The organism is Corynebacterium lubricantis DSM 45231, assembly GCF_000379425.1.
Classification (GTDB): domain Bacteria; phylum Actinomycetota; class Actinomycetes; order Mycobacteriales; family Mycobacteriaceae; genus Corynebacterium; species Corynebacterium lubricantis.
Window position 1 is genome coordinate 1 of the sequence record NZ_KB902185.1, and the last position, 57170, is coordinate 57170.

General features: G+C 59.8%; 53 protein-coding genes and 1 pseudogene (1 of these 54 running past the window's edge). 33 read left to right on the forward strand and 21 right to left on the reverse strand.

Annotation, left to right across the window (positions count from 1 at the left end; all coding sequences use genetic code 11):
• Both A37O_RS16040 and A37O_RS0103430 read left to right on the forward strand, forming a co-directional pair.
• A pseudogene (locus A37O_RS16040) lies at positions 1-189 on the forward strand (IS256 family transposase); the annotation flags it as partial.
• A gap of 83 nt (positions 190-272) precedes the next feature.
• A complete protein-coding gene (locus A37O_RS0103430) occupies positions 273-974 on the forward strand; it encodes an Abi family protein (RefSeq protein ID WP_281167710.1) in 702 nt (233 codons plus the stop codon).
• On the opposite strand, the gene A37O_RS0103435 is transcribed toward A37O_RS0103430, so the two are convergent.
• From A37O_RS0103435 to A37O_RS0103450, 4 genes are read right to left on the reverse strand one after another with little or no spacing between them, the layout of a single operon-like run.
• A complete protein-coding gene (locus A37O_RS0103435) occupies positions 971-2086 on the reverse strand; it encodes a cysteine desulfurase family protein (protein WP_018296098.1) in 1116 nt (371 codons plus the stop codon). The two genes, A37O_RS0103430 and A37O_RS0103435, sit on opposite strands and share 4 nt — an antisense overlap.
• Complete coding sequence (gene nadC, locus A37O_RS0103440; protein ID WP_018296099.1) at positions 2087-2917, reverse strand: carboxylating nicotinate-nucleotide diphosphorylase; 831 nt, start codon at positions 2915-2917, stop codon at positions 2087-2089. It lies immediately after the preceding gene.
• Positions 2918-2926: 9 nt separating this feature from the next.
• Positions 2927-4216, reverse strand: a complete 1290-nt coding sequence (nadA, locus tag A37O_RS0103445) for a quinolinate synthase NadA (protein ID WP_018296100.1) — start codon at positions 4214-4216, stop codon at positions 2927-2929.
• A gap of 3 nt (positions 4217-4219) precedes the next feature.
• On the reverse strand, positions 4220-4810 hold the full coding sequence (locus A37O_RS0103450) for an NrtR DNA-binding winged helix domain-containing protein (protein ID WP_083912578.1): 591 nt from the start codon (positions 4808-4810) through the stop codon (positions 4220-4222).
• A gap of 272 nt (positions 4811-5082) precedes the next feature.
• Between A37O_RS0103450 and A37O_RS0103455 the strand changes: the two genes are divergently transcribed.
• Both A37O_RS0103455 and A37O_RS0103460 read left to right on the forward strand, forming a co-directional pair.
• Positions 5083-5976 carry a hypothetical protein gene (locus A37O_RS0103455; RefSeq protein WP_018296102.1) on the forward strand — a complete coding sequence of 298 codons (894 nt, stop codon included), beginning with the start codon at positions 5083-5085 and terminating at the stop codon, positions 5974-5976.
• 89 nt (positions 5977-6065) lie between these two features.
• Positions 6066-6992 carry a DMT family transporter gene (locus A37O_RS0103460; protein ID WP_018296103.1) on the forward strand — a complete coding sequence of 309 codons (927 nt, stop codon included), beginning with the start codon at positions 6066-6068 and terminating at the stop codon, positions 6990-6992.
• Between the two features lie 31 nt (positions 6993-7023).
• Here the strand turns inward: A37O_RS0103460 and A37O_RS0103465 are convergent, their stop codons facing one another.
• Together A37O_RS0103465 and A37O_RS0103470 are read right to left on the reverse strand one after the other, a co-directional pair.
• Complete coding sequence (locus A37O_RS0103465) at positions 7024-8589, reverse strand: alkaline phosphatase D family protein (RefSeq protein ID WP_018296104.1); 1566 nt, start codon at positions 8587-8589, stop codon at positions 7024-7026.
• Positions 8590-8690: 101 nt separating this feature from the next.
• On the reverse strand, positions 8691-9125 hold the full coding sequence (locus A37O_RS0103470) for a MarR family winged helix-turn-helix transcriptional regulator (RefSeq protein WP_018296106.1): 435 nt from the start codon (positions 9123-9125) through the stop codon (positions 8691-8693).
• Positions 9126-9294: 169 nt separating this feature from the next.
• Between A37O_RS0103470 and A37O_RS14560 the strand changes: the two genes are divergently transcribed.
• Entirely contained in the window at positions 9295-9774 is a 480-nt protein-coding gene (locus A37O_RS14560) for a hypothetical protein (RefSeq protein WP_018296107.1), read from the forward strand.
• A 1-nt stretch (position 9775) separates the two neighbouring features.
• On the forward strand, positions 9776-11212 hold the full coding sequence (locus A37O_RS0103480) for a multicopper oxidase family protein (RefSeq protein WP_018296108.1): 1437 nt from the start codon (positions 9776-9778) through the stop codon (positions 11210-11212).
• A 1-nt stretch (position 11213) separates the two neighbouring features.
• On the opposite strand, the gene A37O_RS0103485 is transcribed toward A37O_RS0103480, so the two are convergent.
• From A37O_RS0103485 to A37O_RS0103500, 4 genes are all read right to left on the reverse strand, one after another.
• A complete protein-coding gene (locus A37O_RS0103485; protein ID WP_018296109.1) occupies positions 11214-12278 on the reverse strand; it encodes a thermonuclease family protein in 1065 nt (354 codons plus the stop codon).
• Between the two features lie 106 nt (positions 12279-12384).
• Positions 12385-13461: an HNH endonuclease signature motif containing protein gene (locus A37O_RS15785; RefSeq protein WP_018296110.1), complete on the reverse strand. Its 1077-nt coding sequence runs from the start codon at positions 13459-13461 to the stop codon at positions 12385-12387.
• Positions 13462-13599: 138 nt separating this feature from the next.
• Positions 13600-18798, reverse strand: a complete 5199-nt coding sequence (locus A37O_RS0103495) for an AAA domain-containing protein (RefSeq protein WP_018296111.1) — start codon at positions 18796-18798, stop codon at positions 13600-13602.
• Between the two features lie 209 nt (positions 18799-19007).
• Positions 19008-20639: an acyl-CoA carboxylase subunit beta gene (locus A37O_RS0103500; protein WP_018296112.1), complete on the reverse strand. Its 1632-nt coding sequence runs from the start codon at positions 20637-20639 to the stop codon at positions 19008-19010.
• A gap of 159 nt (positions 20640-20798) precedes the next feature.
• Here A37O_RS0103500 and A37O_RS0103505 point away from each other — a divergent pair, with 159 nt between their 5' ends.
• Positions 20799-21527, forward strand: a complete 729-nt coding sequence (locus A37O_RS0103505) for a biotin--[acetyl-CoA-carboxylase] ligase (RefSeq protein WP_018296113.1) — start codon at positions 20799-20801, stop codon at positions 21525-21527.
• A gap of 11 nt (positions 21528-21538) precedes the next feature.
• Positions 21539-22000: a YdbT family protein gene (locus tag A37O_RS0103510; protein ID WP_026196098.1), complete on the forward strand. Its 462-nt coding sequence runs from the start codon at positions 21539-21541 to the stop codon at positions 21998-22000.
• On the opposite strand, the gene budA is transcribed toward A37O_RS0103510, so the two are convergent.
• Entirely contained in the window at positions 21997-22722 is a 726-nt protein-coding gene (gene budA / locus A37O_RS0103515) for an acetolactate decarboxylase (protein WP_018296115.1), read from the reverse strand. The genes A37O_RS0103510 and budA overlap by 4 nt on opposite strands.
• 33 nt (positions 22723-22755) lie before the next feature.
• On the opposite strand from budA, the gene A37O_RS0103520 reads away from it, so the two are divergent.
• From A37O_RS0103520 to A37O_RS0103530, 3 genes are read left to right on the forward strand one after another with little or no spacing between them, the layout of a single operon-like run.
• Complete coding sequence (locus A37O_RS0103520; protein WP_018296116.1) at positions 22756-23940, forward strand: 5-(carboxyamino)imidazole ribonucleotide synthase; 1185 nt, start codon at positions 22756-22758, stop codon at positions 23938-23940.
• A gap of 37 nt (positions 23941-23977) precedes the next feature.
• Positions 23978-24478, forward strand: coding sequence for a 5-(carboxyamino)imidazole ribonucleotide mutase (gene purE / locus A37O_RS0103525; RefSeq protein WP_026196099.1), 501 nt, complete (start codon positions 23978-23980; stop codon positions 24476-24478).
• A 3-nt stretch (positions 24479-24481) separates the two neighbouring features.
• A complete protein-coding gene (locus A37O_RS0103530) occupies positions 24482-24955 on the forward strand; it encodes a YdcF family protein (RefSeq protein WP_018296118.1) in 474 nt (157 codons plus the stop codon).
• On the opposite strand, the gene A37O_RS0103535 is transcribed toward A37O_RS0103530, so the two are convergent.
• Positions 24952-25749, reverse strand: coding sequence for a glucose 1-dehydrogenase (locus A37O_RS0103535; RefSeq protein ID WP_018296119.1), 798 nt, complete (start codon positions 25747-25749; stop codon positions 24952-24954). The genes A37O_RS0103530 and A37O_RS0103535 overlap by 4 nt on opposite strands.
• 152 nt (positions 25750-25901) lie before the next feature.
• On the opposite strand from A37O_RS0103535, the gene A37O_RS0103540 reads away from it, so the two are divergent.
• On the forward strand, positions 25902-26783 hold the full coding sequence (locus tag A37O_RS0103540; RefSeq protein ID WP_018296120.1) for a hypothetical protein: 882 nt from the start codon (positions 25902-25904) through the stop codon (positions 26781-26783).
• A gap of 6 nt (positions 26784-26789) precedes the next feature.
• On the opposite strand, the gene A37O_RS0103545 is transcribed toward A37O_RS0103540, so the two are convergent.
• Both A37O_RS0103545 and A37O_RS0103550 read right to left on the reverse strand, forming a co-directional pair.
• A complete protein-coding gene (locus tag A37O_RS0103545) occupies positions 26790-27101 on the reverse strand; it encodes a hypothetical protein (RefSeq protein WP_018296121.1) in 312 nt (103 codons plus the stop codon).
• Positions 27102-27179: 78 nt separating this feature from the next.
• Complete coding sequence (locus tag A37O_RS0103550; protein ID WP_018296122.1) at positions 27180-27836, reverse strand: TIGR03089 family protein; 657 nt, start codon at positions 27834-27836, stop codon at positions 27180-27182.
• Positions 27837-27997: 161 nt separating this feature from the next.
• Here A37O_RS0103550 and A37O_RS0103555 point away from each other — a divergent pair, with 161 nt between their 5' ends.
• Together A37O_RS0103555 and A37O_RS0103560 are read left to right on the forward strand one after the other, a co-directional pair.
• Complete coding sequence (locus tag A37O_RS0103555; protein WP_018296123.1) at positions 27998-29581, forward strand: AbgT family transporter; 1584 nt, start codon at positions 27998-28000, stop codon at positions 29579-29581.
• A 23-nt stretch (positions 29582-29604) separates the two neighbouring features.
• Positions 29605-30921 (forward strand): M20 family metallopeptidase, encoded by a 1317-nt coding sequence (locus tag A37O_RS0103560; protein WP_018296124.1) that lies wholly within the window; start codon positions 29605-29607, stop codon positions 30919-30921.
• Here the strand turns inward: A37O_RS0103560 and A37O_RS0103565 are convergent.
• Positions 30914-32269 (reverse strand): GntP family permease, encoded by a 1356-nt coding sequence (locus A37O_RS0103565; protein WP_018296125.1) that lies wholly within the window; start codon positions 32267-32269, stop codon positions 30914-30916. The two genes, A37O_RS0103560 and A37O_RS0103565, sit on opposite strands and share 8 nt — an antisense overlap.
• A gap of 231 nt (positions 32270-32500) precedes the next feature.
• Here A37O_RS0103565 and A37O_RS0103570 point away from each other — a divergent pair, with 231 nt between their 5' ends.
• Positions 32501-33091, forward strand: a complete 591-nt coding sequence (locus tag A37O_RS0103570) for a hypothetical protein (RefSeq protein ID WP_026196102.1) — start codon at positions 32501-32503, stop codon at positions 33089-33091.
• Positions 33092-33101: 10 nt separating this feature from the next.
• Here the strand turns inward: A37O_RS0103570 and A37O_RS0103575 are convergent, their stop codons facing one another.
• Positions 33102-34673: an LCP family protein gene (locus A37O_RS0103575; protein WP_026196103.1), complete on the reverse strand. Its 1572-nt coding sequence runs from the start codon at positions 34671-34673 to the stop codon at positions 33102-33104.
• Between the two features lie 164 nt (positions 34674-34837).
• Here A37O_RS0103575 and A37O_RS0103580 point away from each other — a divergent pair, with 164 nt between their 5' ends.
• The 3 genes from A37O_RS0103580 (at position 34838) to A37O_RS0103590 (ending at position 37496) form a co-directional block, all read left to right on the forward strand.
• A complete protein-coding gene (locus A37O_RS0103580; protein ID WP_018296128.1) occupies positions 34838-35743 on the forward strand; it encodes a glycosyltransferase in 906 nt (301 codons plus the stop codon).
• 48 nt (positions 35744-35791) lie between these two features.
• Positions 35792-36871, forward strand: a complete 1080-nt coding sequence (gene manB, locus A37O_RS0103585) for a mannose-1-phosphate guanylyltransferase (RefSeq protein ID WP_018296129.1) — start codon at positions 35792-35794, stop codon at positions 36869-36871.
• A 334-nt stretch (positions 36872-37205) separates the two neighbouring features.
• On the forward strand, positions 37206-37496 hold the full coding sequence (locus A37O_RS0103590; RefSeq protein ID WP_425386893.1) for a WhiB family transcriptional regulator: 291 nt from the start codon (positions 37206-37208) through the stop codon (positions 37494-37496).
• Positions 37497-37508: 12 nt separating this feature from the next.
• Here A37O_RS0103590 and A37O_RS0103595 read toward each other — a convergent pair whose 3' ends face one another.
• Entirely contained in the window at positions 37509-37979 is a 471-nt protein-coding gene (locus A37O_RS0103595; RefSeq protein WP_018296131.1) for a metallopeptidase family protein, read from the reverse strand.
• Between the two features lie 94 nt (positions 37980-38073).
• On the opposite strand from A37O_RS0103595, the gene A37O_RS0103600 reads away from it, so the two are divergent.
• The 4 genes from A37O_RS0103600 to manA all read left to right on the forward strand — a co-directional run bounded on the left by A37O_RS0103600 (position 38074) and on the right by manA (position 42237).
• Complete coding sequence (locus A37O_RS0103600) at positions 38074-38544, forward strand: DUF3499 domain-containing protein (RefSeq protein WP_083912579.1); 471 nt, start codon at positions 38074-38076, stop codon at positions 38542-38544.
• A 113-nt stretch (positions 38545-38657) separates the two neighbouring features.
• Positions 38658-40028, forward strand: coding sequence for a phosphomannomutase/phosphoglucomutase (locus A37O_RS0103605; protein ID WP_018296133.1), 1371 nt, complete (start codon positions 38658-38660; stop codon positions 40026-40028).
• A 10-nt stretch (positions 40029-40038) separates the two neighbouring features.
• The gene (locus A37O_RS0103610; RefSeq protein WP_018296134.1) at positions 40039-41022 is read left to right on the forward strand and encodes a hypothetical protein; all 984 of its coding nucleotides are present in this window, start codon (positions 40039-40041) and stop codon (positions 41020-41022) included.
• Between the two features lie 45 nt (positions 41023-41067).
• The gene (gene manA / locus A37O_RS0103615) at positions 41068-42237 is read left to right on the forward strand and encodes a mannose-6-phosphate isomerase, class I (RefSeq protein WP_018296135.1); all 1170 of its coding nucleotides are present in this window, start codon (positions 41068-41070) and stop codon (positions 42235-42237) included.
• A 69-nt stretch (positions 42238-42306) separates the two neighbouring features.
• On the opposite strand, the gene A37O_RS0103620 is transcribed toward manA, so the two are convergent.
• On the reverse strand, positions 42307-43188 hold the full coding sequence (locus A37O_RS0103620) for a hypothetical protein (RefSeq protein WP_156802489.1): 882 nt from the start codon (positions 43186-43188) through the stop codon (positions 42307-42309).
• Positions 43189-43625: 437 nt separating this feature from the next.
• Between A37O_RS0103620 and A37O_RS0103625 the strand changes: the two genes are divergently transcribed.
• The 9 genes from A37O_RS0103625 to secA all read left to right on the forward strand — a co-directional run bounded on the left by A37O_RS0103625 (position 43626) and on the right by secA (position 54273).
• Entirely contained in the window at positions 43626-43979 is a 354-nt protein-coding gene (locus A37O_RS0103625) for a DUF4259 domain-containing protein (RefSeq protein WP_018296137.1), read from the forward strand.
• 114 nt (positions 43980-44093) lie between these two features.
• Positions 44094-45551 carry an adenosylhomocysteinase gene (ahcY, locus tag A37O_RS0103630; RefSeq protein ID WP_018296138.1) on the forward strand — a complete coding sequence of 486 codons (1458 nt, stop codon included), beginning with the start codon at positions 44094-44096 and terminating at the stop codon, positions 45549-45551.
• 2 nt (positions 45552-45553) lie between these two features.
• Positions 45554-46156 (forward strand): dTMP kinase, encoded by a 603-nt coding sequence (locus A37O_RS0103635; RefSeq protein WP_018296139.1) that lies wholly within the window; start codon positions 45554-45556, stop codon positions 46154-46156.
• A 12-nt stretch (positions 46157-46168) separates the two neighbouring features.
• Entirely contained in the window at positions 46169-46852 is a 684-nt protein-coding gene (mtrA, locus tag A37O_RS0103640) for an MtrAB system response regulator MtrA (protein WP_018296140.1), read from the forward strand.
• Between the two features lie 63 nt (positions 46853-46915).
• Positions 46916-48433 carry an MtrAB system histidine kinase MtrB gene (mtrB, locus tag A37O_RS14570; protein WP_033377740.1) on the forward strand — a complete coding sequence of 506 codons (1518 nt, stop codon included), beginning with the start codon at positions 46916-46918 and terminating at the stop codon, positions 48431-48433.
• 2 nt (positions 48434-48435) lie between these two features.
• The gene (gene lpqB, locus A37O_RS0103650) at positions 48436-50172 is read left to right on the forward strand and encodes an MtrAB system accessory lipoprotein LpqB (RefSeq protein WP_018296142.1); all 1737 of its coding nucleotides are present in this window, start codon (positions 48436-48438) and stop codon (positions 50170-50172) included.
• A complete protein-coding gene (locus tag A37O_RS0103655) occupies positions 50169-50774 on the forward strand; it encodes a ComF family protein (RefSeq protein ID WP_026196105.1) in 606 nt (201 codons plus the stop codon). Before lpqB ends, A37O_RS0103655 begins: the two co-directional genes overlap by 4 nt.
• A gap of 101 nt (positions 50775-50875) precedes the next feature.
• On the forward strand, positions 50876-51550 hold the full coding sequence (hpf, locus tag A37O_RS0103660) for a ribosome hibernation-promoting factor, HPF/YfiA family (RefSeq protein ID WP_018296144.1): 675 nt from the start codon (positions 50876-50878) through the stop codon (positions 51548-51550).
• 179 nt (positions 51551-51729) lie between these two features.
• The gene (gene secA, locus A37O_RS0103665; RefSeq protein ID WP_018296145.1) at positions 51730-54273 is read left to right on the forward strand and encodes a preprotein translocase subunit SecA; all 2544 of its coding nucleotides are present in this window, start codon (positions 51730-51732) and stop codon (positions 54271-54273) included.
• A 6-nt stretch (positions 54274-54279) separates the two neighbouring features.
• Here the strand turns inward: secA and A37O_RS0103670 are convergent, their stop codons facing one another.
• Complete coding sequence (locus A37O_RS0103670; protein ID WP_026196106.1) at positions 54280-54663, reverse strand: hypothetical protein; 384 nt, start codon at positions 54661-54663, stop codon at positions 54280-54282.
• Between the two features lie 141 nt (positions 54664-54804).
• Between A37O_RS0103670 and A37O_RS0103675 the strand changes: the two genes are divergently transcribed.
• Both A37O_RS0103675 and A37O_RS0103680 read left to right on the forward strand, forming a co-directional pair.
• Positions 54805-55215: an HAD family hydrolase gene (locus tag A37O_RS0103675; protein ID WP_018296148.1), complete on the forward strand. Its 411-nt coding sequence runs from the start codon at positions 54805-54807 to the stop codon at positions 55213-55215.
• Positions 55216-55217: 2 nt separating this feature from the next.
• Positions 55218-55712: a DUF6912 family protein gene (locus A37O_RS0103680; protein ID WP_026196107.1), complete on the forward strand. Its 495-nt coding sequence runs from the start codon at positions 55218-55220 to the stop codon at positions 55710-55712.
• Here A37O_RS0103680 and rsgA read toward each other — a convergent pair.
• Both rsgA and aroA read right to left on the reverse strand, forming a co-directional pair.
• Complete coding sequence (gene rsgA / locus A37O_RS0103685) at positions 55686-56708, reverse strand: ribosome small subunit-dependent GTPase A (RefSeq protein ID WP_026196108.1); 1023 nt, start codon at positions 56706-56708, stop codon at positions 55686-55688. The two genes, A37O_RS0103680 and rsgA, sit on opposite strands and share 27 nt — an antisense overlap.
• Positions 56701-57170, reverse strand: the end of a protein-coding gene (gene aroA, locus A37O_RS0103690; protein ID WP_018296151.1) for a 3-phosphoshikimate 1-carboxyvinyltransferase. The gene runs 823 nt beyond the window's last position; the window shows 470 of its 1293 coding nt (coding positions 824-1293); its start codon lies beyond the right edge, outside the window; it ends in the stop codon at positions 56701-56703. The genes rsgA and aroA overlap by 8 nt, the downstream gene beginning before the upstream one ends.

A 57170-nucleotide genomic window follows, 5' to 3' on the forward strand; every position in this document is an offset into this window, starting at 1 on the left:
CCTGACCGTGATTCGGTGGTCCGGTTGGTCGGGGCAGTGCTGGCTGAGCAGCATGAGGACTGGATGCAGCAGCGTCGGTACATGCCTCTGGCGATGCTGTCCTCGACGGCGGAGATGCTGGCGAAGGCCCGGGCAGCTGACGGCGTCGGCGTCGTTGTCGGTGACGGTCAGGAGGCTCTGGTGGCGTAAGGAATCCTGTTCCGTCAGCGGTCAGTTCATCGCTGAGTCAACCGCTGGCGGATACACCACTCAAAAGGACTTGACCACTTGAGCTGTACGCATTTGATGCCAAACTGCGTACGCACGTCATGAGATTTGCTCACTCAATTGAAGTTTGGTTGCGAGCTGCGCTCGCAAATACCATCGCCGAAGAACATGGGCCGATGGGGTACTTGGATAAGCGTATCTACGTAAGTGAGATAGGGTTCTACAAAGATCGTGACAAGTTGGACGAAATGCTGGGGCCGAGCTCGCCCGAGCAATTTGTTCAAGCATTCAGAGAAAAATACGAAGACAAGAGACCACCGATTTGGATGGCCACCGAGCTGATGAGCCTCGGACTTCTGTCAAAGTGGTACGAAAACCTCAAAGAGGATCGCCTCCGTAAAGCGATTTCGATGCAAGCTGGGCTACAGCCACCAGTATTGACCAGTTTTCTCAGGCTTTTCTCGGTGCTCCGAAATGGCGCAGCACACCATTCACGTATCTGGAATCGTCATACGTCTCTTCGAGTTGTGGAAGTTCGTAGCCCGCCAGAGCTGCTTAGAAACTCTTTAGACCAAGCGAACCCAGCCAAGATCCAATATGTACTTGCTATCGCCGCCTTCATCGTGCAAAAAGTAGACCCGACATCGGATAGCGTCACCAGTCTTCGAGATCATCTGCTTACGGCAAAAGACGAATGGTTGGCCGAGATGGATTTCCCAAAGGATTTCGAGCTCGATCCCCTTTGGAACCCAAAAGCCAGACCCTAACCTAACCCGCGCACCGCTGCCACCGTATCGACAACCGCACGCGCCGCCGCCGAAGCTTCCTCCTCGGTCGTCGACGGCGAAAACGTGAACCGCACCGCCGTGCGCGCCAGATCCTCCGGGATACCGATGGCCAGCAAGACAGGGGAGGCGTCCTCGGAATCCGCGTCGCAGGCAGAGCCCGACGAGCACATGATCCCGCGTTCCTCCAGCTCGAGCAGCACGGCCTCGCCGCCCACACCCTCGAACACGAAGGAGGCCGAACCGGGCACGCGCTCGGTCGGATGCCCCGTCAGCCGCGCGCCGGGAACACTATTTAATACAGTGTGTACAAATTTGTCGCGAAGCTGGGTTGTGCGCAGGTGATCGTCGTGAAGCGAAAGACGCAGCGCCGTGGCGAGCGCGACGGCACCTGCGACATTTTCGGTGCCGCTGCGCGCGCCGCGTTCCTGGCCGCCGCCGTGCAGGACTGGCTCGAGCGCGACGGGGCCGCGGACCCAGAGCACGCCGATGCCCTTCGGCGCGCCGAGCTTGTGGCCGGAGAGGCTGAGCGCGTCGATGCCGAGCTCGCGGACGTTGATATCCACCCAGCCGGCGGCCTGGACGGCGTCGGTGTGAAAGGGCACGTCGGAGGCGAGCTCGCGGATCGGCTGGATCGTGCCGATCTCGTTGTTCGCGAAATGGATGCTGACCAGCGTCGTATCCGGGCGCAGCACCGCCTCAAGCGCGGCTGGCGTGATGCGGCCGAACTCGTCGGGCTCGGCGAATGAGACCTCGAAGTCGTGGAATCGCACGAGGTAATCCACCGATTCCAGCACGGCGGCGTGCTCGAGGCGCGTGGTCACGATGTGTTTGCCGCGCGGATTCGCCAGCGCCATGCCCTTGATGGCGAGGTTGTCAGCCTCGGTGCCGCCGGAGGTAAAGATGATCTCCGACGCGCGCGCCCCCAGCGACTCCGCGACCGACTTCCGCGCCGCCTTGAGCCCCGCGGCGGCCTCCGCGCCGACCCGGTGGCGCGACGACGGGTTGCCGAATCCGCTGGTCAGGTACGGCCACATCGCCTCAATCGCTTCACGACGAGGCGCCGTCGTCGCCGCATTATCCAGGTAAATCATCTAGTGGAAATCCAGGCCCAGGTCGAGCGCGCGGACCGAGTGGGTGAGAGCGCCGACCGAAATTAGGTCCACACCCGTTGCCGCGACCTCGGGGATGGTTTCGAGGGTGATGCCGCCGCTGGCGTCAACGAGTGCACGGCCGTTGACGAGCGCGACACCTTCGCGCAGTTCTTCGATGCTGAAATTATCCAGCATGATGGTGTCCACACCCGCGGCGAGCACGGGTTCGATCTGGTCCATCCGGTCGACCTCGACCTCGATGTGGGTGGTGTGCGGGACGCGCTCGCGCATCGCTCTCAGCGCCGTGGTGATGTCGGCGCCCACGGCCGCGAGGTGGTTGTCCTTGACCAGGATGGCGTCGGAAAGTGAGGAGCGGTGGTTGTGTCCGCCGCCGTCGCGTACCGCCTGGCGCTCGAGTAAGCGCAGGCCGGGGGTGGTTTTGCGGGTATCGGCGATGCGGGTGCCGTTAGCCGCCGCGACGTAGCGCGCGGTCTGGGTGGCGATGCCGGACATGCGCTGCACGAAATTCAGCGCGATGCGCTCGGCGCGCAGGATGGAGCGCGCGGAACCCTCGATGGTGGCCAGGGACTGGCCCTTGTCGAAGGCCTCGCCGTCTGCGATGTGCAGCTCGACGGTGACGGTCGGGTCCACGAGCGCGAAGGTGGTGGTCAGCAGCTGTACGCCACTAAACGTGCCGAGTTCGCGGGCAGAGAGTTCTGCGCGCGCCTGGGCGTCGGCGGGTACGAGGGCTTCGGTGGTGATGTCTCCCCAGGGCGCGTCCTCGCTAAGAGCCGAGCCGACGAGGCGCTCGATGGTGCGGTGATCGATCATGTTCTTTCCTTACTTCTGAGCCTGCGAACTCGGCGCGACGGACAACATCCGCTCGAGGGCGACGGTGGCGGGTGCGGCGACGGAATCGTCGACAGTAATCTGGTTGATCACGCGGCCCTCAACCAGTTCCTCGAGCACCCACGCGAGGTAGCCGGGGTGAATACGATACATCGTCGAGCAGGGGCAAATCACCGGGTCGAGGCAGAAAATGGTGTGCTCCGGGTACTGCGCGGCGAGGCGCTGCACCAGGTTAATTTCGGTGCCGATAGCAAAGGTCGAGCCCGCGGGCGCGGCCTGGATCGCCTTGACAATGAAGTCGGTCGAACCGGCGGAATCTGCGGCGTCGACGACCTGCATCGGGCACTCGGGGTGCACAATCACGTGCACATCGGGGTGCTCGGCGCGCGCCTTCTCAATCTGCTCGACGGTAAAACGCTTGTGCACGGAGCAAAAACCGTGCCACAGCAGCACCTTGCCATTTTGCAGCTCAGCCTCGGTGTTGCCGCCGAGCGGTTTGCGAGGATTCCACATCGGCATCTGGTCCAGCGAAATGCCCATCGCCTTCGCCGTGTTGCGCCCCAGGTGCTGATCCGGGAAAAACAGCACCCGCTGCCCGCGCTCAAAAGCCCACTCAAGCACGGCAGATGCGTTCGACGAAGTGCAAACAATACCGCCATGCTTGCCGACGAAGCCCTTCAACGCAGCAGACGAATTCATGTAGGTTACCGGAATCACCGGCACGCGGCCCTGCTCGTCAGCCTCGGTGCCGTAGATCTCCTCGAGTTGCTCCCAGCATTCCTCGACGGATTCGAGATCCGCCATATCCGCCATGGAACAGCCAGCGGCCAGGTTTGGCAGGATCACGGACTGCTCGTCGGTGGAGAGGAGATCAGCGGTTTCGGCCATGAAGTGCACACCGCAGAACACGATGGCTTCGGCCTCGGGCTTCGACTTTGCGGCGCGTGCGAGCTGGAAGGAATCGCCGACGAAATCGGCGTGCTGGATTACCTCGTCGCGCTGGTAAAAGTGGCCCAGGATGACCACTTTGTCGCCGAGGGTTTCTTTTGCAGCCCGAATTCGTTCGTGGAGTTCCTCCTCGGATGCGTCTTGGTACTGCTTCGGTAGCACCTGTTGGCGCGGTGTGCTCAGTGGCAACGGATCCGAGAGAGACGCACCTGGGCCGTAGCTTTGTGGGGCGCTCGGGTCGTCGAGAAGCCAAGGCCCGTCCTTGAGCTCTGGGGAGCAGGAGGCAGCATCTTGCTGGAGCAGGTGGTCGACGGAAGCATCGGTGATGGTCATTTTCTAATCTTTCGTTTGTGGGTGCGTGGCGAAGCGATACAGCTTGGGTGGTCTGTGCGGGGTGCCGCTGACGACTTCGCCGGTGTCGATGAGATCCGGAGAGGTGGCCACGGATCTTCGGAAGTTGGCGGCATCGAGCTTGTGACCTAGCACCGCTTCGTGGACGCCGCGCAGCTGCGCGATGGTGAAGGTGTCGCCGAGGAAGCGGTGCGCGATATCGGCGTAGCCCATCTTCGTGCGCAGCCGCTCGAGCGCGTAGTCGACGATCTGGTTGTGGTCGAAGGCGAGTCCGGGCAGGTGGTCAGCGGGGAACCACTGGACGTTTTCTTCCGGCTCGGCGCGCTCAACCTCGCTGGCGCGCACGAGCGCCCAATAGACCACCGAGACGACGCGGCCGGTGGGCGAGCGGTCGACGCCGCCGAAAGTGTAGAGCTGCTCGAGGTAACTGGGGCGCAGACCGGTGGTCTCGCCGAGTGTGCGGGCTGCGGCGGCCTCGAGCTCCTCGTTTGCGGGGAGCCAGCCGCCGGGCAGTGCCCACTGACCCAGCTGCGGCTCGCGGGTGCGCAGGACAAAAGGAGTCCAGAGCGATGGCATCCCGGCATCATCCTGGCGCAGCGAAAAGATCACCGTAGATACAGCCACTTTCACGTCCGCCCCCTTAAGGTCAGTTCGACTTTATGTTGTGGGTCACCTTACAGTCATGATGACTCAAAGGAAAGGGGCGGGGGTAAAGCGCCTGACTTGGAGGGTCAAAATTGGGCGAGCAATTTTCGAAGATTGTTCGAAAGGATGAGGGCCGGTGTCGCGCACAGAAATTATCGTGCAGCTAAACACAGCAAGTTTGTGAGTCGAGAAAGGCTTAAGAAGTGAATAAGAAGTTGGCCGGGTTAGTGGGTGCTTTCGCTTTGGCGATGGGGTTGAGTGCATGTGGAGCAAATGAAGAGACTGGACAGCAGGTCGCGGCCCCGTCCACGACAGCTACTTCACCGCAGGCGCCGGAAAAGATCTATAGCGTTGGCGACAAAATTCCGATTACATGCTTTTCACATCTTCCGTGCGATGGGGACCTCAAGATCACATCGATGGTGATGAGCGACGAGTGTAAGCAAGGATATGACGATTATGGCTTTGGTGTACCAGAGCTGGAAGAAGGCCAAACCTATCTTCAGATTGAGGGAGAATTTGAGTTAAGGACCGGTGAGAACGGGTGGACGATGTTAGAGGATCCCAGCATCATTGACGGAGAGGGGTTCACTCAACTTCCTAGTTCCGCTGTTTATTGCCGTGAAGAGGCTGACTATGAAATGTGGAGCACGACCCTCGATGTTGGACAAAAGTCAAGGAACTACGGTGCTTGGATCGTGCCAGAAGACGCAACCCACATGCTCATCCATGATGTGAAGATTGAGCTTCCGGAAAATGACGAAGCAACTGAGCTGGCGGTTGAAAATGTGACGTCGAGCACCTTCGTTGAGGAGGCTTTAGAGGAAGCGACTTTTCCAAGCCCGGCATCCGAAACTGCAACGGAAGTAAAAACAACTTTTGAGGCTTGTTGGGAGCTGGAAGCGGCGCTGATGTCTGATGGTTCGATTATTTACGATCCGGTGAATTGCAGTTCTGAAAAGCTAGCAGAGCTTTATGGGGGCGCAACGACTACAGAGGTGCGCGAGCCGTCCCCCTGGGTGCAGGGACAGATTGACTGGACGGAATGCCTCGAGCAAGGCAATAGCGAAGATCAGTGCAGAGAAATCCTGAACTAGAAAACGCGGCCGAGATTCCTTACTTGAGGAACTCAAGCGAATCTAAGGGCGGCCTCTGTCTGCTTGCAATGTAAGACTACTATGGCGCCATGCTTGCGATGCTTATGGGAGTGGGAATCGGTGCCTTGATGCCGATTCAGACCTCGGTGAACAATCGACTGCGGATGTCGGTTGGTGCGCCGCTGATGGCGTCGTTTATTTCGTTTTTGGTGGGCACGATCGCACTGGTCGCCGCGTCCTGGGTGACCACCGGCCGACCTGTGCCGGACTTTTCGCTGACGGCCGGCGAGCCCTGGTGGATTTTCACCGGTGGCGCGCTCGGCGTGGTGGTGCTGACCGGCAATATCCTGCTGTTTCCTCGGGTCGGCAGCGTGCAGACGGTGATTTTGCCGCTCAGTGGCCAGATCTTTATGGGCCTAGCGATCGACTCGTTCGGACTTTTCGGGGCGCCTCATATTCCGCTGACGTGGGTGCGATTCTTCGGTGCCGTGGCGGTGCTGCTCGGTGCGTTTGCGGCGGTGGGGGTGTTCGGTCGTCGTGAAGCTGCGGGTGGTGGCGAACGGGGGGCTTCGGTGTGGCTGTGGCGCGCGTTCGGCCTGGTCATGGGCGCGTGCGCGGCGACGCAGGTCTCGGTCAACGGACGGCTGGGCACCGTGCTGGGATCGCCGGTGCAGGCGGCCTTGGTTTCGTTCGCGGTGGGTACGTCGGTGCTGTTTCTGCTGCTTCTGCTCACACGCACCCCGTGGCGCGGCCTAGGCGGCGCGGGTGAGAAAAACCCCTGGTGGATGTGGATGGGTGGCGTGCTCGGGGCGACCGTTATCTTTGGCACGGCGTTTTTGGGGCCAATCGTCGGCACGGGCATGACTGTGGTGCTGATGCTGTTGGGCATGATGGTCTCGAGCCTGCTCATTGACCAGTTGGGGCTGTTCGGCGGTGCCAAGCGCAGGGTTACACCAATCCAGATCATCGGCATCCTGGTCATTGTTGCGGGCGTGGCGATGATCCGGCTGGTGTAGGCGCTGGAAACGAAGTTTTACCCTGGCAGCTTTACGCAGCTGGCAGGGTCTTGGTGTACAGGATGTTTCCCAGCGTGGTGATGATGCGGACGGTGAATTCCTTAGTTTCGGCGTTAATGTCCACCTCGCCGAAATGCTGAATCTCGGAGAGCGGGGATTCGCTGACGTAGCTCGGGCCGTGGACGAAATCTACGCGTGGGCCAAAGGTGGGATCCATCTCGTTCGGGCCAAAGCCGCCTGCGTTGAGTGGGCCTGCGACGAACTCCCAAAACGGCGAGAAGTCCTGGAACGCTGCGCGGTCAGGGTGGTATTCGTGTGCGGCGGCGTAGTGCACGTCGCCGGTGAGCCACACAATATTGTCCACGTTCTTGATCGCAGAGAGCACCGCAGCGAGTTCGACCTCGCGGCCGACAGGTGCGCCCGGAGTGCCGGAGGAGACACCTTCCTGGAAATCACCGTCGGGAATGATGATGCCCAGTGGCAGGTCGTTGGCGATGACCTTCCACACGGCGGTCGAATTTTTCACTCCATTGATTAACCACTCGCGCTGCTGATCTCCGAGGATCCAGCCGCCCTCGGTGGTGCCAGCGTGGTGCTTGTCGTTGGCGTCCTTATAGGTACGCATGTCCAGGACGAAAACATCGAGCAATGGGCCGTAGGAAATCTTGCGGTAGATGCGGCCATCCACGGCGAGATCGTTGTCGATTGGCTGCCACTCCTGAAATGCCTGGTGGGACCGAGCGGAGAGTACGTTGACATCGCGTTCGGTGTAGCGCTCGTCGTCTAGTATTTCTCCTGGATACCAGTTATTCGTTGTTTCGTGGTCGTCCCACTGCACGATCTGCGGGACCTGCGCGTTGAAAGCGCGATAGTTATCGTCGAGCAGGTTATAGGCGTACTGCCCGCGGAATTCGTCGAGAGTTTCTGCGACCTTGGATTTCGCTTCGCTAGTGATGTTGTGCCAGATCTGTCCGTCGGGAAGCGTGACTGATTTCTCGATGGGGTTGTCGGCGTAGACCACGTCGCCAGAGTGGAGGAAGAAGTGCGGATGGCGGGCAGCCATGGCGGAGAAGCCGATCATGCCGCCGATCTCTGGGTTGATGCCAAAGCCCTGTCCCGCTACGTCGGCCGACCAGTGGAAGCGAATGTCCTGCGCCTGAGTCGGAGCGGTGCGGAAGACACCAACAATTGATTCCGATGTCCGGCCCGTTGCCGCGTCCTCGAGGTGCACGCGGTAGTGCACGTCCTGACCTGGTTCCAGACCGGTGAGGCGGACGGAGCCAGTTCCGTCGGTCTCAGGGGTAAGGAGTTGATGCGAGCGGAATTCTCGCGCGTTACGGAAATTGTCGGTCGCGGACGTTGTCACGACCATGCGCGACGGCCGGTCGCCGCGGGTCCAAATGAGGCCGCCGTCGGTGCGCATATCGCCGGAAGCGATACCGTGGGTGATTTTCGGACGATCGGGGAGAAGTCCGCCGAAACTCGATCCGGAGGAAGAACTAGAAGAAGAGGAAAGCGCGTTGGCGGAGGAAGGGATCGCGAGGCCAGCTACGGTGAGGCCAGCTGCGGTGATGAAGGAACGACGGGACAATGCCATGAAAGTTCTCCTACGTGGAATCGGGTTGGCTGCGCAAAACGGCAGTCATTACCGGACCGTAGGTGATATGAATGGCAATCAGTTGAATATGGTGTGAATTTTTAACCCGGGAAGCTCGGATCTGTAATTTTCCGCAAGTCTTCTAACGTGGCACGCAGCTGGTCCATCCGCTTTTTGCCAAGATGTGCGACCCACTCCTGCTCAATCACGCGCTCTTTTTCCCGCGCCAGTGGCAAGATTTTCTCGCGCGTGTACTCGCTCAGTATCACCAGCCGACTTCGACCGTCTGCAGGATCGGGGGCGCGATGCACGAAGCCTGACTTTTCTAGCCTATCGACGAGTGCCGTCGCCGTTTGCCGCGTGATCTGGGCGTAGTCGGCGAGGTCTCCGATGCGGGTGCCGTGCTCGTCGATACGCGCGAGGAGTCTGCCCTGCGCCGGTGAGATGTCGTGGCCGGCTTCCATTACAACGTCCATGATGCGCGCTTCGGCGCTGCGATGGGAGATGAACATGAGTAGCGCGGTGGAAATTGTCATGCGTTCTCCTCAGGTTGCGGCCATTGTTTTAGTTCGATATTCGAAGTAATATAGTTCGTATATCGAAATATTTTACCAGGTTTCTCCCTGAATTGATTAGAGCAGGATTAGTTCCTCAACGTTCTTCAATCACCAGCGCAGGCGCGCTGTATTAATTCAAGGAGTCATCATGAAAACAACCTACCAAGTTCTGGCCTATCTCATTAGCGCCCTCGTTATGGTGCAGGCAGGCTCCCACGCATGGTCCTCCGCCGGAGCCGTGAAATTCATCCAAGAAGGCGGAACTCTCGATATGACCGGCGCTAGTGGCATCCAATTCCCCGAGATTTATGGCATTGTGATTCACAGTATGAACGGCATGTACGTCATCCCCGTGGTTGCACTGGTCTTCCTTATTGTTGGCTTTTACACCCAGACCAAATACGGGCTCGTATTGGCAATCGCAACGGCCGTCCTCGTGGGTATCCAGGTGACGCTGGGCATCACTGCCGCAGGTCTCCCGTTCCTCGCGCTGCTTCACGGGATGAACGCTCTCCTGATCTTCGCGGTTGCTCTCGTCGCCGCGATCTACATGCGGAGAGTGGGACGAAAGACCGACCTTTACCAGCACCCTGAGAATGTCGATCGGCAGCCAGCTGCGATGACCTGACATGAACACCACCCCAGCTCGCGGCCCTAAGATCGTCCGGCGGATCGTCGTTACGGTGCTGATCTTGGGGCTCGCCGGTCTCGGCCTCTACTGGTTCCTCAGTCTCGCGCCGGGTGCCTATTCGCTCGCGCCGAGTGGCGGATACGGACATGGGCACGGCAGTGTGGCCAGTCCGTCGACAGACATCGCATCGCTTATCGACGACCCCGCCCGCCCCGCCGATGTTCAGCTGCGCATCGAGGCGCAGCTCAATCCCTCGGGTGGCTTCATGCTCAACGGCGCGTCGCCTGGTCCGGAGATTCGGGCAGTGAAGGGTGACATGGTTGAAGTAGATTTTCACAACGTGGATATCGCCGAGGGCACCACGCTGCACTGGCATGGGATTGATGTGCCGGCGGCGATGGATGGAGTCGCTGGGGTGACTCAGGACGCGGTGAAACCGGGGGAGTCGTTTACTTACCGGTTCATCGTGGATGATCCGGGAACCTACTGGTATCACTCCCACCAAGTCTCGCACCGGCAGGTGATTGGTGGCCTGTTCGGCGTGATCATCGTTGACCCTGAGGGCGGCCTAGCTGAGCAGGAGGTCACTTTGCCGCTGCATACCTACCCCGGTGAATCCCGCACTATCGCCGGGTGGGGCACCGGGAGGGGTGCTGAGCAGCGAGTTCAAGCCGAGCCCGGGAGTGTGTGGCGGGTAAGGGTGATCAACACCGACAATCCATCCGCATTCGTGTGGACGGAATCAGCGAGGCTTGTGGCCATTGACGGCCATGATCTCAACGAGCCTGCTTTGTTTCGCGACAAGAAGATTCGGCTAGGTGCGGGCGCGCGGGCAGATTTGGAAGTTACCGTCCCCGAGTCAGGCGCTGCTCGAGTTCAGGCGCCGGGAGTCTCTTTGATCCTCGGCGATGGCGATCCCGCGATGCTTCCCGCACCTGCGCAGGAACTCGACCTCTTGAGCTACGGCGCCCCAGCCGACGTGGGTTTCGATGTGAGCCAGGCCGATCAACACTTCAACTACGTGATCAATCGCCGCCCGGGATTCCTCAATGGCAAGCCTGGGTACTGGTGGACCGTTAACGGCCGCATCGGTCACGCCGTTCCACCATTTATGGTAAAAGAAGGCGAGCTCATCGCGATGGAGATTCGGAACAAGTCCGCCGACGTACATCCGATGCATCTGCATGGGCACCACTTCCTCGTGGTTTCCCGCGACGGGGTGCGGTCGACCGGTACGCCCTGGTGGACGGACTCACTTGATATCTTGTCAGGGGAGACCTACGAGGTCGTGTTTCCCGCCGACAATCCCGGCATTTGGATGAACCATTGCCACAACCTGCCGCACGCCGTCGACGGGCTGATGACGCACCTTTCCTACGAGGGCATCACCACCGACTTCATGCTTGGCCGAAAATCCGGCAACGAACCGGAGTGATTTAACCGATCTGAGCTTTGGTGGTGCAATCGATTTTTGCGTACGGTCGGCCCTGATCATCGACGGAGTTCATCGCATAGTTGCCACCGTATGCTCGGCAGCCGGTGTATTTATCCGCAGCAGGCGCGGCGGGAGCTGGGTCTGGAGCTAGCGCAGGTGCTGGCACCGGCTGTTTTAATGCTTCGAGGGAGGGTTCTTCCTCTAGGATATTGGGCTCCAATTCTGCAACTGCTCGTCGTAAAGCTTCTTCTTCGCGCTCTGCCTCAACTTCGGCCCTGCGATCGTCCTCGTTTTCGATCGCGCGCGTGAGACGGTTGGCCTCGCGCTCGGCGCGGGTCTCCTCGTCATCGATGAGCTCCTTGAACCGAGTGCCGTATGCCTCTGTTTGGAACTCGGACTGGCTAATCTGCGTTGCTTTCAGCGTGGCCAAGGCAAGCACGGCCTCGTCGACAGCACTGGAATGCTCCCGGGCACGGGTGTAGTCGGCGGCGACAGCGAGGTTGGAGGCCTGGAAATCCTCGGCAGCATTGATCGCCGCCTGAGCCTGTTCGAAGCTGTCCGTGAATTCAGAATCATCGACCATGCACTCCGGCCCGAGCGCGAAAATACCGGCGGTACGCGCCTCGGCCTCTGCCTCTGCAGCGGAAACCTTTGGATAAAACTTGTGATTCGGTGCGATATCTACGGCAACGCCTAGTCCCTCGCGCGCGACCTCCGCGTTCACTAAGGAATCTTCCTTATACACGCCAGCGAGAGTGCGTCCGTACTTATCCGTGCGTTCGACGTCGTACTCAAGAGTTACCTCAGTGCCCACCCCGAGCAGATCCGCGAGATAGTCGCGCGCCTCTTGCGCTAGACACTCAGACGGCTTGCCGTCGCGGCCAATTTCCGGCGTATCCACATTCAACAGTCGGATGCGAGTTGTCTCACCGTTCTGTCGGACATCGATGGTGTCGCCATCGATGATCTTCTCGACGACGATCGGATCGTCCGACACCGCGTTAACAAGTGCGCCGCCGCCGACAACAACGGCAGCACCAATGGCGAGAGTGCGCCAAATACCCATGTGAAGTTCTCCCAAAAAACATGCCGGGCAGTCGGCGCGGCAGCTGACAAGACCCTGTCAGTTTAGTGTGAGCTCCAGCGGGTTAGTTGATGGGGTGATCAGTCGGCTACGCCACCCGCATCGCCCCACCCTGGGCGACCGGGTTGTCGTTGAGCAGTGGCTCCCCGCCGAACGCCGGTACGTGGTAGATCTGGCCATCAATCCGGTCGAGGTGGCCGTACATTGGCTTGTCGCGGTCGTCGTCGTTGCGCCCGTTATGGAAACTGCAACACGTGGCTAAATTCTCAATGTTCGTAGTCCCGCCGTTCTTCCACGCTACATTATGGTTGACCTGGCAGTACTCTGCGCCGACCCCGCAGCCGTACGCGGCACACACCGGATTCTCCAGTTTGCACATCGTGCGCTGCTTCGGGCTGGGGAAGCGGCTCGTGCCATACAAGTTGACGGGGCCGGCGACCGGATCGACCAGCATGACTAGGCCGTTCTCGGCGAGTTTCGCCTTAACGAAGTCTTTGCCCGTCATCCGTGTGCCGTTGGTCAGCGACAGGACCACGTCGTCGCCGTCTCCTTCGATGATCTTTGTGGCGTCGCCAAGCGAGATAATCACCGCTGGGGTAATCGCCGACTCGCCGCCAGCGACCCCGCCATTCAGTAGATTCAGCGCCACGAGCGCCGGATGCTCGTCCCCGGAATTGGCATTGAGCGCATCCAACGTCGCCTGAATCTGGTGGCTCGGACCCACGATGGTCAACCGGGAATAGGTTGATCCGGAGATCGCGGTCGCACCTAGCGAGGGCTTGTTCACCGGCTTCTCTTTGCCGTTGTACTTGCGTAACAGCCCCCTGCCGAGGGCCTGCAACGTGCGGATATTAGCGATCTCCGCGCACATTTCTGCCCGGAACTTCCACACCAACTTGGCGCGCTTGATCTTCTTGGCAAGCTTCTCGATCACCGCCAGCGTGTGCATCGTGTGTTGGTTCTTGCGAGCTGCTTCGACGCATTCCGCTTGACGACGAGTTGCCTGAGTCGGCCCAAAGTACACCAGTGACAGATCGTGGATCTGTTTAGCCATCTGCGTATCCATGCCAACTTGGCACAGATCGATAGTTTTCATCCCTACGGCGTCGGCCAGGATCGCCATGGCATCTTGCCACGCGTTGGCGAATTTCTTGAGTGCTGTCATGGCACTGACACTAGGGCCGAAAAGAATAAGCGCAGAACATGGCGTTTTCGCCTGTGGATAACCTACCTCATGGGTACCGGTTTTCCACAGAAAACGGGCACAACGTGGTCGTCGTGAAGCGAAAAAGTCTGTGGGGGATTAGTTTGAAGTCTCAGCCATGATCCAGTCGTAATGAATTCGGAGGATTTGTTCCGTGTTTTTAGTCAACTTCTTAAAGCCGAGTTCCGCGAGAGTCAGGCGCATCAACTCTTCTTGGTCGCGGGCGCCAGATCCGTGAAAGACTTCCCGCATGAGCTCCCGCAGTTCCTCGTGTGGAATTTCGGAGATGCTCCGTGGGCCCTTATCCCGCAAGACTACGGAGGGTTCTCCCGGCAGATAAAACGTGCGGTCCTTGTAACCCAGTCGCTTTCCATCGTTGAGTTCGTGGATGGACTTATCGTTGATAAGTCGGCTGAGCGCTTGGTTCAATGGGGACGAGACAGATTTTGTGACCCGCACGAACCCGGAAGCCCGAACATATCGGGTGTGTATGAGCTCGCCGATCATGGGGCCCTCTACCTGTAAAATTTGTAGAATTCCCTGCTCGATTTGGAAGGGTGAAGCTTCCGCGACCGGAACCGTCGTTCCTGAAAACTCCACATATTCAGACACAATCGATGCACTCTTCGTCGAAGACAAGTTGGCCAGAGACAATGTGGAGTCGCTGAAATCCCGCTGGTTGGTGATTAACGGCTTCGGAGGAGGCGTTGGCGCTGGTGCGAATACTGGAGCTACTTCGACCGGTGGGGGAGAAAGTTCAGCTGCATCTTCAGGCTCGATGTCGTTCTCGTGGAAGGCGATCGTCGGGGAATCCGCGTAGAATTCCTCAATGACCTCGATGTTTTGGGTTTCAGACGCGTTAGTCGAACTCGTGCTGAAGGGCTGGATACCCAACGAATCTAGAGCTGTGAACACACGATTAATTTCAAAGTCCTGGTTTAAGTAGAAATCAGACTCAAAAATCCTGACAAAATTCCACCCCAGACGTTCCAAGTCCCGCTGTCGAGCTTGGTCGCTTCGAGCGTTTTGATCGCCGTGCCAGTGGTCACCGTCGCATTCGACTGCGAGTCGACCTTCCGTGCCTTGTACGACGAGATCAATCTTGTATCCAAACGCATCGAACTGCGGAATGACTTGATAGCCACGGGTGACAATCATGTTGTACACGCGTTGCTCAAAGAGAGAATCGAAGGGTTCGACGGGCTCATCGTTTGAGACGAGGTTTGACGACGAAGCCTCCGGAGCGCTTTCCGCGACACTATATGCGTATTGCAACAGGTTAGCTCGAAGGTCCAACTCAGAATTGAGATCTTCGAGCCCGGCCGAATGAAAAAGCCACACTTGATCCTTGGCGCGGCTGACTGCAACATTGAGCAACTGCTCATGGCGCGCCGTGCTCTGGGGATGAATCCTTTCACCTGGAGTGCTTGGCTGGACCATCGACAGGAAAATAACATCTCGTTCAGCACCCTGGAAATCCTCGGCGCCGCCGACTTTCAGATCGCGGTCTTCCCAAATCGCTGGTTCTAGCTCATTAAGCAAACGCGCCTGGATGTATTTGGCTTGGCCGGAAGTATTGAGAAGTGAGATCACTCCCAGAGTTTTGCCATCGTATGCAGGATCTTGGAAAACTTTAGCGATACGTTCCACCAAAGCCTGAGCTTCAACCTCATTGACTCGCTTGGTCTTCGTCCCCGAGTAGAAAGCGTTGGGAGTTCGGGTGATCTTGAATGGCGCCAATCTGCCAGGTTTGATTTCTCGGACTGGCCGAAGTTCGATATTTTCTGGGCGGTAGACCAGTTGGTTGGAGAACTCGATGATTTCGGGCACCGATCGTCGGTGCTCATCGAGGACGATCCGGCCGCCGTACCACATGTTGGCAGCATCGAAGAGGGACAACTTAGGGTCGGTCCACGAGTCGATCTTGTCAAAGTCGCTGAGGAACTGACTTGCCAGGCTATTGAGCGCCTCGAGATCAGTACCAACGGCGGCAGGGGAGACCTGTTTATCGTCGCCAATCACGACGATGCGTGGAGCAAGGTACTGGAGGAACACGGAGTCGACGCCTGCCTGCGAAGCTTCGTCGACAATGACAACGTCAAACATGTTTTCTTCCAACTGGAACTGTTCAACCACTTTATAGATCGGCATGATCCACACCGGAACAGCGCTGCGCGAACTTTCCAAGTGCTTTCGAATATCCCGGCGTCGTCGCTCGGCATACTTGCCCGTACCCTTGCCCAAGCGTTTGACGGCTTGAGAGTAGGCCACCAGGTTAGAGCTCATCGCACGATCGATACGAGAAGGGTCGACAGCCTTCGACCAGGCGCGATGGGAAGCGAGAGTGGAAAGCCCCCGACTGATTTTCTGATCAATCGCAGCGATCTGATTGTGGAGGCTAGCTACGTCGTCCGAATTGCGGCTTTCTAGCTCAGTAGACAGTAGCGCCCATTGCCGTGCCGCTTCAAGGTTACGGAGTTGATGGCGTTGCTCGTTATTCAACGGGGCAGAAAACGCCCGACTGCTCAGATCCTTCGACCAGCCAGCAACACGCTGGCCCAAAGTAATTCGATGGCGAGCCCGAGGTGCAACACCGGATTGGTCCTGTCCTTGAGAGTAGGCAGTCTCGTACATCTCTGGGTCCAGTGAAGATACGGCCTCTACCAGTTCAAATACCCAAGGAAGCTGGCGGTATTCTTCTTTGAATACGTCGGCAGAGTCCAAACTTGCGTGAAGTTTATTGGTCAGAGTGGTTGCTTTGTCTAACGCCGTTGAAGCCGCCTCCAATTGTTGAGGTTGGCTGATCACTTCGTCGAGACGCTCAAGGTCAACCTTGATGCCGACTGATCTGAGCTGTTCAGTATCGGATGAGATGCGCTCGTAGAGCTCGATGGTCTCGCGAAGGGAGTTCACTGATCCCTGGAAAATTTCGAACTGCGACATCGGCGAGGAGATGTCGGCTGCGGATGCATGCGTCCATTCCCTCTGAAACCTCTCGGCCGACCACACGAAGTTGACGTAGCCAAGGTAGCCAGCGATCTGCTCGGCTGTGGTGGGAGGCATTCCGTCCACGCGAACTTTTTCAAGGAAATCCTGTGATTCCTTCACCACTCGGGGAGTAAACAGCCCAATCTTCGTCGTGCCATCGCTCTTCGTTTTGATCTCGCCGCCAGACTGAACATGCTCCAGCAACGCCTGCGCGCTCGGGACGAAGGAATCCACGGCACCATCGACCGAAATCTTTCTCAGTCCCGCCAGACCCTGCACGATAGAACCAAGTTCGGCCAACTGGTTTTCCAGTGCAGTCAGCGTGCGCCGCCACGGTGAAAGCTGGTGCTGTGATGCGTCCGCGCGCAGTTCGCTCATCCACGGATCAGTCCTGTTCGAAGCAGTGTGATTCACACTCACAAGCTCGCGGGCGGTTTCTTGCACAGCCGCCTTCTTTTCGTCCCCAAGCATTCTCCATTTGTCGAGAGTGGCCTCGTCGACAAGTGAAGCGTGCTCTTCGTACTTTTTCCGCGCAGAAGCGAGCAGCTCGGTCTGCGCGCGGAATTCCGTGGGGGTGGGAACGAGCGAAAGATCAAACTGGTCGGAAAACTGCAGTTCGGGCGCGGTGCGGAGTTGGTCGTCGTCGAGAAGTTCGATCCATTCTTCGATTTCGTCCTGGGTCAGCGGGAAAGGCTGCTGCAAGTCCGCGATAGTGAGGTCCTTGATCCAACGGTGCGTCGATTCGCCCTTTTGCCAGGCTTCGACGGCCTGCGCCATCGTCAGTGACTGCCCGCCATACTCAAAATGCTGGTGCTCCGAATCCATTCGATCCGTCCACCGACGCATGAGATCTGTCCGCTGTTCTTGTAAACGTTTTAGCGCAAGCTCGTTGTTGCGAATCTCTTTTTGCGCCTGATCAGGGTTAAAGTTTTGGGAGCGGCGGTTAATGGTCTCAACGGCAACCTTGAGGTCAGCAAGGTCGTCTTGGTTGGAACTAATCATCGAAACGGCCAGCTCACGGATATCTTCGGGCAGTTTGCCACGCAGCTCGTACAAGGCACGGTCGGCTTCCGCGGTAACAAGCACGCGCATTCCTTGCGCGAGTAAGTGCGATACGAGCGCCGCCGCCATGTGGGTCTTGCCAGTTCCAGGGGGTCCTTGCACGATCGTTTGCGCATGCGAATCCACGCGCTGCAGCACGTCCCGTTGCTTTCTATTCAGCGGGAGAGGAGTGAAAATTTCCCCGTCGACATCAAGCACCGCACCCGGCTCGGAGCTTGGCGGAACCGGATTCTCAGCATTGGGGTCCAAGAGTGTGACTAGTCCTGGCGGGACATGTCCGGATTCCAGAATGTCGTCCGCGATTTTCGCAAACGCAGTTGATAGCCCAGCGCGCTGGCGAGGGCGCATCACAATCGTCGGCTCCCAAGACAGGGTTGGCGTGGTCGTCGGATGCGTATGTTGCCAGCGCGGGTCATAGACGGCGTTGGTGCTGAGTCCATTGACCGTAATACTGCCGAGCTCAGAAAACGACTCTTCGGATAGGAGCGCTCCGTCGAAATCCTCAAGGGCACGTTCTACATCGTTGAGAAAACTAGCGTCGGCTAGCTTCTGTGACAAAACTGCATCAAATTCTGGATGGAGGCTTCCGTCGCCGATCCGGAAATAAATGTTGCCCGATTGCTTCTCAAGTTCGCTTTCAATGACGATGCTGAAAACATGCTTGTCGATCGTGTCTGAATTGGGAATCTGCCAGCCGAGATTGCCAAGCCCTAGAACAAGCTCAAACTCGTCGTTCTTTTGGGAAGCGCTCATGTGGATATCAAAGGCCTTCTGATAAAGCTCCTGATATTTCGCTGACAGAGCCCACAGGTCCCACTGCTCGAGCCACCGGTTGAGACGGTCCAGTTCAGCCACGGACAGGTCTTCCTTGTTTTCCCGTGATTGCAGAACAACGGGCCGCTTGTGCGGATTGTCTTGCGCACCCGAAAGCCACTCGGCTAGCTGGGCATCAAGCTCGGGGAAATCGATCTGGTCTGGACGCTCGAAGGAAGCAATGAGGTCGGCATCGGAGCCATTGCTTTGCGACGATTCCAGCTCTTCGTGCTCGGGATACAGCGCTAGGCGCAGGTCACTGCCAAACCTCACGCCACCAAGTTGGGCGGCCTCGGAGGTGAGATCTTCGAGGCGGAGAACTGCACCGCCGTTCTTGGCGTACTCCCCGGTGGAAAAGTAAGTCTTCTCTTTCGAGCGTTGCCGCTCGGAGAGGTACTTGAATAGCCGAGAGGCTTTGTCAGAAATGGAAGCCATAGGGACAATCTCCGTGGAATCAACCGGGTGCACTGGGAAGACGCGTATGAAAGCGTCTCAATGAGTGTAATGCTTGATCCAAAAACCAATGAGTTTAGGTAGCATTACAAAACTGGCGCGAGGCCTTAAATTCACGCGTTCGTCGTAAAGCGGGTCGTTTTAAAGCACAAAAATGCCCCCGCGTGGAAGCGGGGGCAAAACTGCAATCTTTAGAGCGGGATGTTGCCGTGCTTGCGCGCCGGGCGCGTCACGTTCTTGTCCTTGTACAGGCGCAGGTTGCGGGCGATGACGCCGCGGGTCTCGGAAGGCAGGATGACCGAGTCGATCAGGCCACGCTCAGCCGCGAGGTATGGGTTGAGCATGAAGTCCTCGTACTCGCGCTCGAAGCTCTTCGCCAGTTCGTCGACGTCGAGGTCCTTCTCGCGTGCCTCTGCGAGCTCCTTGCGGTAGATGAAGCCGACGGCTCCGGCAGCGCCCATCACGGCGATCTGCGCGGTTGGCCACGCGAGGTTCACGTCGGCACCGAGGCCCTTGGAACCCATCACGCAGTATGCGCCGCCGTAAGCCTTGCGCATGGTGACGGTGATCTTCGGAACGGTTGCCTCACCGTAGGCGTAGAGCAGCTTCGCGCCGCGGCGCAGGATGCCGCCGTACTCCTGGCCAGCGCCAGGCAGGAAGCCCGGGACGTCGACGAGCATGACGATCGGCACGTTGAACGCGTCGCAGGTGCGGATGAAGCGCGCGGCCTTCTCGGAAGCGTCGATGTCCAGGCAGCCAGCGTAGACGTTGGGCTGGTTGGCCACGAAGCCGACGGACTGGCCTTCGATGCGTCCAAAAGCGATAACAACGTTCTCGGCGCGCTGCTCCATGATCTCGAGGTACTCGCCGTCGTCGGTAAGCTTCTCAATCACTTCGCGCACGTCGTATGGCTGGGTTGGGGAGTCCGGGATGATGCCGTCGAGCGCGAGGTCGTCGGCGGTCATGTTTTCCTCAACGCTGCCCTCGTCCTTGGAGTGCTCCTCGGTTGGCGCGAAGGTGCGGTTGTTGGAAGGTAGGAAGGAGACTAGGTCGGAGACGTAGTCGAGCGCGTCTTCGTCGTTCTTTGCCACGTAGTGGCAGTTGCCGGCGGTGGTCATGTGCGTCATTGCGCCGCCGAGCTCTTCCTGGGTGATTTCCTCGCCGGTGACGGTCTTGATCACGTCTGGGCCGGTGACGAACATCTTGGAGGTCTTGTCCACCATGATGACGAAGTCGGTCAGCGCAGGGGAGTACGCGTTGCCGCCAGCGGAAGCACCCATGATTACGGAGATCTGCGGGACAACACCGGAGGCGTTGATGTTCTGGTAGAAGGTCTGCGCGATCAGGTCCAGCGACACAGCGCCGTCCTGGATACGTGCGCCGGCACCTTCGTAAAGGCCGATCAGGGGGCGGCCAGTGGTCACGGCGAGCTCCATGATCTTGATCATCTTTTCGCCGTACACCTCGCCGAGTGCGCCGCCGAAGACGGTGCCGTCCTGGGAGAAGATGCAGACTTCGCGGCCGTCGATGGTGCCCCAGCCGGTGACGATGCCGTCGGTGACAGGACGCTTCGCCTGCATGCCGAAGTCGTGGGTGCGGTGGCGCGCGAGCTGGTCGGTTTCCACGAAGGAGCCTTCGTCGAGCAGGTAGTCGAGGCGTTCGCGGGCGGTGAGCTTGCCCTTCTCGTGTACCTTTTCGATCGCCTTCTCGCCCATCGGCTGGGCAGCCTCGGCGCGGCGCTTCTTCAGGTCAGCGATTTTACCGGCAGTGGTCTGGTTGTCGGCGATGTTCTCGAGATCCGTGAAACTTGAGGAAACTGTCATGTTTTGGAAGTGTAGACAACCAAACTGCGATAATCCACCATTGAATCGCCGTGACGTATATCACTCTTAGTATTGTTGCAGGTCAAAAATAGTTTCTAGTTACGAATTAATTCGACACGCGTGACACACGTTACGTTTTGGAAGCGGTAACCTGGCTAAATGACCTTAATTGATATCGACGCAGTCCGCGCCCGCGTTACCGAATGGTGGCCCACCGTCACCTACATCGACTCCGTCGGCTCCACCAACACCGCGCAACTCTCGAGCGGCACGCCGGGCAGCGCGCTCATCGCCGGCGAGCAGACCGCGGGCAAGGGCCGCCTGGGTCGCGCATGGCAGTCACCGAAAGGCACACAGTTATCACTGTCAGTGCTTATCGACGACCCCCTGGCCGCCGACATCGGTCTCATCCCGCTGACGGTCGGTGTCGCGGTCACCGACGTGATCCCGGAAGCCCGCCTGAAGTGGCCCAATGACGTGCTCTTAAACGGCAAGAAGCTCGCCGGGATCCTGTCCGAGGCAGACTTTTCGGGCGACGCACCGCGCGTGGTGGTCGGCATTGGCCTCAACGTGGCCCTTACGGCAGAGCAGCTTCCCGTCGAGCACGCCACGTCGCTCAAGCTAGCCGGCATTGACTTCGACTGGACGGATCTCGCCGCTGACCTGTTGGCGGCGATGGGCAGACGCCTAGCGCAGTGGCGCGCCGGCGACCCCGCGCTGCTTAAGGACTACCGCGCAGTCTGTTCGAGCATCGGCCAAGAAGTGAAGCTGATGACTCCGGCGGGCGACATCTTCGGCACTGTCGACGGTGTCAACGACCACGGTGAAATCGTCGTTAATAGCGTGGCGTATTCGGCCGGGGACGTAACCCACTTGCGCCCGCGGTAGACTTCATTCCTATGGCACGGTTTAAATTGGGCAGGGGAGAGTACGTGCGCGCCGACATGTGCGCGCCGCTGAGCTCCATGACCTTTCCGTTCCTTGAATTGGTCCTGATCACGGGCATTTGCTGGATCGTCATCGGATTCATGGACCAGCCCGGATCCGTGATCGACGTGCAGATCCGCAACCTCGTCGTCGCATTATGGGCCCTGCTCGCCGCGTGGCGGTTTGTCCTACCGCTGCTGAAATCCCGCAAGCAGCGCTTCGTGGTGACGAACAAGCGGGTGCTCGCGCGCTCTGGGGAGCTGCGCAACCGCGTGGATTCGATTCCGCTGAGCCAGATTCACTCCGCGCGCCGTTACAAGGGCGGCATCTCGCTGGCGGTCTACGGATTTGACCGGCCGATTTACTTCGCTAACGTGGGCAAATCGAAAAAGGTCGAGCAGATTCTGCGCACCCGCCCGCGCGAAATTTACTAGCTCTTCACCTCGGTCGAGTGGATCTGTGAATCCAGATCCTCCGGCGCCAGATTGCCGCGCGCGAATTCCTTCGACAGCGGCAACCGCAGGTCCAGATTCGTGCCCGGACAGAGCTCGATCGTGGCCTCGCGCACGGTGTAATCCAACACGTGGCCGCCGGTGGAACGCGCGTCGTCGATAAAATGCACATGACAGCCCGGCACGCCGATACCTTTCTCATAAATCGGGGTGCGGAAACCGCCAATGATGCCGCTGACATCCGTGAAATGCAGCTCGGCATCATCGCCCACCGCCTCGGTCATCGGCCGGTAGGGCTTTTCCTGTTTCGTCACGGTCCGGGTGACCACCTCGTCGAAAAGCCCGATAATGCGCACGGCGTACATGTAGTTCGCGCTGGGCTCCATCTCGTCGATAAATGCGGACAGTTCGCTGCGCCGCATTCCCTTCGGTGCGGCCGCCGTGATCCGCGGGACGAAGTTCGTGGCCACGGCGAACGGGCTGCGATCGTCGAGGTCCGCGACGCTGGCGGTGCCGTCGCCGCGCAGCCGGTAACACACGCCGTCGATGATGATCATTTCGCCGTCGAGCGCGTCGAAGGTGCCGAGGCCGAAGTTGCCGTTGCCGAGGATTTCGCCGATGGTCATCTCGCCGTCGTAAATCCCGTCAAGCAGGCCCGACATGAGTGAATTTTGGAAGATTGTGTGCCGCACGATGCCCTTCATACTTTCAATCCTACGGCTGTATGATTGAACACCATGACTAATCCTGAATCCGCTTCTCCCACCGTTGCCGTCATCGGCGACGGCCAACTCGCCCGCATGATGCAGACCGAAGCCATCGAACTGGGTATTCACCTGCGACTTTTGGCCGGAGCCAAGGATTCTTCGGCGGCCCAGGTCATCCCTGACGTCGAGCTTGGCGATTACACCAACCTCGACGACCTGCACCGCACCGTCGCGGGCGCCGATGCCGTCACCTTCGACCACGAGCATGTTCCCACGGAGCACCTTCGCACGCTTATCGACGAGGGCCTCAACGTTCAGCCCGGCCCCGAGGCGCTAGTCAACGCCCAAGACAAGCTGGTCATGCGCAAAAAGCTGCGCGAAATTGGCGCGCCCATCCCGGCCTTCTTCGGCATCGAATCGGCCGAGCAGGCGGGCGAATTTTGGGATGCCGTCTCCGGCGAGGTTTGCCTGAAGGCCACGCGCGGCGGCTACGACGGACACGGCGTGTGGTTCCCGGACAGCAAGGCGGAACTACAGGAGCTCGTCGTGAAGCTTCTCGACGAAGGCGTGCCTCTCATGGCCGAGCGCAAAGTAGCCTTTAGCCGCGAACTTTCGGCGATGGTCGCGCGCAACGCTTCCGGCGAGGTGCGGGCGTGGCCGGTCGTGGAATCGGTGCAGAAGAACGGCATCTGCGTCGAGGCGATCGCGCCGGCGCCGGATTTGAGCGAGAATCTCGCCGATTACTGCCAGGACTTGGCTAAGCGCATCGCTTCCGAGCTGGGTGTCACCGGTGTGCTGGCGGTGGAGCTGTTTGAGCATCTCGACGAGGCGGGTCAGCCTGCCGTGAGCGTCAACGAGCTGGCTATGCGCCCGCACAACACCGGCCACTGGACGCAAGACGGCTGCGTGACCAGTCAGTTCGAGCAGCACCTGCGCGCCGTGCTGGATTGGCCGCTCGGCTCGACGGACCAGAGCGCGCCGACGACCGTGATGGCAAACGTGCTGGGCGCCGACACCGACCCGGACATGCCGATGCATGAGCGCGTGCGTGCGGTGATGGAGCGCTACCCGCAGGTCAAGGTGCACCTCTATGGCAAGACGTGGCGCGCCGGGCGCAAGATCGGACACGTGAACGTGACCGGTCAGGACCCGACCGAGACCTGCAATATCGCGCGCGCCGCCGCGCACTATTTGGTCACCGCGACCTGGGTGTAATGCGCCTGGACGGGATTGGCGTGGCAGAATAAAGCCCATGCAACCGTTAGTAGGACTAATCATGGGCTCCGATTCCGACTGGGACACCGTCGAGCCGGCAGCAGAAGTACTCGCCGAGTTCGGCATCCCCTTCGAAGTGGGTGTGCTCAGCGCGCACCGCACCCCTGAGCGGATGCTGTCGTACGCTAAGGGCGCGCGCGACAAGGGCCTGAAGGTCATCATCGCGTGTGCCGGAGGGGCTGCACACTTGCCGGGCATGGTTGCGGCGGCGACTCCGCTGCCAGTGATTGGCATCCCGCGCGCGCTCAAGGACCTCGACGGCATGGATTCGCTGCTGTCCATCGTGCAGATGCCCGCCGGTGTGCCTGTGGCAACCGTGTCTATCGGCGGCGCAAAGAACGCTGGTTTGCTGGCGGCCCGCATGCTCGGCACTGGCGATGACCGCATCATGCAGCGCATGGCCGACTACCAGGCCAACCTCGCAGCCGAAGTGGAAAAGAAGGACGAAGCGCTCAAGCAGCGCCTCATGGGTGAATAACCTGTGGATCCCATCGTGGTGCTGGGCGCGAAAACCAGAGACGGGCTGCCAGTGCGAATTCTGGTGGAACGTCTCAAAGTAGCGCGACGCCTCTATATACAGACGGGTCCGCGCCCCATCATTGTTTCGGGCAAAGATGAGGCCGGGGTGATGGCGGAGTGGTTGGTCCGCAATGGCATCCCGCGCGAGGACATTGTCGAGGAAAACGCGGCGACCTCCACGAACGAGAACTTGGAGAACTCGCGCGCACTCGCGCCTGACGCCGAGCATCTCGACGTGGTCACGAACAACTTCCACGCCGCGCGCACAAAAGTGTGGGCCTGGCACCTGGGAATTCCCATCTCGGTGACCAAGGCCCCCACTCCGTGCAGCGACAAGCCCGCCAACTACTTGCGCGAGCTCGGAGCGCTACCGCACTCGATCGCGCGCGTGATTTGGCGCAAGCTCAGGCACGCGATGAAAAGCGGCAGGGATTAATACATTGCGTGCTGGCCACCGTCGATAGGAATGACGGTGCCGTTAATGAACTTGGCATCGTCGGAAAGCAGGAAAGCGACGAGTGCGCCGACCTCTTCCGGACGTCCAAAGCGCTGCGTTGGGTTGACAGAAACGAACTGTTTGCCCGCTTCTTCCCAATTGTCGCCACCCATTTGTTTCAGGGAGTTTTCCACCATCGCAGTCATGATCGCACCTGGTGCAATCGCGTTGATGGAAATGTTCTGCGTTCCGTACTCACGAGCGGAGTTTCGGGTGAGTCCGATGACACCGTGCTTCGATGCAGCATAACCGGACTGGTTGCCCACGCCTCGAATGCCACCGACGGAAGCAGCATTAACAATCTGGCCGCCACCTTGCTTGACCATTTGCTTGAGAACTTCAGCCATACCGAAGAAAACGCCGTTGAGGTTCACGCCGAGGACGCGAGCGAATTCATCGGACCCAAACTCATGGGTCAGGTTTTGGGTCCCCTCGATGCCTGCGTTGTTGAAAAATCCGTCAATGCGTCCGAAAACTTCGACTGCCTTAGCAACGTAGGCTTTTACTTCGTCCTCGTGTGCGACGTTGGCTGTTAATACCTCGACCTTAACGCCTGGGTTTTCTTCCTCAAGCTGAGACTTGGCTTGCTGGAGAGCGTCCTCGTTGAGGTCGACCAAAAAGAGGTTAGCGCCTTCTTGGGCAACACGTTCTGCGGTTGCCAGTCCGAGGCCGGACGCACCTCCCGTGATGACTACTGACTTGTTTGCGAATCGTTTGGTGAGGTCAATTGACATTGTTTTCCTTCATTTTCAAGTGTTTGCAGTACAAAACCCATCGTACGGATTCAATTGATTGCCATTGGCGAAAGTAACGAACCTCCCACTCAACCGGATGTATTAAACAGACACCATTTTCCCAACCTTTACTCAGATTCGGAGTTGCGCGCATGAAATCCCGGAGCCTCCTCTCAGCGGCCGTTTCGGCGGTACTTCTCACGGGCATTGCGGTAACACCTGCTAACGCGTTCGAAGTGACCCCAGTTTCCTACGGTGGCTGCCACCTCCAGGCAACCCACGGCGATGCGCAGCTGCAATACGAATACGAGCAGATCTACAGAAATACCTTCGTTGATCTGGCAAAACAGCGGGTCCCTGCTGCAGCCGCCGACATTGAAGTATTGGCAGCCCACGGCCGCGCCACCGTCGCACAGCGGGGTAATGTCGCAGAACCCGATCACATCTATCAGCTCATTGAAAAGGTCAACGGGCTGTCGAATGCTGCAGGATACGGCGAATGGCTCGGTCTCGATATCCTTACCGCTGTGCGCGGCGAGTATGAAAATAGCTACCGCAACCTACAGGGAGTGACTAAACAGTACGGTCAGGCCCAAGCCCGCGCCCACGCTAACGAGACGGCGCAGGGCTACCACGAGCTTTTCCACCCAAAGCGCATTAACAAGTCGGGGCAGACGGACGCATGGTACGCCCTCGAAGCGGATGCCTTTGCTGCAGCCGAATCGACTAACGCGAGGTTCAACGCCTCGCTGCACGAAGCTTTCCAGGCATGCGCGAATGGCACCGCGCTTTACGACGACTCCGAGGACCTCCCACGAGAAGATATGTGGGTCAGCCCCGACGAAGTCGATGATATTAATTACGGCTTTGACAACGCGTCGTCGGCAATCGCGAATGGCGATCCCGCCCGCGCCCTGCACTTTGTCGGTCAGGGCATCCAGGGCGTGATCGCGCAATTCCAATCGCTACTCTTGCTGCCATTCCTTCCGTTCATTAACGCTTTCTTAAGTACCGGAAGCGGGAGCTCGTCGTAAAGCGAACTATGCCTTCAGCAGCGCGGTGACTGCATCGTCGAGCGTGGAAAGCTGATCGTTCATCATTTTGAAGCCCTCGCAGCCGTCGGCCGGGGTGACGAAATCCTCCGCGGAGGCGCGCAGTCGCGCTTGGGCACCGCGGGCGGAATCGGTGTCGTCGGCCTTGAGCGCCGATGAAAGCTCGTTAAAGTCGGTCTTGACCTGCGCTAAGTTCGAATGGTTTTCGCCGTGCACCTTAACTACGGTGTTCACAATCTTCTCGGTCTGAGGCAGCGTATCGACGATTGCCTGATGCAGAGCCTGGGTATTCGCGGTCATGGGAGTGTCCTTTCAGGAAGTAATTTTCTTTACATCCCTGAATCTACGAGCCCGGACCGTCAGGTTCCTTGAGCTAGATCAAAGATCGCCCAATTGGTGCGTGACCTTCTCCATCTGCGCGATCTCGGCGAGCCGGTCGGTGGACGCCATTCCGGTGACCACCACCACGGAGCCGTCGGCGGCGAGGACGGACATGATGCGGCGGTCGAACTCCTCCTTGTTGGACCAGCCGTTGATGAGGTAGCGCTCGTCGGTCACGTCGGGCTGGGCGAAGTCGGCGAGAGCGGGGGCCTGGCCGTAAAACTGGTCGCCATAAAAACGCGCGGTGGGGGAGAAGTCGACCGCACCAAGTGGCAGCTCGCCGCCGGATTCCTCGATGCCGCGACCGAAGGGATCATCGGAGACAACAACCACGTCGTCGGTCGTGGACCAGTCGTGGAAATTCTCGACGGTGGTGAAGACGATCTCGGCGTCGTCGCCAGTAAAAAGCGGCGTGCCGCCCGCGTTGTAAATACCGAGCGGAATCACGGCCGACTGCCATGAGATCGGCAGATCGATCCGGATCTGCGTGTCGTCGTCGGCGTCAAACTCCTGCAGCAACATATTGCCGATCTTGTTGGCCCAATTGTCCAGGGTGGTCGCGGAAAATTCCATGCGGGCGCCGGTTGTCTCGTTATAAACAGTCAGGCGGGGCGAGGCGGGATCGGTGCGAAGAAGTGGTTGCAGCAAGCTCATGCGAACCATCGTAGGCAAAAACCGCATGCGATGATTCAGCCAAAGAAAACACCAACCGGGGGTAATCGCATTATGTAAAAGTGATCGGTTCGAGCTTGTGTCCGTGGCGGCGTCGTTAGTGTAGTCCGAATCGGAACCCGACCGAATTAAGGATGTTTGCCATGGCCGATGAAAGTTCCACGACCCAGACTCAACCCCAGACTCAAGAGCGCTCGCTGACGGACACGATCCTTGGCGGGGTGGAATGGCTGGGAAACAAACTCCCCGAGCCGTTCGCCCTGTTTCTGGGCCTGTTTCTGATCACTGGTGTGCTCTCCACGATCATGGCGCTGATGGAGATTTCGGTCGAGGTCCCGGGATCAGGGGAGACGCTGGAAATCAAGGGTCTGTTCACCGGCGAGGGCATGGTGTGGCTGACCACCAACTTGGGCGAGAACTATATCGGATTCCCGCCACTTGTCACCGTGCTGCCCATCCTGCTCGCGGTCGGCGTGGCGGAGAAAACCGGCATGCTGGCGGCGATGATCCGGAAGCTCTTCGGCTCGGCGAAGCGCTGGATCCTGCCATATGCGGTGGGCCTCGTCGGTGTGACGGCCTCGGTGATGGCGGATGCAGCGTGGGTCGTGGTTCCGCCGCTGGCGGCAATGGTGTTCAAGGCGGCTGGTCGTCACCCAGTGGCTGGCCTGATCGGTGGCTTCGCCTCAGTCGGTGCGGGGTATTCCACGGCGCTCGTCCCCACCAGCCTCGATGCCCTGTTCGCGGGCATCACCAATGCGGTAATGGAAACACTGCCTGGCATCGAAACCACGGAAGTCAACCCGCTGTCCAACTACTACTTCAACGTCGTCTCGGCGATCGTGCTCGGCTTGCTCGCGGGCTACATCACCGACCGCGTCGTCGAACCGCGCTTGTGGAAACAAGACGTGCCAACCGAGCGGACCGACGATGATTCCGCCGAAGAAATCTCGCCGGTGCTCACCGCGCAGGAATCCAAAGGCCTGAAGGCCTCGCTCTTCGCGCTGGTGATCCTGACGATCCTGGTGCTCGTCGCCGTGCTTCCGTCCGGGTCTCCATGGCGTAACGACGAGGGCGGGTTCCTTCCCGCCTCGCCACTGCTTGACGGCATCGTCTTCCTCGTCTTCGCCTACTTCATGGTCGCCGGTCTGGTCTACGGCATCTACGTTGGCGCAATTAAAAACACGCGCGACGTGGTGGACATGATGGCGCAGTCGCTGATCGACATGATCGAATTCCTCGTGCTCGCCTTCATCCTCGGCCAGTTCGTGGCGCTGTTTTCCTGGACCGGTATCGGCACCTGGACCGCGGTCCAGGGTGCTGCCGGGCTGGAAGCAATTGGACTGACCGGATTCCCCGCGATCCTGGCGTTTATCATCCTGGCATCGTGTCTCAACCTGCTGATCATCTCGGGCTCCGGTATGTGGACACTGATGGCGGCGGTGTTCGTCCCCATGTTCGCGCTGCTCGGTTACGAACCTGCCTTTATTCAGGCCGCGTTCCGCGTCGGCGACTCGGCGACGCAGGTCATCACGCCACTGAATCCGTTTATGATCGTGATGTTGGGAATGCTCAAGCGCTACGAACCACAAGCGGGTTTGGGTACCTTGATCTCGCGCATGTTGCCGTACGTGGTGCCATTTTGGGTCTCGTGGGTCCTTGTTCTGGCAGTCTGGTACTACGTCGACTTGCCACTGGGTCCCGGTGTGGGCGTGTTCTTGGACAGCTAGCACCCGAATAATAAGGAGCGAAAGTGAATCCTTCTGATGCGTATCTCGCGCACATGGATGCGATTGTGCGCGAGAAAGTCCGCAGCATCGAATCGGCCCGCGCCCCGGAACAGGAGCACTACCTGGGTCAGGCAGAGCTCTGGCAGCGCGTTGCCGACCACGTCGAGCGCTACCGCGACGAGCTGAGTTTCATTGTGCGCGACCTGCACGCCAACCCCGAGCTCGCCTTCGAGGAGACTCGCTCGGCCGAGGTGCTCGCGACGACACTGGAGCGGCAGGGGTTCGTCGTGAAGCGAGGTGCCCATAGCCTGCCCACGGCCCTGCGCGCGGAGTGGCAGAGCGTGGACTTCGATCCGCGCCGTCACCGCACCATCGCGGTGCTCGCCGAATACGACGCGCTGCCCGGCATCGGCCATGCGTGCGGACACAACATTATCGCGGCCGCGGGTGTCGGCGGGTTCCTGGGAGCGGCGGGCATCGGCTCCGGCAAGATTGTGTTCCTAGGAACGCCGGCCGAGGAGGGTCACACGGGCAAGGAATACATGATCCGCGCGGGCATGCTTGACGACATCGACGCGGCGGTGATGGTCCACCCCTTCAACTACGACCTCTCGGCGCACACCTGGATCGGGCGGCGCACCCTCAAGGTCGTGTTCAAGGGAATCGCGGCGCACGCGTCGATGCAGCCGTATATGGGTCGCAATGCGCTCGATGCCGCAAACCTCGTCTACCAGGGCATTGGCCTACTGCGGCAGCAGATGCCGCCGTCGGATCGCATCCACGCAGTCATCGACGAGGGCGGCCACCGCGCCTCGATTATCCCCGAGCGCGCCGAGATGAGCATCTACGTCCGCTCGCTGTACGTGGACACGCTGATGGACTTAAGCACGCGTATCGACGATATCCTCACCGGCGCAGCCCTCATGGCCGGAGTCGAGGTGGAGCGTTCCTGGGATACACATCCGATGTCGCTACCCGTGCGAAACAACACCACCTTGGCCGATCGGTGGGCGCAGACGCAGGCAGCCCGGGGCAGGGAAGTGCTGCCCTTTGGAGTGCTGCCGGACTCCCAGGCCGCCTCCACTGATTTCGGCAACGTCTCCCAACTCGTGCCCGGTATTCACCCGACGATCAAGGTCGCCCCGCCCGGCGTCGCCCTGCATACGAAGGAGTTCGCCGACTACGCCGCGACCGATGCGGCGGTTACTGCCGCGATCGACGCGGCGGTGGGTTTGGGGCAGGTGATCGTCGATACGCTTTGCGACGACCACCTCATGAACAAGGCCCGCTCCGAGTTCGAGAACGCGGGCGGGCCAATTCGGGCGACTGATCTTAGGTGAAAATCAGGCTCAGACCAACGAGGACGGCCACACCGATGAGCGCGACGACGATGGAGACAACGGCAACATCCTTGTAACCCTGGCGGTGGGTGAGACCACAGACCAGCAGGAGGGTGACCACGGCGCCGTTGTGTGGGAGGGCATCGGCGAAGACAGACGCCATCGCGACGACGCGGTGCATGAGCTCGGCGCTGATTCCCTGGTCGACAGCCATGGTGGCCAGCTGGTCGCCGAAGGCCTGCAGCGTAATGGACATACCGCCAGAAGCAGAACCTGTAATACCAGCGATGACGGCGGTGGCTACGGCGCCGACGATCAGCGGGTTGTTACTGATGTTGAACAGGGAATCCTGGAAGGCAGCGAAGACGGCGAGGGATGCGACGACCGCACCGAAGCCAACCTCGGAACCGGTGGTGAATACGGGCAGCACGGACTTACGTGCGCCTTCGCTGATCGCCTCGACGAACTTGCGGGCGGAGCCAGGCTTGAGGGCGAACACCATCAGACACGCGATGACCAGCGCAATGGTCACAGACCAGACACCGATGACGGAGGTGATGTCGGTACTGCCGAACTTTTCCTCGGCAAGGTAGGAGGTATCCAGGCGTGGGCCGATGACGTAGGTGTACAAAGCGTTGATGGCCACCATGACGACGATCGGGAGCAGGCCGATAGCGTCCTTCCACTGCACACCCTTGGTTTCAGCGATAACCTCGGTGTCACCGTGGCGGGCAGCTGCGCCGCCGAGCTCGGCGAAGCCCAAGCCGCGGCCCGCCAGACTGGACTGGCGGTAGCGCAGCCAGCCGTAGCCGAGCGCGAAAGTCACGGCACAGGCAATCAAACTGAGCACGGGGGCTGCGAAGGTGGTCGTGCCGAAGTACGGAGTGGGGATTGCGTTGTGCACCTGCGGGGTACCCGGCAGTCCGGCCATGGCGTAGGTGAAGGAACCCAGCACGCTGGTCGCGGGCAGCAGGCGCAGGGAGACATCGCTTTGGCGGAACATCTCGCGTGCGATTGGCACGATGGTGAACGCGATGACCCACACGCTGACGCCGCCGTAGGTCAAAAGCGAGGTGATCACGACGGTGACCAGGATCGCCTGGTTCTTGCCGAAGACCGATGCGATGAAGCGCGCGATGTTTTCGGCGAATCCGCTGACCACCATCAGCTGGCCGAAGATGGCGCCGGTGAGGAAGAGCGGGAAGTAGCTGACCATGAGTGGGGCGCCGGAGAAGATCACGGCGACGAGTGCTGCGATCGGAGCGGCGACAACCACGGAGTGGCCGCGGTACGCCAAAGTGATCAGCAGGGAGAGGGCAAGGATGATTCCTAGGAAGGCGATGATCATGGGCGCACCCCTTCAGCCTGAGTGGATTGTGATGAGTTGGACAACGGTTGTCTCCTTTACCGATATGAGCCACAGTGATGGATCACTGTTATGGACATCACAGCTTTTGCTAAAAGACACAATCCCAGACGCCGACCTATTGCATCCAATACTTGTTTGAACCCGTGCTAATAAGAAAACTGCATAATTAAAGGCAAGGGAGGATGCAGCCCGCCTCCTGTCGCAGGCATAATGGAGTGTATGAATCCAACTTCCATCACGTTATTTTCGCCGCCCCGAGCCTCGGGAAAGCCGGACGAACTCGCACACATCCGCGATACAGTGCTGTCGCTGGCGGAGGAAGATGGAATCGAGGGCTTGGAATCTCCGCAGCTCACAGGCAGCGAGGTGACCTTCGGGCTACAGGCAGGCTTCGAGGACGACGTGCTCGCGTGGATCGACGACGTCGCCCTCTCCGAGGGCTACGGCCTGCGCACCGATGAGGAGGTGTTGCGTTTCGGCGACGAGGACGTCAGTTTCATGTACCAATTGCGTGGCGACGACGACCTCCGCCTCGGTGCGAGCCGCGCCGGGCTGGAGCCGATCGTGGAATCGATGACCGAGGACGAAGACTTCATCAAGATCACGCGCTTTAACATCGACGATCCGGGCGACGAGGACACCTATATCAAGGCGACCAACCTCGCCTCCTTGGACGGCTTTACGCTGGAGGTTTCGCCGCCGCGCCGCACCACGATTCTGGCCGATGCCACCCAGGCGGTGCAGGTAATGCAGCGCTGGATGGACGGGGAATCCTTAGCTGAGCTGTCGTGGTCGGACTAAGCCGTCGTAACTAGTTCACGCAGCGCGGGCCCTCGGAGCCTGCGGAAATCTCAGGCGCCACCTCGGCCTGGCCGAAGTCCGCGCCGGGAGTGCCCACGGGTGCCTCGGTTGAGGTCTCGGCGGCCGGAATATCCGACTTGGGGCCGGTGTAATCGTCGTAGGTCACCACGATCAGGGTGTCCGCATCAAGGCCCGCATTTTCGGTAACTTCCAGCCCGCCGAGCAGCTCCGCGAGGGCGCGTGCGCCGGGATCGGTGGCATCTGCCGCGACAACCTGGGAGCCGAAGTAGATGCCCTCCATAGCGTTGGAGGAACCTTCCACGTTGAGACCTTCCTCCTGCAGCCAGGAAGCTACACCGCCGGCCAGACCAGCAGTCGTGCCAGCGTTGAGCACCTGGATGCTGTAGGAATCGAGCACAGGATCCACGGCTGGGGCGGTGTCCTCGGTAGCCGGTGCATCTTCAGGATCCGGCTCGTCGGGCTTGGCCATGTCGTCCATGAAGGTGTGTACTTCGTTCGGATCGACGGTGACAATCGATTCGCCGTAGTCGCCGGTGCCGTCAATGGAGGTGACCGGGATGGTCGTAAAGGTCACGTTTCCACCCGCCAGGTTGGCCAGCTGGGACGCGAAGTCCATGATGTTCCAGCCCTTATCAATGGTCACCGAGCGTTCGACCGCGGTGCCCAGTTCGCTGAGCCGTGCGGGGTTGGTCAGCGTTCCTGCGCTGAGCACCTTCTGCACTAATGACGCCATATAGGCCTGCTGGCGCACAATCCGGTCGAGGTCGCCGCGTGGCAGCCCATGGCGCTGGCGTACAAAGGCCAGCGCCTCGGTGCCGTCGAGCGTGGACCGACCAGCCGGGAATTTCGCGCCTGAGAAAGGATCATCGACGGCCGCGTTCAGGCAAACATCCACGCCACCAATTGCGTCGGTGAGCAGGACAAAGCCGAGCAGGCCGACCTCGGCGTAGTGGTCCACTTCGACTCCGGTGAGTTCAGCTACGACATCAATCAGGCCCTGCTGGCCGGAAGAAGCGACAGCTTCCTCGAGTTTGCGGTCCTCTTCTTGGCCATCGGCAAGTAGCTCGGCGCGGCGATCGGCCGCATAGGAAGCGTAGACGCTATTGATCTTGATATTGCCGTAGTCTTCAGAATGGATATAGGTGTCGCGGGGAATCGAGACGGCATAGGCCTTTGATCCGTCGTTGGGCACACGGATCACCATGATGGTGTCGGTATTGAGCTCGCCATCGGCCTCGCCGGCGTTGAGACGGGCGAGCTCTTCGTCGCTAAGCGGATTGCCCTGCGCGTCTGTGCGCGAATCGGAACCGACGAGCAGAATGTCTGTCGCGCCGTCGGGCGCATTGCCTGTGGCATCGTCGCCGCCGAGCATGAGCTCCGCGCCGGAGATTTCGCCGCCGAGGCGACCGACCGTCCAATAACCAATGGCGGAGACGGCCAGGATGATCACAGCAATAATGGCCAGGAGCACCTTGAGGTACTTATTGCCCGTTTGGGAGACGTCCCGGAAGTGGCTTGGCGCGGGTTGAATATCGCGACTACTTCGATGGGAAGGACTCACGCGGTCACGCACCTTAAAACTGCTCGGGGTTAGTATTTCTCACCGTCGTCAACCGGGGTCACCCGCCTGCACGACACAAGTGGCCTAAATTATACGACACGCACCCGCAAAACCGAGATACGAATACGCGGCTCGGCGGATTCAGTAGGTAAGCTTGGCCCATTGTGATCATCAACGAACCCACCTCGGACGCACTGCCTGTCGCCGTGATCGCCGTGACGTACTCGCCGGGACGCCACCTCGCGCCGTTCCTGGAGTCGCTCCCGGAGGCCTCGCGGACTGGGACCTACGTCATTTTGGCCGACAACGGCTCGACCGACGGTGTGCCCGAGCAGGCTGCCAAGGACTACGAGAACGTTGAGTTTTTCCCGACCGGCGGAAATTTGGGTTACGGTCCGGCGATCAATGCGGCAGCTCGTCGTTTAGCCTCGCTTCGCGACGAGGGTGTGGTTCACCCCGACTTTTTCGTCATTTCCAACCCTGATGTGGAGTTCTTGCCCGGCGCCATCGACGAGCTCGTCCGGTGCCTCATCGCCGACGAGCGCAGGGGAGCGACCGGCCCACAAATCGTCGAAGCCGACGGCTCGGCCTACCCCTCGGCGCGCAACCAACCCAACCTGGTCACTGGCATCGGCCACGCGCTGCTGTCGAATATCTGGCCCGCGAACCCCTTTACCGCGGCGTATAAGCGGGGCGAAGAAATGGGCTCCGAGCGCGCGGCGGGCTGGCTCTCGGGCGCGTGTCTGGCCGTGCGTTTTTCGGCTTTCGAAGAGATCGGCGGCTTCGACGAGCGCTATTTCATGTACCTCGAGGACGTTGATTTCGGCGATAGGCTCGCACGCGCGGGCTGGGTCAGCCAATATTGCCCCAGCGCGAAAATCGTGCACGACCAGGGACATTCGGCCAACGAGCACTCCCAGCTAACGCTGCGGGCGCACCATTCTTCGGCGTACCGCTTCCAGGCCGATCGTTACCCAGAGTGGTGGCAGGCTCCCTTGCGTGGTGCGCTGTGGGCAGGATTGCGACTCCGCGAGGCCATTGAGTTGCGTCGTGCGGGCAAATCTTCCTGATAGTTTTAATTTTTAACACGTAATACTGAACACACGAGGTTAAACACGATGGTTGATCCTTCTTCGACTGACGCGGTCATTCTGGTCGGCGGACGCGGCACCCGCCTGCGCCCGTTGACCGTCAATACTCCGAAGCCGATGCTGCCCACGGCAGGATTTCCTTTCCTTTCGCACCTGTTGGCGCGCATCCGCGAGGCCGGGATCACCCACGTGATCTTGAGCACCTCGTTTAAGGCCGAGGTTTTTGAGGAGTACTTCGGCAACGGCGCAGATATCGGATTGGAGATCGAGTACGTCGTCGAGGAGGAAGCCCTGGGCACCGGCGGCGGCATCCGCAACGTCTACGACAAGCTGCGCCACGACAACGTCATGGTTTTCAACGGCGACGTGCTCTCGGGTGCGAACCTGGTCGACATCTTAGACACCCACGCATCCCACGACTCCGATGTCACCCTGCACCTGGTTCGTGTACCGGATCCCCGCGCGTACGGCTCGGTGCCCACGGACGCGGACGATAACGTCCTGGAATTTCTGGAGAAGACGGAGGATCCTCCGACCGATCAGATCAATGCCGGTTGTTACGTGTTCAAGCGCGAAGTCATCGAGCGTATCCCGGCGGGCCGCGTCGTCTCCGTCGAACGCGAGACCTTCCCGGGGCTGCTTTCCTCGGGTGCCAAGGTCGTCGGCCATGTGGATACGTCTTATTGGCGCGATATGGGCCGCCCGGACGATTTCGTCCAGGGCTCGTCCGACCTCGTGCGCGGCATTGCCTACTCGCCGTTGCTGAAGGGCAAGACCGGCGAGAGCTACGTCGACGAGTCTGCCGGAATCGCCGGCGGCGTGATCTTGGTTGGCGGTACGGCGATCGGCCGCGGCGTCGAGGTCGGCGCCGGATCGCGTATCGACGATTCTGTGCTCTTCGAAGGGGTCACTGTAGAACCCGGAGCGATCGTAAAGAATTCCATCATTGCGGCCGGGGCGACCATTGGCGCGAACGCGCGGATCACTGATTGTGTCATCGGTGAGGGCGCTGTTATCGGCGCTCGCTGCGAGCTGATGGGCGGAATGCGCGTCTGGCCTGGGGTTACGATTCCCGATTCGGGGGTTCGCTTTTCTCCTGACGCGTGAGCGACACGCCGGGGGAGCCTGAACTAGTTTCTCCATACGCAAGGGGGTACTACATGTAGTGCCCCCTCGCTGCACCCCCGTACCTGTGTAAATGTTACTCGTGTGACTGGAGTGGCGACTCACCTGGGGACGACCTTAAAGTGTGACGGCTTTCTTCGTTTTAGGTTGACGCTATTTGTGGAAACCGTGTTGAATCACATTTATGTAATTGCTCTGCCGCCCGAGTGACACCGAGCGTATGGTGGAAGCGACTACGTGGGAAATGCCCGCAGACAAGTATCTAAGTACATCAGTACCGACTACACCACAGGAGAAAGGACCTCGCGTGGAAGACATGGCTGAAAACGCAGTTCTCCGTGGCGGCGCCGCAGGCGAGATGACTCTCGATGAGTTGTTCGGCATCGTCGAACAGGAATGGCAGGACCAGGCGCTGTGTGCGCAGACGGATCCTGAAGCATTCTTTCCGGAAAAAGGCGGCTCCACCAGAGAAGCAAAACGCATTTGCCAGGCCTGCGCGGTCCGGGACGAATGTCTGGAATATGCCCTTGAAAATGATGAACGTTTCGGGATCTGGGGAGGCCTCTCCGATCGTGAACGGCGCCGTTTGAAAAAGCAGATCGGCTAATTTTCCAACTAGTTAGTACTGAAACCCAGGATCGATATCCGTGGGATCTAAGTTCAAATGATTTGCCACGAGAGCGGTCAGAATCCATGCCAGGAGTTCTGACCGTTCTTGCATGTTTGAGGTGCGCTGCTCAACGGGCATCCGAAAAATCACGATCCGGGCGCGGGTAGGGCGCCCTTGAGGGTCCACACCGGCCTGCAGAATGCGGCCCAGCGGCACCGGGCCGTCGGCCACGATATCGTCGGGAAGCAATGCGTCAGCCCGCAAGCGCATCCGCGGAACCGTGTCTACGGCAAGGTCGACCCCGACGAGCTGGTCGAAATACGCATTCTGCAGCGGAGCGTAGGCCTCTAGGACCGCCTGGTCGAAGCGCATGGAGCGGGTCCGGTATCGCGGCACCGCGACTGGCAAGAGGGGGCCACGAGATCCGCGACCGTGGCGGTCACGGCCGGGTCGCAGATGCAGTGCGTCGTGGGTGCTCATGGCTACATATAGTATTGCCTCGGCAAGTCAATAGGGGTGACCACGCCGAGCTAGCACTTCTCAAATATCAAGTTGGGGTTTAGACTTGGCAACCGTGAGTACATTCCGTCGTTGTTGCCGAACCGGGTGTGGCCGTCCAGCCGTGGCCACGCTGACTTACGCCTATGCAGAATCAACGGCGGTCGTGGGGCCGCTGGCACCCGATGCCGAACCGCATTCCTGGGACCTGTGCGAATCCCACGCCAGCCGCATCACCGCACCACTTGGGTGGGAAATGCTGCGCGTCGACCACATTTCGCTTGACGACGATGACGAGGAAGTCACCGCTCTCGCAGAAGCAGTGCGCGAGGCCGGTCGCGTGACCACGGGGCTGGTCGAACCCGGCGACGATCCTATTGAGTACGAGGGAACCCGCGACTATATCGATCCCGCGACCTCCAACCATCCCGTCTACCGCACCAAGCGACTAGAGGAATTCAAGCACGCTCGTCGCGCGCACTTGAGCGTGGTGCCCGACCCAGAAGTCGACCCAGAAGTCGACCCTGAGGTCGACCCAGGGAATTAGACAGGGAATTACTACGCAGGAGATCCCCGCGCAGTGGAATGCGGTAGGTAAACTCGGACTTTGATCTATTCGCCCGCGCGCGGGATTTTTAGGGAAAAGGAACGGTTTGCCATATGCGTAGTCGTGAGGAAGTTGCCGGCGTTATTAAGGCCTATGACGTCAGGGGCGTCGTCGGTGAATACATCGACTCAGAATTCGTCCACGACACAGGCGCAGCCTTTGCCTCCATTCTGCGTGCAGAAGGGGAGACCACTATCGCGGTCGGCTACGACATGCGCCCATCCTCCCCAGAGCTCGCCGCTGCCTTCGCCAACGGCGCGACCTCGCAGGGCCTCAACGTCATTGACTTGGGCCTGACCTCCACCGACGAGCTCTACTACGCCGCCGGCCAGCTCAAGTGCGCCGGGGCAATGTTTACCGCCTCGCACAACCCGGCCAAGTACAACGGCATCAAGCTGTGCCGCACGGGCGCTACTCCCGTCTCGCAGGATTCCGGTCTGGCGGAAATTACGGACATGTTGGTGGATGGCGTGCCGGAGTTTGACGGCGAGCAGGGACTCGTCGAAAAGCGAGATATCTTGGCTGATTATGCCGCTTACCTTCGTGAACTCGTGCCCGCGTCAAGCGGGAAGTCGCTGGTTGTGGCCGTTGACGCGGCCAACGGTATGGCTGGGCTGACCGTGCCCGCGGTGCTGTCTGACATGGATATTCGCGAGCTGTATTTCGAGCTCGACGGCACCTTCCCCAACCACGAGGCGAACCCGCTCGATCCGAAGAACCTCGTCGACCTGCAAAAATTCGTCGTGGATGAGGGGGCTGACATCGGGCTGGCCTTCGACGGCGACGCCGATCGTTGCTTTGTTGTCGACGAGAAGGGCGCGCCGGTCTCCCCGTCGGCGATCACCGCGCTGGTAGCGAAGCGCTACCTGGCCAAGACGCCGGGCGCGACGATCATTCACAACCTGATCACCTCGCAGGCGGTGCCGGAGATCATCGAAGAAAATGGTGGCACGCCGGTACGCACCCGCGTCGGGCACTCCTATATCAAGGCGGAAATGGCCAAGACTGGCGCCATCTTCGGAGGCGAGCACTCCGCGCACTACTACTTCACCGAGTTCTTCAACGCCGATTCCGGGCTGCTTGCCGCACTGCACGTGCTCGAGGCGCTGGCTGAATACGATGGTCCGCTGTCCGAGATGATGGCGGAATACGAGCGCTACTCGGCCTCCGGCGAGATCAACTCCACTGTGAGTGACCAGGCGGCCGCGACCCAGCGCGTGCTCGACGGGTTGGCGGAGCGGATCGAATCCACCGACACCCTCGACGGTGTCACCGTGAAGCTGCAGGGTTCCAAGGCGTGGTTTAATGTCCGCGCCTCCAACACGGAGCCGCTTTTGCGCCTCAACGTAGAGGCCGAGACGCCGGAACAGGTTGACACGCTTTCGGCAGAGATTCTCAGCTACATCCGCAGCGAAGAAAGCTAGTCTGGGGCTCATGGATCACAGCTCCGAGGACCGGAACTACTACGAGGGCTCCGGCGACTATGACCGCGAAACAGTCCGCTTTTTCGACGTCGCCCACGAAGGCGCCCAGCTCCGCGCGATTGCGGGCGCCATGGATCGATTTGCCTCGCTGCGAGGTGAGACGCCGCGAAGTGTGGTTATTCTAGTCACCGATCAGATTGCGCGAGCGGGTGCTCGCTACGTGGTCAATCAGCGCACACCGCTGCGCTATCCCATCGTGATCACTGATGCATTGCCCACCTTCGTCGGGGCGCTCGACATCGTGTTGGTCGTCGGTGACGTCGCCGAGAACGACGAGATCTCCCAAGCACTCATCGCCGCGACCAATCGCGGGGCGGCCGTTGTCTTGGCCGGGCCTGCGCGAGGGCCAATTATCGACGACGCGCCGTCCTCAGTCATCGTGATCCCGCCATTGCCGACCTCGGCCGGGGGATCACCGATGCGCACCATTGGGGCGGTCAGCGTGCTGCTGGACTCGCTGGAAGACGACCCCCATATTTTGGCTCAGCGCCTCGACGACTTCGCGAACGAACTGGATGAGGAGATTCAGCAGCTCTCTCCCGAGCGCGATGAGACCGTCAATCCTGCGCGGCAGTTACGCTACTACGTCTCGGGAGCCCGAGTGATTCACACCGCGTTTCGCCAACCAGGCCTCGCTGTTGCGGAACTCGTCGCAACGCTCTGGTCTGCTCGCGGGATCCCTTCGAGCTTCGTTGCCCCGGAGGAATTGCCACGTGCTTTAGAGGAACAACAACAAAATCATGATATTTTCTATGACCCATTCATTGATAGTGATGAACAACTGGTACCGTTGAAGGCCGTTGTGTGGGCCCACGATGAGGCCCCGCTGCCCAACTCTCGGGCAGAGTCCTGCCCGAACACTGATTTGGGTGATACAGCTGCAGCGCTACGACTTGTAGTGCGCGGCTTCGCCACGACTGCGCTTGGCGAATAGTCGCAGATTTTTGATTGTTGGAATGTTGAAGGAGTCCTCACAGACATGGAGCTAATGACTGGTGCTTTGCGCAGCTACCCCTGGGGCTCGCGCACCAAGCTCGCCGAACTGCGGGGAAAAGAGACTCCGACGGCAGTTCCAGAGGCAGAGATTTGGTTTGGTGCCCATCCCGGCGATCCATCGTGTGTTGGCGGCGAGAAGTTAGACGCGAAAATTGCGGCAGATAAAGAAGGCCAATTAGGCCCCCGCGTGACCGAACAATTCGGCGGCGACCTGCCCTTTCTGCTTAAGTTACTCGCGGCGGACGAGCCTTTGAGTTTGCAGGCGCATCCCTCGTTGGAGCAGGCGCAAGATGGTTATGCGAGGGAAGTCTCCCAGGGGATGCCCGAGCGTGATCCAAACCGTAACTACAAGGACCCGAACCACAAGCCCGAACTAATAGTCGCGCTGACGGAATTCCATGCACTTGCGGGATTCCGGCCCTTGGACAAGACCCGGGAACTGTTCACAGCGATGGACTGTGAACCCTTTGATCGTTACCTCACCATGATCGACCCAGATCATGAGGAAGCGAGTCTGCGAGCTTTATTTACGACTTGGATCACCATTCCGCGCAGCGTGCGTGTGAATTTGTTGGAGGCAGCCGAGTCAAGCTGTAGCGAGATCAGCGATAGGACAGACTGGATCGGTGATGCCGCGCGCTGCTTCCTGGAGTTGAAGGAAATTTACCCCGACGACGTGGGTGCCCTAGCCGCGCTGCTGCTCAACCATGTCGTTTTGCAGCCGGGCGAAGCGATCCACCTGCAGGCGGGCCAGCTGCACGCCTACATGCGTGGCATGGGCGTGGAAATTATGGCCAACTCCGACAACGTGCTCCGCGGTGGACTCACAAGCAAATACGTTGACGTGCCGGAACTCGTGCGGGTACTTGATTTCTCTACGCTTGCGCAACCTCGGGTCGATGCGCGCACGCATGACGGGGTCACCGACTACCCGGTGACCGTGCCTGACTTCATTTTGAGCAAGCATGAACTAGACACTAGCGATCTGGTTGCAGACTGCGATGGCCCCGCCGTCGTGCTGTGCACGGCCGGTGAAGCACACAGCGGTGAGATTTCGCTCACCCCTGGAATGGCGGCGTGGATTCCTGCTAGCGACCCAGCGCACACCTTCCGGGGAGAGCCTGGAACGCAAGTCTTCTTCGCTCGGGTCTAACCCCAACGAATACTAAATCCCTGGCAATCGATTGATTGCCAGGGATTTAGTGTTGGTGCGAGTGCGGAACTAGCGGATGAACTGTCCCTGCAATTGTTGCCACCACAGCGGAGTGCCGTTATTGCTGGACGGATCCTGGGACTGTGGGACCTGTTGTTGTTGCTGCTGCTGCGTAGTTGGCGCTGGGTCCTGGGTAGGACGCTCAGGCTGCGGCACCACGGTTGGCTCCTGCTGGCTTGGAGCTTGCTGACCTGATTCGGCTGGCGAGGACGGTGGCGTCGACGGTGCCGGTGTGGCGTTCGGGGCCATCTCCTGCGAGATGGTCGATTCTCCGGGAACTTGCTCTGGAGCTGGAGCTCCGGCGCCGGACTCGAGAGGCTGCGTTGGTACAACCGTCTGGTTTGGATCCACAGACGAACCAGGTTCAGTTGGCACAGGGGATTCGGCAGGGGAGGAAGGCTGGCCTGGTTCTGGTGTTTCGAACTGATTCGGGAATACCTGATCGTCCTCAGAAGGTGTGAGAGGACCGGATGCGGAAGCCAGGGTATCGGGCCGCGAGCTGCCTTGGTCACTGGAATCCCCGCTGAGCTGATCGGCACCTTCGGGCACGATATTTGTCGGACGGTAGACGTTGGTTTCACGCTCGATGGAATCCGGAGCGGCCAGACGCGCGTTCGGTGGCAGGAAAGGATCGTCCTGGTCAGGCTCGACGAAAGGAGCCGGCGCAGAAGCGTCCTCCGTGGTAGTAGGAGCAGTCGTGCGCTCTAGCTGCTGAGCCGTCGACGTGGTTTCGCGCGATGAATTAGAGCTGGGGAGCGCCTCGGACTGATTCGTCGAGGTGCCGTCACTCATCGAGGGGGAGCCGGCGTACCACACTGCAAAGCCAATTAGGGCAGCGATGACGATTCCCGCCGCAATAAATAAAAGCGGGCGCACTTTTCTACTGCCCATAGATTCCCCTCGCAGTGCTTCATCAATTCGTGATGCGCTGAATATTATCTTCACCGCATCACTACTGGTCCATGGTCATAGAGTCTAACCTTGGTAACAACTCGGTAACAACTTGACACGCAGACTTCATTCCCTTTCCTTGTCGACTGCATTGAGTAAAACTATCCAGCCACGTGGACGTTTACACGCAAAAGTGACCTCCATCACTTATGGATATTTGCTTATGGAATTCGGCTGGTTCCTCAGGGATTTGACAAGGTGATACGTTTTGCCGGGCAAACAAACTGGCATTTTTCGAAGTTTCCGAAGTTTCTGCCTCGATCTATGGCGTGTTAGCTGGAAAGACAGTATTACTAACTATGAGCGGTTAATATGCGGCGTGGCAGTTTTACATCTTCGTCACTTCTTCATGTCGGCACGATTAAAGGAGCGCAACAATGAGCACGTGGGATTCTGAAATTTTTGCAGAAGAGACCAACGTAGATTTTCTGGACGAATTGGTGGACCTCGACGACGATGACATCGTTGAGTCGATCACCGATGCGTGCCTGCTGGTGGCAAATCAGGAGAAGAGCACCGACGACGAGTTGCTCAATGGACAAGCTGCGGCGACCATCGCCGCTATCTGGGCGGGCGCGCCCTTCGCTGCCGGCGACGTCGCACAGCAATACCCTTTCATTCGTGGGCTGATGGGTGAAGTCGATGAGAAGCTTGCAGAAGCTGCCGTGAGCGTTTTGGAACATGCCGACACCGAGTTCGATATTGATCAGTTCATTGAGGCACTTTCCTAAATTTTCCTAAAAACCTAAAAAGCCCTGTTATGAGCCGTCAAGAAAAGTTCACGCTAGAGTGGATCGAGTACAAATAATTGTTTTCATTACTCGTTTGATAGGAGCTCAAACTTCATGGCAGACGCACAAACAGTCCTAGGCAACAACGATTACAAGATTGCGGACATTAACCTCTACGAGGTTGGCCGCAAGCAGATCGATCTCGCAGAGCACGAGATGCCAGGACTGATGGAGTTGCGCCGCGAGTACGCGGAAGAGCAACCACTGAAGGGCGCACGGATCGTCGGTTCGATCCACATGACTACCCAAACCGCGGTCTTGATTGAGACCCTCACTGCGCTCGGCGCCGAGGTGCGTTGGGCATCGTGCAATATTTTCTCCACCGAGGACCCAGCCGCAGCGGCTATCGTCGTCGGTAAGAACGGCACCCCGGAAAACCCACAGGGTGTTCCCGTATTCGCGTGGAAGGGCGAAACCCTCGACGAATACTGGTGGTGCCTGAACCAGATCTTCACCTGGGAGGGTGAAGCTCCCAACATGATTCTCGATGATGGCGGCGACGCCACCATGGCAGTTATCAAGGGCAAGGAATTTGAGCAGGCCGGTGCGGTTCCGGCTGCACAGCCAAATGACCCAGACGAGCAGATCGCGTTCTACGCCATGCTGGCTGATGTCCTCAAGGAAGACAACACCAAGTGGACCACCCTGGCTGAGTCCATCAAGGGCGTGACCGAGGAGACCACTACCGGTGTGCACCGCCTCTACCACTTCGCCAAGGAAGGCACCCTGCCTTTCCCAGCGATGAACGTCAACGACGCGGTGACCAAGTCCAAGTTCGATAACCGCTACGGCACCCGCCACTCCGTCATCGATGGCCTCAACCGCGGCACCGACATGCTCATCGCGGGCAAGAAGGCCCTCGTTTGCGGCTACGGCGACGTGGGCAAGGGCGTCGCCGAGGCACTCGACGGCCAGGGCGCGATCGTCTCCGTCACCGAGATCGACCCAATCAATGCACTGCAGGCACTGATGGATGGCTTCGACGTCGTGCTTACCGACGAAGCGATCGCTGACGCCGACATCGTGATCACGTCCACCGGTAACAAGGACATCATCACCTTCGAGCATATGGACAAGATGAAGGACCACGCCGTGCTGGGCAACATCGGTCACTTCGACAACGAGATTGACATGCACTCGCTGATCCATCGCGACGACGTCTCCCGCGTCAACATCAAGCCACAGGTTGACCTGTTCACCCTGCCTTCCGGCAACTCGATCATCGTGCTTTCCGAGGGTCGCCTGCTCAACCTAGGCAACGCTACCGGCCACCCATCGTTTGTGATGTCGAACTCCTTCGCAGATCAGACCATCGCGCAGATCGAGCTGTATACCAACGGCGCGAACTACGACAACGATGTCTACCGACTGCCAAAGAACCTCGACGAGAAGGTCGCACGCATCCACGTTGAGGCGCTCGGTGGCAAACTCACCGAGCTGACCAAGGAGCAGGCAGACTACATCGGCGTCGATGTTGCAGGCCCATACAAGGCAGAGCACTACCGCTACTAATTATGATCATTGCGATTGAGGGAATCGACGGCGCGGGAAAAAACACCCTGGTCACGGCGTTGAAGGGAAAGTTACACGCCGAGACGATGGCGTTTCCGCGTTACGACGAGTCGGTGCACGCCCAACTTGCACACGATGCATTGCACGGGCGGATGGGCGATCTCACCGACTCGGCCTACGCCATGGCGACGCTGTTCGCCCTGGACCGCGCTGGAGTCGTCGATAAGCTAGCGCCGTATTCCGGCAGCCCCGATCGCACGATCATCCTGGACCGCTATGTCGCCTCGAATGCCGCGTACACCGCGGCGCGCACGGGCGACGACGCGGCGTTCGACTGGGTGGCCGCGCTCGAATTCGAGCGACTCGGTCTGCCCAAACCAGATTTGCAGGTTCTTCTGGCAACGACGCCGGAGGAATCGTCTCGGCGGGCGCAGCTTCGAGAGGCTGCGGATGCGACGCGGGCGCGCGACAGCTACGAACGAAACGCCGACCTCCAACGCGATACTTACAACGCCTACGTTCGTCTAGCCGAGGCTAACTGGGCGGGTCGGTGGGTGCATTCATCAGAACCCACGGCTATTCTGCAAGAGATCCAAAAACTATAAAAGGAGTCGGCAATGTCCCATAAGATCCTCGTCGTCGACGATGACCCGGCAATCTCTGAGATGCTCTCGATCGTGCTCGAGTCCGAAGGCCTTGAGGCCATCGTGGTCAACGATGGCAACGAAGCGGTGCCGACGTTCCGTGAAGAAGACCCAGACTTGATTCTGCTTGACCTGATGTTGCCGGGCATGAACGGTGTGGATATCTGCAAGGCGATTCGCGCCGAGTCCTCAGTGCCGATTGTGATGCTCACGGCAAAGACCGACACCGTGGACGTGGTTCTGGGACTGGAATCCGGTGCCGACGACTACATTACGAAGCCGTTCAAGCCGAAGGAGCTTGTCGCGCGAGTACGTGCACGGCTGCGCCGGACTGACGGGGCTCCCAGCGAGATCCTTGAGGTGGGCGATCTCACCATTGACGTGCCACAGCATGTGGTCAAGCGTGGGGAGGAAGAAATTTCCTTGACCCCGCTGGAGTTTGACCTACTGTTGGAATTGGCACGGAAGCCACGCCAAGTGCATACTCGTGAGGAACTGCTGGAATCGGTGTGGGGCTACCGCCACGCATCGGACACACGGTTGGTCAATGTGCACATCCAGCGCTTGCGTTCCAAGATTGAGAAAGATCCAGAAGACCCGCAGATCGTTCTCACCGTGCGCGGCGTGGGCTATAAGACGGGAACAATGGGGGAGTAATTTACCCTGATAAACAAACTTAAAGCGATTCGTACGCGGATCGCTGATTCATGGCGTACCTCGCTGCAGGTGAGGTTCATTGGATCTGTACTGATTGCCTCGGCCGTAGTCATGCTGGTCTTAGGCTTCGCGCTGGCTTCGGTGGTAACTCAGCGCCTGATTACCACAAAAGAAGACATCGCGATGGGCCAGCTTGAGCGCGCCCGCGAAACGGTGGAGCAGCAGATCGATGCCACTGGATCCTCAACATCGACGCAAGTGCGACTCAACTCCGCGCGCGCGTCGCTGACCAGCCAATCCTCGGAAACGCAAGATGCTGCGGCGGTGTATGAACCGGTCCTTGTCGTCGAAGGCGTCGATGGCACCGTGACCACCTCTCCGGAGGGATATAGCATCCCCGAGGAACTGCGAAACTACGTCTCGCAGGGCCAGATCTCGGACCAATACGTCCCCATGACGCGCTCGGACGGGTCGACGTTTAACGCGTATATCATTGGCACCCCAACGGATTCCGATATTCAAGACCTGCAAGTCTACCTCGTCTTATCCATGGAATCCGAAGAATCCACGATGGCCCTGATGCGCGGTCTGCTCTCTACAGCGGGCATCGTGGTGGTGGTCCTGCTCGTTGGTATTGCATGGCTGGCCACCCAACAGATCACCACGCCTGTGCGCTCGGCCTCGCGGATTGCGGAGCGGCTTGCCGCCGGCCACCTGCGCGAACGCATGGCCGTCGAGGGCGAAGACGAGATGGCCAGGCTTGCGCTGTCATTCAATAACATGGCCGACAAACTCTCCAGCCAGATTCACCAGCTGGAGGAATACGGTGATCTGCAGAGACAGTTCACCTCGGATGTCTCCCATGAGCTGAGAACGCCGCTGACCACGGTGCGCATGGCCGCGGACATGATTGCCGCTGACGAAGACTCCCTCGAGCCACACACCAAGCGCGCCAGCCAGCTGATGATCCGCGAGCTTGACCGCTTCGAGGCGTTGCTCGGTGACCTGCTGGAGATTTCGCGCCACGACGCTGGCGTGGCCGACCTTGCAGTCACCAGGATCGATGCTCGAGCACCGCTGCAATCGGCGTGGGAGCAGACCCAGCACCTTGCAGAAGAGCTCGACGTCGAAGTGAAATTCGACCTGCCAGAGGACCCCGTTCCCATCGAGGGCGATTCTCGTCGCATCGAGCGCATCCTGCGCAACTTGTTGGCCAATGCGCTTGACCACTCCGAGGGCAACCCCGTGATCGTGGCCCTGGCGGCCAACGACACGGCGGTTGCCTACACGGTCACCGATTACGGCGTGGGCCTCAAGCCCGGCCAAGAAGAGCTGGTGTCCAACCGGTTCTGGCGCGCCGATGCTTCCCGTAAACGTCATTCGGGAGGCACCGGATTGGGCCTTGCAATCGCCCGCGAAGATGCCATACTCCATAAGGGAACACTTGATGCGGCTGGCACCATCGGCGTCGGCTCGCAATTCCGGCTGGTGATTCCGCGTGCAATCGACGAGAACATTGTCGAGTCGCCCCGCCCGCTTGCTCCGCCAGTCGGCCCGGTTGCACAGGAGGAGGCGAAATAGCGATGCAGAAAATTCACCGCCATCGGGCACTTCTTCCGCGCAGTGCTGTCGCGCTTCTCGTCGTGGGGTCGCTGGGGCTGGCCTCGTGTACCTCCCTGCCCACCAACACTGACCCGGCAGCCATCCGCTCGTTTGAGCCGAACGATACCTCCAGTGATGTGCCGGGTCCCGTGCCCGGGCGCGAACCCGATCTCTTGCTGCGTGATTTCTACGCAGCGGGCGCCATCCCACGGGGCGACTATGAAGCAGCACGCAGCTTCCTCACCTCCAACGCGCAAGAGGTCTGGAACGCGGACAACACCACCTTGATCGTCGATCGGATTGATCTGACCACGCAGCCGGGTGCCACAGGTCAGCGCAGGAGTTTTTCCGTGCGCGGCGATGTCATTGGCTCGCTGCAAGAAGGTGGCGCTTTCATCCCGGAAACGGGAGTGTACGAGGCCACTATCGAGCTGGAACAGGTCAACGGTGAGTGGAGGATCTCGTCGTTACCCGCGGGTATTATCTTGGAGCGCACTGAGCTGCGCAACCAATACCAGCCGTACAGCCTCTTCTTCCTGAACTCGACGAGCGAGAAGCTCATTTCGGATCGCCGCTGGATTTATTCGGGAGGGGAATCCACTGACACCGTCTTGATGAGCCTTCTGGCGGCAGGCCCGAACGATAGGCTCCGCCCCGCCACCTGGTCGGGTCTCCCGGAGGGGGCGAACTTCTCGGGCAAGACCGACGGGGTGTACGAATTCACCGGTGTGGGCACGCTTAATCCGGAGGAGAGCCAGCGGATGGCCAGCCAGGTCGTGTGGACTCTCGCGGTGGCCGGGGTGCCCGGTCCCTACCGCATCACATTCGACGGTGTCTCGGTCTCGGATAATGGCGAGGGCCTGACCACGGATGATTTCGTGACCATGGATCCGCAGGCGTCCGCTGAGGAGGTTTCCAAGCTTTACGCCCTCAACAATGGCCGGTTGTTTACCGTCGAGGGTACCGATGTCCGGCCCGTGGATAGTGAACTTGGTGATTCCGGAGATATCGAATCCGTTGATCTGACCGCGGACGGCCACGCTGCCGCTGTGTTGACGGATCCGGAGGATGAGAATTCCCGCATTTTCGCTGTGGGTGGGATGGACCACCCGCAGGTCGAGGTGATGCGGGCAGCGGAATTCTCCCGTCCGACTTTCGAGTTACACAATAACGTCGTCTGGGTGGTCGCCGACGGCAACCGGATCATCCGTACGGTGCGCTCGGATACCACCGGTGATGTTGTCACCAACGAGGTGGACTCCTCGTTCCTCGATGACCTCGACGGTGAGATCTCAGTCTTGCGGATCTCGGATTCGGGAGCGCGAGTGGCCATGATCATCGACGGGCGCCTCTACACCGGCATCATCGAGCGCAGCGCGACAGGGGAGCGTTCCGTGGTTAACGTCGTGGAATTCGCCCACGAGCTCGAGGGGACGGCCGTGTCGGTGGATTGGGCCTCCGACGGCGCGCTGATCGTGGGTACATCCTCGACGGACGCGCCCGTAGTCAGGGTGGAACAGGACGGTTCCGCCAGCACGACACTTCCAACGGGCAATATCAACGCGCCCGTGGTGATGGTGTCCACCAGCCCGACCATGATCTACGCTACCGACGCGAATGCGCTGCTCCAGTTCCCATTGCAAGGCCAGGATTCGGTGAACTGGCGCGAGGTGCCAGGTCTGCAGGGCGCCCGCTCAGCCGCAGTGGTTGCGAAGTGATCGAGCTGCTCCTGCCTCGCCATTGCGCGGGGTGCGGAGCACCAGGGGAGCACTTGTGCGCCGAGTGTAAGCACGAGCTCGCCCGGCCCCCGGAACGTGTGGTCACCCGAGAATCCCCGCACGTCCCGGTCTTTTCCCTCGGCCCCTACGCTGGCGCTCACCGCCAGGTCATACTGTCGATGAAAGAGCGCAAGAACATCGCTATACGACGAATGCTTGGCGCCGTTCTGCGTGCCGGCCTCGAACACCTCGAGGCGAGAGGCGAACTTCCCACCCCAACAGTGCTCGTGCCCGCACCCACGCGTGCCTTCTCTGCTCGGCAGAGAGGCGGGGATCCGGTGACCGCCGTGTGTCGGGCCACCGGCCGGACAGTGGTGCCGGTGGTCTCGCTTGCAGAAGGGGTGCGCGATCAAACCGAGCTCGATGCGGCGGGACGCCGGAGAAATCTGAGCGGCGGAATCATCCTGTCTGGGGTCCCGCGCGGCACCATTGTTGTGGTGGATGACGTCGTCACAACGGGTGCGACACTCCAAGCGACGGTGGAAAATTTGGTGGCTCGGGGTGCCACTGTCGCAGGTGCTGTAACTATCGCGGCCGCATAAATGTGACCCAGCGAATTAAGTGGGGGCTTTGTGGCATGGCGGTTATGACCAGACGTATAGTAGGAATTACACCCAGTCCCCACCTAGTAGGGAGGAAGCAGATGACCACTGCAGAAAACAACGAAGTCCTCAGCCCCGAAGCACAGGTGACCATCACCGGTCGCAACGTCGAGGTTCCAGAGCACTTCCAAGACCGCGTCAACACCAAGCTTTCGAAGATTGAAAAGCTTGACCCAACGTTGACTTTTTTCCATGTTGAGCTGCAGCATGAGCCAAATCCACGCCGTGAGGCACAGGCTAATCGCATTCAGATTACCGCCACTGGCAAGGGTCACATCGCTCGCGCTGAGGCAAAGGAAGACAGCTTCTACGCTGCTCTTGAAACTGCACTGGCAAAGATGGAGCGTTCCCTGCGCAAGGTGAAGGTTCGCCGCGAAATCTCCATGTCCGGCCACCGCGCACCCAAGTCCACCGGTCAGGTCGCTGCCGAACTCGTCGATGAGGCGGATAAGGCAAAGGCTGAAAACAACGGTAAGTACGATGTGGATCCTTACGCAGACCAGGTCGAGCACGTAGAACCAGGCCAGGTTGTGCGTACCAAGGAGCACTCCGCAACGCCGATCAGCGTCGATGAAGCACTCAGCGAAATGGAGCTCGTCGGACACGATTTCTACCTGTTCGTGAACGAAGAGACCGGTCGCCCATCTGTGGTTTACCGTCGTCACGCTTTCGATTACGGTTTGATCTCCCTCGTAGCCGAGGAAGACGAGAAGTAATCGTCGTAAAGCGCTTTTAGAATCACCGCCACTGAAACACTCAGTGGCGGTGATTTTTCCGTTCTGCTGGGACCTTGCTTGGAGGTTGCTAGGGAGGCCCATGGCAGTGCGCGTACAATAGCGCTTTGATACTAAAGTCTTAGAAAAGTAACTTCCCCCACGATCGAAGGACTAACTACGTGTTTGGACTGTCTAAGCTGCTCCGGGCCGGTGAAGGCCGTACGGTCAAGCGACTGAAGAAAATCGCAGAAGACGTCATCTCTTTGGAAGGTGAGTTCGAAAAGCTCACCGATGAAGAGCTCAAGGCGAAGACCGGTGAGTTCAAAAAGCAGCTGGAAGACGGCGCGGATCTCAACGACATCTTGCTGGACGCTTTCGCTACCGCGCGCGAGGCCTCCTGGCGCGTGCTCGGCCAGAAGCACTACCTGGTGCAGATCATGGGTGGCGCGGCCTTGCACTTCGGCAACGTCGCCGAGATGAAAACGGGTGAAGGCAAGACCCTGACCTCGGTGCTGCCTGCGTACCTCAATGCTCTTGAGGGCAAGGGTGTGCACATTGTTACGGTGAACGATTACCTGGCAAAGCGCGACGCCGAGATGATGGGTCGTGTGCACCGCTTCCTGGGGCTTGAGGTGGGTGTCATCTTGTCCGAGATGCGCGCGCCGGAGCGCAAGAAGGCCTACGACGCCGACATCACCTACGGCACGAACAACGAGCTCGGCTTCGACTACCTGCGTGACAACATGGTCAAGTCGCTGAGCGACGCGGTACAGCGCGGACACCACTTCGGCATCGTCGACGAGGTTGACTCGATTCTTATCGACGAGGCCCGTACCCCTCTGATCATATCCGGACCTGTCGAGGGCTCGAGCCAGTTCTACAACGTGTTTGCCCAGCTCGCGCCACGCATGCGCGAGGGTATCCACTACGAGGTGGACAAGAAGAAGCGCACCGTTGGCGTCAACGAAGAAGGCGTGGAGTTCGTCGAGGATCAGTTGGGCATTGATAATCTCTACGATCCGGAGAACTCCCAGCTGGTCAGCTACCTCACCAACGCTCTGAAGGCAAAGGAGCTCTTCGAGCGCGATAAGGACTACATCGTCCGCCAGGGTGAGGTCATGATCGTGGACGGTTTCACGGGCCGCGTGTTGGCAGGGCGCCGCTACAACGAAGGTATGCACCAGGCGATCGAGGCCAAGGAAAAGGTCGAGATCAAAAACGAGAACCAGACCCTGGCGACCGTCACTCTGCAGAACTTCTTCCGCATGTATGACAAGCTCGCCGGCATGACCGGTACCGCAGAGACCGAAGCAGCCGAGCTGAACTCCATCTACGGCCTCGACGTGGTGCAGATCCCGACCAACCGGGAGAACCAGCGCATCGACCGCGACGACCTGATTTACAAGACTCAGGAAGCGAAGTTCGCCGCCGTGGCCGACGATATCGCCGAGCACGTGGAAAACGGCCAGCCCGTCCTCGTGGGTACCACCTCGGTGGAGCGCTCCGAGTACCTCTCGCAGCTGCTGACCAAGAAGGGCATCAAGCACAACGTTCTCAACGCGAAGCACCATGAGGAGGAAGGCCGCATCATCGCCGAGGCGGGCATGCCGTCCTCGGTGACCGTGTCTACCAACATGGCGGGTCGCGGTACCGATATCGTGCTGGGTGGCAACCCGGAAGTCCTCCTGGACGCGCGCCTGCAGGCCCAAGGCCTCGACCCATTCGAGGACGAAGAGAGCTTCCAGAAGGCATGGGACGAGCAGCTTCCGAAGGCAAAGGAACGCTCCAAGAAGCTTGGCGACGAAGTCCGTGAAAGCGGCGGTCTCTACGTCCTGGGCACCGAGCGCCACGAATCCCGACGTATCGATAACCAGCTGCGTGGTCGTTCCGGCCGCCAGGGCGACCCGGGCGAGACTCGCTTCTACCTGTCCATGCGCGACGATCTGATGGTGCGCTTTGTCGGTCAGTCCATGGAAAACATGATGAACCGCCTCAACGTGCCCGACGATGTCCCCATCGAGGCAAAGATGGTGTCCAACTCCATTAAGGGCGCTCAGGCGCAGGTGGAGAACCAGAACTTCGAAATGCGTAAGAACGTGTTGAAGTACGACGAGGTGCTCAACGAGCAGCGCAAGGTGGTCTACGCCGAACGTCGCGAAATCCTCGACGCCAAGGACATCAAGGACCAGGTGCGCCGCATGATCACCGAGACCGTCGGCGCCTACGTCGATGGCGCAACCTTCGACGGATACGTGGAGGATTGGAACCTCGACGAACTCTGGAACGCACTCGAGGGGCTCTACGGCCCGACCATGAGCCCACAGTCCCTCGTTGACGGCACCGAATACGGCGCTGCCGGCGAGCTTTCGGCGGACCAGCTGCGCGAGGCGCTTGTCGACGATGCGCAGAAGGCCTACGACAACCTGGAAGCCAACGTTGCTGCCATCGGCGGCGACGCCCAGATGCGCAACATTGAGCGCATGGTGATCCTGCCGATCATCGACCAGAAGTGGCGCGAGCACCTCTACGAAATGGATTACCTCAAGGAGGGCATCGGCCTGCGTGCGATGGCACAGCGCGACCCTCTGGTGGAATACCAGAAGGAAGGCGGTGACATGTTCAACGCCATGAACGACGCCGTCAAGGAAGAGACCGTGCGACAGCTCTTCATGATGCGCAAGCAGTTCGAGCCGAAGTCGGAAGACACCACCGTCCAGGCATAACCCCGCCTAGAGCACCTTAAAACTGGTCAGCCGTCCGCTTTCAATGCGGGCGGCAAATCCATATTTCCTCTCTTTCGTCGCGGCCGTGCCAAATACTTCGCCGTTGGCGCGGGTATGGAAACTGAGAATCCTGACGGGTCCGGCGGCTTCTGATCGTCGTTTAGCGGCAACGTGCATGCGCACGCTGTGATCAAACCGTGCCTGCTGCAACGCCCGGAGCTCGCGAATGCCGAAGGCCGCGTCGAGCGCGACCTTCACCAGGGACGCGCCACGCGGTTCCGTGCCTCGCGGACGCGTGCCGCGAGGCACCGGGCGGGGCTGTGGACGGGGTTGAGATTGCCCCGGAACCAACACGCTGAGGTGCGTCTGGCCGGGAACGGGATAGTACATGTGGGCTTGCCCTCCAAGTTCAATAGAAAAACAGGTGTGATGTGGAGGGCGGACGCGGGGTGGGCTAGGTAGTATTGTGTCACGATTAGTTCATTCACGCGCGCCGAGAGGCCGCTCGATTCAAAGAAGAAAGTCAGGTTCATGCGAGGACTTATTGTGGACTACGTCGGCGTTCTGGATGCCGATGATGAAGATCAGCGCCGGTGGCGTTCCCTGCTTGCGGCAGTCCGCGACGCGGGGGTAGCGTCCGCAATTCTGTCCAATGATCCTGGCGGCGAGGGCGCCGATCAGATCCGCGAGTGGGAATTCCGTGGCATCGTGGACGCGGTTGTGCTCTCCGGGGAGATCGGCTTTGAAAAGCCGGAGCGCGAGGCATTCCAGGCTGCGGCCGACGCGATCGAGGCGGACCTGTCGGATTGCGTGCTCATCGACGATGACATTTTGAATGTGCGCGGCGCCGTGGACAACGGCCTGATCGGTATCCTGCACACCAGCTTTGATCGCACCGTCGTAGAAATCCAGTCGCTTTTCGAGATCGAGGGTGAGTTCTAAGAGTGCGCGTGTATATCCCGGCGACGTTCTCCATGCTCGAGACCCTCGATGCGGAAGGCCAGATGCCCGTGCGCAACGGCTGGGGTTTCGCGGCCACCGAGGACTTGGTGAACTTCTACGAACTCGGCGATGAAGAAGAAATTGAGATGATCGCCTTCGACGATGCCGCACTCGCCTCGATGCGCTTGCTCACCATCGGCGACGAAGAGAAGTTCCCGCATCGCCGCATCGTCGTCTCCGTCGACGTTGATGCCGAGCCCATGCCGGACATGGGCGAGTCCGTGGTGAAGGTCGCCAGTCCCATCTCGCTCGAGGACGTCGCAGCCATCCACATCGACCTGGAAGAGGCCGAGGAAGCCACGAAGAAGGCCGTGTCGCTTATCGACGAAGCCGACCTCGGCGACGAGGACGCTGAGCTGGCGGTAGGGGATGCCCAAGATAACTACATGGCATTCTACGACCCGAGCGAGCTACCGTTCCTGGTCGAGCTGCTTTAAATCCCACTCGTTGTTGCTGCGCAAAGCAGCAAGCAAGCCGCGCACTGCCTGAGCGCGGCGCCACGTGGGCGAGCCTTCTTCGAACTTGTCCCACGCGCATTCCGGGTCGGCTGGGGGGCCGGCGTGGGTGCAGCCGCGGGGGCAGTTCTCGGCTGCCTGGGCCAAGTCCTCAAAGGGTGCAATCACGTCGTCGGGGGAGACGTGGGCCAATCCGAAGGAGCGGATACCCGGGGTATCGATGATCCAGCCGCCCTCGGGCAGCTTCAAAGCCACGGACTGAGTGGATGTGTGGCGGCCTTTGCCTACCCCGGAAACCTCGCCCGTTTCTCGCTGGGCGTCGGGCACCAGGCGATTGACTAGGGTAGATTTCCCCACACCGGAGTGGCCGATGAGGGCGGAGAGGCGATCGTCGATAAGCGAATGCAACTCCGTGAGCTCGTCGTCGATGCCGGTCGTGAGCACCGTGACGTTGAGGTCGGCGAACTCGGCGGCGAACTCGGAAGGGTCGGCGAGGTCGGACTTGGTCAGGCACACCACCGGGGTCAGCCCGCCGACGAAGGCGGCGATCAGCGCGCGCTCGACGAAGCCGGTGCGTGGTGGGGGATCGGCGACGGCCGCGACGATGAGCAAGATTTCGGCGTTGGCAACGACGATGCGCTCGTAGGGGTCGGAATCGTCGGCGGTGCGGCGCAACACGCTTGTACGGTCCTCGCGCTTGACGATGCGTGCCAGCGTGTCCTTCTTGCCCGTGATATCCCCGACGACACCGACGCGGTCGCCGACCTCGATGGAGGTACGTCCCAGTTCACGGGCGCGCATGCAGGTGACCAAGGTGTCGTTCTCAAGTACGACGCCCCAACGGCCGCGGTCTTTCGTGGTGACCATCCCGAAGACTGCATCCTCGTGCTTCGGGCGGTCCTTCGTGCGTGGCCGCGAGCCTTTGCCGGGGCGGATGCGGACATCAGATTCGTCGTATGACCTGCGGGATCTAGCCACGGAGCATATCCGCCCACATCTTCTCGAACCCAGGTAGGGTCTTCGACGTTGTCGCGATATTTTCCACCTCGACATCCTCGACGACAAGTCCGATGATGGCGCCTGCGGTAGCCATCCGGTGATCGGCGTAGGACGTCCACTGGCCGCCGTGCAGCTGGGCGGGTTCGATATGGAGGCCGTCCGCGAGCTCCTGGCACGCGCCGCCGAGATTGTTAATCTCGTGCGTCAGGGCCGCGAGCCGGTCGGTTTCGTGGCCGCGCAGGTGGGCGATACCCGTGAGCTCGGAAGGGGTGGATGCCAAAGCGGCAAGAGCGGCCACCGTGGGCGCGAGCTCGCCGATATCGCTCATATCCAGTGAGATGCCCGTGAGCATGCCGGGCTGCGGGCCACGGACCTCCAGGGAGTAGGTGGGGCCCTCGGAGACGAGTTCGACTTCGCAACCCATGCGCTCGAGGATGTCGC

What these genes read in the sequence shown, in the direction of transcription:
- budA (WP_018296115.1), bottom strand. Translation starts at nt 22,722, where the DNA reads ATGAAGGGCATCGTGCGGCACACAATCTTCCAAAATTCACTCATGTCG.
- A37O_RS0103465 (WP_018296104.1), bottom strand. Translation starts at nt 8,589, where the DNA reads ATGGCATTGTCCCGTCGTTCCTTCATCACCGCAGCTGGCCTCACCGTA.
- A37O_RS0103520 (WP_018296116.1), top strand. Translation starts at nt 22,756, where the DNA reads ATGACTAATCCTGAATCCGCTTCTCCCACCGTTGCCGTCATCGGCGAC.
- A37O_RS0103505 (WP_018296113.1), top strand. Translation starts at nt 20,799, where the DNA reads ATGACCTTAATTGATATCGACGCAGTCCGCGCCCGCGTTACCGAATGG.
- A37O_RS0103670 (WP_026196106.1), bottom strand. Translation starts at nt 54,663, where the DNA reads ATGTACTATCCCGTTCCCGGCCAGACGCACCTCAGCGTGTTGGTTCCG.
- A37O_RS0103495 (WP_018296111.1), bottom strand. Translation starts at nt 18,798, where the DNA reads ATGGCTTCCATTTCTGACAAAGCCTCTCGGCTATTCAAGTACCTCTCC.
- nadC (WP_018296099.1), bottom strand. Translation starts at nt 2,917, where the DNA reads ATGATCGATCACCGCACCATCGAGCGCCTCGTCGGCTCGGCTCTTAGC.
- A37O_RS0103510 (WP_026196098.1), top strand. Translation starts at nt 21,539, where the DNA reads ATGGCACGGTTTAAATTGGGCAGGGGAGAGTACGTGCGCGCCGACATG.
- A37O_RS0103570 (WP_026196102.1), top strand. Translation starts at nt 32,501, where the DNA reads ATGGAGTGTATGAATCCAACTTCCATCACGTTATTTTCGCCGCCCCGA.
- A37O_RS0103545 (WP_018296121.1), bottom strand. Translation starts at nt 27,101, where the DNA reads ATGACCGCGAATACCCAGGCTCTGCATCAGGCAATCGTCGATACGCTG.
- manA (WP_018296135.1), top strand. Translation starts at nt 41,068, where the DNA reads ATGGAGCTAATGACTGGTGCTTTGCGCAGCTACCCCTGGGGCTCGCGC.
- A37O_RS0103590 (WP_425386893.1), top strand. Translation starts at nt 37,206, where the DNA reads ATGGCTGAAAACGCAGTTCTCCGTGGCGGCGCCGCAGGCGAGATGACT.
- lpqB (WP_018296142.1), top strand. Translation starts at nt 48,436, where the DNA reads ATGCAGAAAATTCACCGCCATCGGGCACTTCTTCCGCGCAGTGCTGTC.
- A37O_RS0103460 (WP_018296103.1), top strand. Translation starts at nt 6,066, where the DNA reads ATGCTTGCGATGCTTATGGGAGTGGGAATCGGTGCCTTGATGCCGATT.
- mtrA (WP_018296140.1), top strand. Translation starts at nt 46,169, where the DNA reads ATGTCCCATAAGATCCTCGTCGTCGACGATGACCCGGCAATCTCTGAG.
- A37O_RS0103620 (WP_156802489.1), bottom strand. Translation starts at nt 43,188, where the DNA reads ATGGGCAGTAGAAAAGTGCGCCCGCTTTTATTTATTGCGGCGGGAATC.
- A37O_RS0103605 (WP_018296133.1), top strand. Translation starts at nt 38,658, where the DNA reads ATGCGTAGTCGTGAGGAAGTTGCCGGCGTTATTAAGGCCTATGACGTC.
- A37O_RS14560 (WP_018296107.1), top strand. Translation starts at nt 9,295, where the DNA reads ATGAAAACAACCTACCAAGTTCTGGCCTATCTCATTAGCGCCCTCGTT.
- A37O_RS0103610 (WP_018296134.1), top strand. Translation starts at nt 40,039, where the DNA reads ATGGATCACAGCTCCGAGGACCGGAACTACTACGAGGGCTCCGGCGAC.
- A37O_RS0103450 (WP_083912578.1), bottom strand. Translation starts at nt 4,810, where the DNA reads ATGCCATCGCTCTGGACTCCTTTTGTCCTGCGCACCCGCGAGCCGCAG.
- nadA (WP_018296100.1), bottom strand. Translation starts at nt 4,216, where the DNA reads ATGACCATCACCGATGCTTCCGTCGACCACCTGCTCCAGCAAGATGCT.
- A37O_RS0103550 (WP_018296122.1), bottom strand. Translation starts at nt 27,836, where the DNA reads ATGAGCTTGCTGCAACCACTTCTTCGCACCGATCCCGCCTCGCCCCGC.
- A37O_RS0103485 (WP_018296109.1), bottom strand. Translation starts at nt 12,278, where the DNA reads ATGGGTATTTGGCGCACTCTCGCCATTGGTGCTGCCGTTGTTGTCGGC.
- A37O_RS0103635 (WP_018296139.1), top strand. Translation starts at nt 45,554, where the DNA reads ATGATCATTGCGATTGAGGGAATCGACGGCGCGGGAAAAAACACCCTG.
- A37O_RS0103470 (WP_018296106.1), bottom strand. Translation starts at nt 9,125, where the DNA reads ATGACAATTTCCACCGCGCTACTCATGTTCATCTCCCATCGCAGCGCC.
- A37O_RS0103540 (WP_018296120.1), top strand. Translation starts at nt 25,902, where the DNA reads ATGAAATCCCGGAGCCTCCTCTCAGCGGCCGTTTCGGCGGTACTTCTC.
- A37O_RS0103625 (WP_018296137.1), top strand. Translation starts at nt 43,626, where the DNA reads ATGAGCACGTGGGATTCTGAAATTTTTGCAGAAGAGACCAACGTAGAT.
- A37O_RS0103535 (WP_018296119.1), bottom strand. Translation starts at nt 25,749, where the DNA reads ATGTCAATTGACCTCACCAAACGATTCGCAAACAAGTCAGTAGTCATC.
- A37O_RS0103500 (WP_018296112.1), bottom strand. Translation starts at nt 20,639, where the DNA reads ATGACAGTTTCCTCAAGTTTCACGGATCTCGAGAACATCGCCGACAAC.
- purE (WP_026196099.1), top strand. Translation starts at nt 23,978, where the DNA reads ATGCAACCGTTAGTAGGACTAATCATGGGCTCCGATTCCGACTGGGAC.
- A37O_RS0103435 (WP_018296098.1), bottom strand. Translation starts at nt 2,086, where the DNA reads ATGATTTACCTGGATAATGCGGCGACGACGGCGCCTCGTCGTGAAGCG.
- A37O_RS0103675 (WP_018296148.1), top strand. Translation starts at nt 54,805, where the DNA reads ATGCGAGGACTTATTGTGGACTACGTCGGCGTTCTGGATGCCGATGAT.
- manB (WP_018296129.1), top strand. Translation starts at nt 35,792, where the DNA reads ATGGTTGATCCTTCTTCGACTGACGCGGTCATTCTGGTCGGCGGACGC.
- A37O_RS0103480 (WP_018296108.1), top strand. Translation starts at nt 9,776, where the DNA reads ATGAACACCACCCCAGCTCGCGGCCCTAAGATCGTCCGGCGGATCGTC.
- A37O_RS0103565 (WP_018296125.1), bottom strand. Translation starts at nt 32,269, where the DNA reads ATGATCATCGCCTTCCTAGGAATCATCCTTGCCCTCTCCCTGCTGATC.
- ahcY (WP_018296138.1), top strand. Translation starts at nt 44,094, where the DNA reads ATGGCAGACGCACAAACAGTCCTAGGCAACAACGATTACAAGATTGCG.
- hpf (WP_018296144.1), top strand. Translation starts at nt 50,876, where the DNA reads ATGACCACTGCAGAAAACAACGAAGTCCTCAGCCCCGAAGCACAGGTG.
- A37O_RS0103555 (WP_018296123.1), top strand. Translation starts at nt 27,998, where the DNA reads ATGGCCGATGAAAGTTCCACGACCCAGACTCAACCCCAGACTCAAGAG.
- A37O_RS15785 (WP_018296110.1), bottom strand. Translation starts at nt 13,461, where the DNA reads ATGACAGCACTCAAGAAATTCGCCAACGCGTGGCAAGATGCCATGGCG.
- A37O_RS0103595 (WP_018296131.1), bottom strand. Translation starts at nt 37,979, where the DNA reads ATGAGCACCCACGACGCACTGCATCTGCGACCCGGCCGTGACCGCCAC.